Origin of the sequence: Acinetobacter johnsonii ANC 3681 (assembly GCF_000368805.1) — a bacterium.
In the GTDB taxonomy this organism is placed as follows: domain Bacteria; phylum Pseudomonadota; class Gammaproteobacteria; order Pseudomonadales; family Moraxellaceae; genus Acinetobacter; species Acinetobacter johnsonii.
Genome location: NZ_KB849705.1, coordinates 1 through 57,671, shown reverse-complemented (window position 1 = coordinate 57,671; position 57,671 = coordinate 1). Strand labels below are relative to the sequence as shown.

Below are 57,671 nucleotides of genomic sequence, written 5' to 3'. Positions count from 1 at the left end.
CGCGAAATACCTAGAAGCTACAGATGAAAGCTTAGCGAAGGTCATTTTCCCTCATCCTACTTTGTCTGAGGCGATGCATGAGTCGGTATTGTCGGCGATGCAACGTGCAATCCATATTTAAGGAGTCGTAACATGCCTAGAGGTTTAAACAATAAAGTTGCATTAATTACGGGTGCGGCACAAGGTATTGGACGCGGTATTGCCTTACGTTTAGCACAAGAAGGTGTTCATATTGGATTGGTCGATCTTCACCAAGAAAAGTTAAATACTGTTCAACAAGAGGTTGAAGCCTTTGGCGTAAAAGCCACCACATTTATTGCGGATATTTCAGATCCAATACAAATCAGTGACGCTATTAATCATGCAGAATCGACACTTAATGGTTTTGATATCATGATTAATAATGCAGGTATTGCACAAGTCAAAGCTTTGGCAGAAGTAACGCCGAGTGAATTTAACCAAATTATGAACATCAATGTCGGTGGTGTACTTTGGGGGATTCAAGCCGCAGCAAATAAATTTAAACAACGCCAACAGGCTGGAAAAATTATTAATGCATGCTCAATAGCAGGTCATGAAGGCTTTGCTTTACTCGGTGTTTATTCGGCAACTAAATTTGCAGTTCGTGCATTGACGCAAGCTGCGGCTAAAGAATATGCCAGTGTTGAAATTACTGTAAATAGTTATTGTCCGGGTGTTGTTGGTACAGACATGTGGGTCGAAATAGATCAGCGGTTCTCTGAAATTACAGGCGCACCAATTGGTCAAACGTATAAAAAATATGTAGATGGTATTGCTTTAGGACGTGCTGAAACACCAGATGACGTGGCTGCATTAGTTGCATTTTTAGTCAGTGAGGATGCAAACTACATTACAGGTCAGTCTATTTTGACAGATGGTGGAATGATTTATCGTTAATATCAATATAAGGAATACAAAATGAAAGCAGCTCGTTTTTATGATCGAGGGGATATTCGGATTGAAGATATCCCTGAACCGAAAGTACTTCCAGGCACAGTTGGAATTCAAGTAGCATGGTGCGGTATTTGCGGTACAGATTTACATGAATTCATGGAAGGTCCTATTTTTATTCCACCTTGCGGTCATCCACATCCAATTTCGGGAGAATCTGCACCTGTAACAATGGGACATGAATTTTCAGGTGTGGTTTATGCAGTTGGTGAGGGTGTAGATGATATCCAAATTGGGCAACATGTCGTAGTTGAGCCCTACATTATTGCTGACGATGTGCCGACTGGCCCGAATGATAAGTATCATTTATCAAAAAATATGAACTTTATTGGCTTAGGCGGACGTGGTGGTGGTCTTTCTGAAAAAATCGCAGTTCAACGACGTTGGGTACATCCTATTTCAAATGATATTCCCTTAGACCAAGCAGCGTTGATAGAACCTTTATCTGTTGGTCATCATGCCTATGTCAGAAGTGGTGCAAAAGCTGGCGATATAGCACTGGTTGGTGGAGCAGGCCCAATAGGCTTACTTTTATCAGCCATTTTAAAGGCCAAAGGTCTCACGGTCATCATTACGGAGTTGAGTGCAAAACGTAAAGAAAAAGCGATAGAAGCGGGTGTTGCAGATTATGTATTAGACCCATCACAGGTTGATGTGGTTGCTGAAGTAATGAAAATTACTGAAGGCCATGGTGTAGATGTCGCTTTTGAATGTAGTAGTGTCAATAAAGTCATGGATACACTCGTTGCAGCAATGAAACCAACTGGCGTAGTCGTTATCGTTTCTATTTGGAGCCATCCTGCCACAATTAATGTACATAGTGTGGTGATGAAAGAGCTAGATATTCGTGGAACGATTGCTTATGTCAATGACCATCAGGAAACCATCCGTTTAGTAGAGCAAGGTAAGATTAATCTAGAACCTTTTATTACCCAACGTATTGCATTAGATGATCTTGTTTCTAAAGGCTTTGAAACGCTGATTCATAATAATGAGTCTGCAGTAAAAATTATTGTTCATCCGTAGTAAAGCCTAATTTTAACGACAAATGTGAATAAGTTAGAAATAAACTCTATGTAGCTATTTCTAATATCTTTAGCAATAGGGAGTGAGTCTGTAAGTACAGATTCATTCTTAAATTTACAGTGTTGAGTGCCAGTATGATTTTGATCATACAGCCTAGTAAAGATAGAAAATAAGTTTTTAAATAAACCATAGGGGTATAGACTAGATTTTTCTAGGAGAGTGGTGTTAGTCCACCACTAATTAAAAGATGCCTACAAAATCAGTGTCTATTCAATAAGTTTAGTTTACTATTTGGTAAAAAATATTATGCTAAGGTTGGGGTATTGAAAGCTACGATTTCTGTTTGGCTTTTTGGCGTAAGGCATACAAATATAAGCTTTCTACTTTTTCACGTGCCCATGGTGTGGTACGTAAAAATCGTAATGATGACTTAACACTTGGATCTATGCAAAAACATCTAATTTCAATTTTACGACTTAAGCCTTCAAAGCCACCGTAGTAATCTAATAATTCATCCAAAATGTCAGCAAGTTTTTTGCCGTGTAGAGGGTCATTGGAGGCGTTCATAATAGATCAACCATATTTTGGGAGACCATCATTATAACCTGAGCTAGTTGAAAAATGAGAGGATTGGAATTTAAACATAATTAACATTGATGTGTGCTGAAATAGCAGGAGACATTCATAAAAGTGCATTTCTACGTTTCGTTTGCTGAGACTTTAGAAACATTAGCTATTGAAAATCCAAAGGTTTATTGTAGTTTTAAATCACCTGAACAACTTATTTCTTCTTAGATAAGTACCGAAGTTGGTATTCTAAAGATCAGGCATAAATAAGATGCTAGTAAAGATTTATGCGTGTAAACCGACATCTGTACAAAACTGGAAGCTATGACAGATCAAAGGGTGTTTTAACCAAGGCTGACTATGTGTACATGCGCGATCTACTGGAGACTGTGCTAGAACAACTGCAAAATTCAGAATTAGACAACGATAAAGAAATAGATCAGCTCAAACAGTTTTTTATAAAGTTAGATCATCACATCGATAGGCTACGCGCGTAGATTTCGGCATAACGTATATTATGTTCATTAGGATACTCAGCAACGTGAATATAATTGTGCAGATTCACGTTGCTGAGCTGTAGCACCAACTGAGGTTGCGTAGGCTACAGTCTTGGATATTCTATTTAACATAATATACATTATACGCAATATAAGTTATTTATAAAAAGCCACACTTGATTATGTAGCTTTTTATAAATAACTTAGATTACATCAAATTCAATTCGACGGTTTTTCTTACGGCCATCTGTAGTTGCATTATCAGCAACAGGTTTGTTCGAGCCCAATCCTTCAACACTTAAACGTTCTGCAGAAATACTTTTATTGATCAAGTAGTTTTTAACAGCTACAGCACGCTCTTTACTTAAAGCCAGATTCTTTGCAGCGTCACCTGAGCTGTCTGTGTGTCCAATAATTTTAACCTTTTTCCCACCAACCTTATTTAGAGCCACCGCCATTTCATCTAAGATCTGAGTCCCACTCGCAGCCAAAACCGCACTGCCAGATTCAAATTCTATAATTCTGTTTTTAAGCGCTTCATCTACAATTTGCTGTTCAGCCTGATTGACAGAAAGCTGTGCATTTAATCGATATGGTGGCGTTACTAGACTTTGGAATAAGTTTGTTGTTGGCTGAACTTCATTTGAACTCGATATTTTTCCATTAAGTTCCATTTGCGTACCACGTACAGAAAGTTTACCTTGATGCACTTTTTTTAACTCTGGAACCACCATATTCACAACAGATTCACTCCAACCATTCGGAGCGCTAACTGCTTTAACCTTTATTTTATCAATCACTTGGTCAGTGCCATAGACACTGTACATCTTGTTTAAAATGATTTGCTTACTGGCCTCATTTGGAACAACACCTTCAACAATAATCGGTTCAGCCCAGACATTCACGCTAAAAACCAACGTTAAAGTCAGCAGCCATTTATTCGACTTAAACCTATGATTTATTTTCATATTTTACTAATCTATAAAAGTTTTTTTAAAAATTTTCACCGCTTGTATTAAGCTCAATTGCCGCTCACACAAAGCTTGCTCCAGCGTTGCCAAACCGGCATTTTGCTCTAAATATGCATCAATCCAATTGGCTTGAACCAATGAAACCCAGTGATCTGAATCTAACTTTTGCGTGAAAATTTCACTTAAGGTCATAATATCTGCCCCTTGAAAGCCAAAAAGCAGTACCGGTTTTTCGCTATGTAAAATCCCTATCAGAAGCTCAGCATTTTGATTTTGAATAAAAAAACTGATTAGATTGACCCAAAAAGCTGCAATTTCATAGCAGTAGCTAGAGTTATTAATAGGTAAAATCAACACTTTAGTTAAGCGACTAGTACCATGTTGAATAACAGGTTGTAACAATAACCCGAGTCCAATCATGCTTTGTGCAAGCTCATAACTGCTCATTCTCAGTAATTGAGCAAATGAATGTATCGTATGGTGTTCATAAAATGCCGAAACTTCACTGTGATTAAAAACCTGTATCTCATTATTTAATTTAGATAATTTATCGAGCACGATATTGGGGTCACGTATCGAACGTACCACACGATTCTTTTGAAATAAGTCGATTAAAGTTTGCTTATAGCGATATGGCGCATAAATAATATTATCAAAACTATTTTCAACCTCTAATAAATGACTCAAAACCATTGGAAATTGACGGCCAGAACTATCGTGACTGGCTATCAAATTTGCCACAAGAAAATTATTTTCTTGTGGATTAGCGATAAAGAAGTCTAATGAAGGTAGATTTTCATACGCTTGACTAAATCCCTCTGATTGCATGGCATGTTCTAATGCCTCAGTAATCCACTGATCAATCAGTTGAATTAAGGCATACTGACCGCGTGTTTTTAAGAAATCACCCCGTGCAGGACATTTTCCATAATATAAAGCTAAGGTACGCAGTTCATCCATCGCAATACTCCTTACAACCTAGCCACTTTCGAGAAATCATAAACGAGACTCCTGTATACCCAGTGTTGGAGCTTTAGGACTTGCAACTGTTACTGAAGGTGTGGTTTGCGCTGCCACCACACGCACCGACTTGTTGGTGACGATTTGGTCGACCAGTTGCATGCCATTGTAACTGCGTTGCCCGCCTACTCCACCATTGGCGTCTCCGCTGATTAAACGGAAATTGACTTTTACTGCAAGCTCTGGATTTTGCTGATTTCTCCAAATCATTTCATAGCTTCCGCCACGTTGCGTTCGCTCAGCACCGTCAATTAAACGATTAATGCCATATTCACCGGGCGCCTCAAAAATCGTATGCGTTTTCCCATCTAAATCAATGGCTGTAATACGTGCGCCTGGAATTGCTCCAGCATTTGGCCATACAAAATTCACCCATTGTTGAATGCCATTTTCATAAAGCATTCTTTGTCCATCAATATCAATGGTATAGGATAAAAACTTAGGATTTTCAATTGGGTAAAATTGAAAATTGGATTGTGCAGTAGTGGCAGGTGCAGATGAAGCTTGATTTAATGCTCCTGTTGCCATGCCATTACTTGGCGCAACATAGCTTTGAAAATTCATTACAAACTGTGGATTTAAGCTAATCCCTAAATCTTTCCATGTCTTAGAGGTCAAGGTATAACCGCGACGAATAACCAGTGGATCAAGATACTCTTTGACATAACGCGCAATACTGCCATTTTCGCCAAGAATCTGGCTAATTTCATTGCTGGTTGCTTGCAATGTCGCTGAAGAATTAAATGGATATTTTTTACTCAGGTTCGTGTTAAAAGGTTGGTAGACTTGCATAACCCACAGCTTATTCATCTCATCTTGTGCTGGGATAATTAAACTTTCAAATGATTGTGTCAGTGGCGACATCAACAGTTTTTGGAGCAGTTTCTGATCAACCTCAGACAAGCCCACAGACATTTTTTCATCAACCAGCTTCTGTGTTGTATTAAAGACAGAATTTTGCTCATTAATGGTCGACTTAACCAAATTCATCGCAGATGGTCCAATATCCCCTGAGCTTTTCAAGTCATTGAATTTACTTCGGACTTGAGCTAAAGATTGCATGTATTCATCAAGCAAAGACTTATTTTGTTGATCATCACGCTTACGCACCAGCTGATAAAACATCTGGAATTCTTTAGAAATCGGGCCTTGCGCTTGATTCATGACTTTAGCATCAAGCTGAGTTTCATCTCGTCTTAATACTTTGCGTTTAAACCAAGCCACAAAACCTGTTTGCGGCGCTGCCAGCTCTGCCATTACGACTGGATTGTCCCAACTGGTTTCTTTCGCAACGCGATCAAAAACACTTCGAATGGGTGAGTTTTCAGGCTCGCCTAAAACTTGAACGAAACTCGCCTGTTGTCCGTAATCCTTAGCTTTTGCATAATGTATCGCACCTAAAAATTTCCGCCATTCCGCAATATATTCTTTTTTATAGAGTTCTGTAAGCTGCTTACGGATTTGATCTGGACTACCACTAAATGATAAGTCATCTGATTGTGTGCTGTTGAGCACCCAGTCTTTGGTATCCGTAGGACGTTTTGCAACTTCATCGATGGCTTGTTCAACATATTCTGACCATGCAGCATGTGTAAACATACCCGGTAATGCATAACTCCCTAAGATTGTATTTTGATTAGCATCGCCAAGCATTTGTTTTATGGTTAATGCTGGATAACGGACAGCCGCACGCATTTTTAATTCATTATAAACACGGTCTCGTGCAGGCATTCCACGAACAACAGACAGAAGAACTTGACGTGTTTGATCCACCACTAAGCTGTCTGAGCTGAGTACAGGAAATTTAGGATCGCTAGCTAAAGTCATGCTATACGACAAAATTTGCTCTGCCTTTTGGATCATTTCTCCGCGCGGCATTTGACCACGATTATTATCCAACCATGAACGCCAGAAACGTGTGACTTGATCACTTAAATGGCTTGCATCCATATATTGAGTATTACCCATCATTAAATAGGCTTTTAAAGCATTGTATGCATCTTGTGGATTTGCATCATTAGGCTCTAAATATTGCTGTGTTTTTGCAACAGGTGTCAGCTCTACATTTGCATGGTTTGTGCGCAATTTTTCTTCATTGCTTTTCACCCGCTGTAGATATTGGGCAATATTTTGTTGTGTTGGAATCAAGACGATTTGCTCAACACCCTTTAAATATTCTGTTTTTAGCTTCTCCTGCAGCTCATCTCCCTGATATAGACCAAAACCCAGCTTTAAAGGACGATCTTCTTCAAATTGGTCCAACTGCTGCATACGTTCCTGTAAAATCAAGAGTGCACTCAGTTGTGTAGACAACTCTTGACCCGATTGCTTTTCAAGTAAAACGACTTTGTCTAAATCGGCTTGTACGTCTGCAATCAATTGTTGATTATTCCGATAAGACCACACCCATAGACTTAAAATGATGGCTACACCAAATAAAGCGGCAACAAAGGCAATATAACGCTGACGCTTTCGGCTAGGGTTAATATGCTGTTTAACGAGGTTCTTGTCTTTCAGAATAATGTCTGAAAATAAACCTTTTAAAAAATAGCCATGGTTTTGCGAAACTGAGCGCGTTGGAATGCCATTTTCATTGTCTAAACCTTTTTGCAATAAAAAGTCTTGAGCAATTTGCTCGGTCATTGGACTTTCAATAATGCCTTCTTGAAGTGCGCTGGTGAAATAAAAGCCACGGAAAACAGGTTTAAATTGATAAGGGTTATCTTCAAATAGTGTGCCAATAAATGTCTTTAACGCAGGCTTTAAGCTTTTAAACTCTAAAGGAAATGTCATGACACTTGGAGAAATATTCTGCGAGTGTCGACGGCTAAGATGTGTAGTACTAACGCCTTTTAAACCGTCATATAAAATGGAATAGTGTTTTTCAAACAGTTCAACAGCATTATTGGCCCCATCGGTTGTATAAGGCAGTGTCGCCCCCCAAACCTGATCAAACTCGCCGACTTCATAGCATTCAAAAAACTCTGTAAAACCTGCAATCAGATCCATTTTAGAGAAGACCAAATAAACCGGAGAGAAAACCTCTAAGCGCTCAGTGAGATCTTGAATCCGTGCACGTAAATTCTTTGCCAGTTTGATCGACTTTTCTGGACTGTTACTGACTAACTCAGCAATACTGACAATCACAATCAAGCCATTGATTGGTGCTTTTGAGCGGTTTTTTTTCAAAATATTTAAAAAACCTAACCATTCAAAATGATCTTCTGCATAAACGGAATAACGACCTGCAGTATCTAATAACACGCCTTCTGTTGAAAAAAACCAGTCGCAATGACGCGTTCCGCTTAATCCAGCAGAAACTGATTTTTGATGGGTTTCTTCAAAAGGGAACTTTAAGCCCGAGTTATAAATGGCCGAACTTTTACCCGCAGCAGGATTACCAATTACCATATACCATGGCAACTCGTAGAGTGCAGCATTGCCCTTTTTATCTCCCAGTTTTGATTTTCGAATCAACTGAATAGATTCTTTCATTTGTTGCTGAATCAAATGAAGTTCATCTTTGTTTTTTTGTTTGCCATATTCCGCATGCGTATCATGTGCAATGGCATCGGCAAGTGCTTCACCTTGTGCTGCATGTCGACGACGTACAATGAGTAGATAAATCCCCCACAGCATCAACCCGAATACATAACAAATCATTAAAGGCCAAAAGATTTTGGCTGGAATGACGTTATACATGGCCATTAGTGCGACAAAACCCGATATGGCAATAATGGCTTTCGGGTTGCTCACATACTGCCAAACATAACCCAAGACGTTATAAAATAAAGAATTCACGATACTCTCTTATTCTTTTTTAATTTAAATGGTTGGTTCTACAGGGATATTACTGTCTTCACACGCATGTAGAAAACAATGTGTAGACAATTGATCAGTGCTATAAATCATCGCCATCAACTCATCAGGCAAATGCATACTCAACATAAATCCAAATACTTTGGCCAAATGCTGCGTATGTCCAAAGCTTTGTTTGGTATGAATGAAGTGATGTGATTCAATTCCACTTCGATCGAAAATTTGGTTAAGTTTTTTCATCGTTTGAATGTCTGTAATATCATCGAGCATCAGCACAAAAGGCTGAATATCTTTAAATTGTTCTAATTGCTTCATCGGTGGGGATGCAAAATAATTGGCAAGATTGGTCTCGTTTAGCGCAATCTTGAGTTGTTTTAAGGGTTTGATATCAAGTAATGGTAAAGAAGATGATGCTAAGAACCAACTAGAGGCATATTCAGCAGGCAAGTAATGGTCGGTTAACCATGTTTTTTCATCGAGCAGTTCTTGGTCAATTTCAGAGTCTACATTCAAGATGAATGTAATTTCCTCTGACTGCTGAGAAATTTGCTCCAATAACAGCATCCAATCTTTATAGGCTGTTTCTTGACAGAAATAATGGTGCTCAAGATGAATTTGCTGCGTAATCACGCCTAATGAACTTAAATAATCCTGTACGACACCACTGCTTTGTTCTTCATTCCAAACATGTAACATCGATTCAGGCAGCAGCATATGTATATTAATACGGTTTAATTTAGCAACCTGCTGCACATCAGGTTGCTCCTCTGTTTCGTTCCTATCATATTCACTCGTAGGATCAATCCATGCTGGATGCATACGATATTCATAGGCCAATTCACTATCATAAAATAAGGCTGATTGCTTTAAATGCTGTGAGATTTGCCACAATGTTTCTGCATGTTGTTCTAGTTGATGCTTGATCAGGGCTTGAATTCGCAGATGGCGCGGAGGATCAACGACTTCATCATCGTCCTGATTTGTAATGACATGGTCTAGTGCATGTATGCGATAAGACAGCATCGGTAAGCCATAGGCATTTTGTAATTGCGTATCGAGCTCTGGGCTTTTAAATTTTTTAATCTCGTCAAGAATCTCGTCATTTTCCCCAAAGGCACTATATGCAGAAGATGAATAAATATTTAGGTTTAACCACTGAATTTCAACAGGTTCAGCCTGTTGGTTCTCATCATCCTGATGCTGCTCTACTTGCGCTTGTTTTTGCTGCTCTTTGCGCTTTTGGTGAGCTTTAATGCCATGATAAATAAATACTGGAGACCATAAAATTACGCACAGAATCAGTGGAAATAGAAGCAAATAATTAAGCAGGTCTGCCCCAGTTGGTTCATACTGAATGTCACGCCAGTAAAAAATGACGATTCCTGCGACAAGCAACAATAAGCTGCTTAAAGTACCAATAAAGAGCTTAAGCATGCCCCATCCCCATCAATGTATAACAGGTTTCGTGATTGTGTTCGGTCTGCATCGGCATTAAAAAAGCGCCTTGTGATAAACCAATGGTCATCGTTGAACTCAGCTGAATCGGTTGAATATCGTCTTTCCTCAGGATGATTCTTAAATCCACCCCAAGCGTTGGACTGAGCCAGCTCGCGAGTAATCGTTTGAGTTTTATACTCTCAGCTTGGTCAGGTAAAAATTTTAAATATTCAGCGTATGAGACGGGGCCAACTTCTATTTCAATTTTTCCATCTATTTGACGAATATTTTCTCCACAAAAGGTATTAATGCCCAATTGGTTAGCATTACCACCAAGTGTGCTTCTATGTTCAGGGGACAAGTGAAAGATCTCTTCCACAAATTCTTTAATTTTAAACGGTTGCTTAAACACACAGCTCAGCATGGTGTTTAGCGCATGTGCTGTATTATTTTGCCCCTGCATTAATCCAGCGAATTCAGCAAAATAATCATCTAAGTCCTGTTGCTCATGTTGAGCACTCACATAACCATTTAGTGCATGCAAAATATCGAGGTAATGGTTTTCTTGCTCAATCTCATAGCGAATCGGTAAATGGTAAGCTAAAGATGCATCCACATATTGCGCCGTGAGCTTGTGATTAAATAAACCTAAAAAATGAAGTGTTTCATTCCGTTGTATACGCGCACTTTGTTTAATCTTATTGGTATAGCTATATGGTAAGGTGCCCTGAATCCCAGTTAAACCAATCATTAAGTTGGTTAAATGAATTTTTTCTTCGTCAAGGGTCAAACTCTCAATTTCTGCATTCGGAAAATTGAGATTCAGTGAACTATGAAACTTAAACTGCTTTGCCCAATCCCCTTCTTTTTTGGCATGTGGAGCTACAGCATGACGTAATAATCGCGTGGCTTGAATAAATTCAAAAGCGTTCGGTTGTTCAACCAGTACATCAACTATAGAAGTGTCTTGCCACCAACGTTCTGCACGCATTGGTATAACTCCTGTTGAGATTGAGCATCTGAAATAACAACATCGACAAAACTGTTCATCTGGACTTTTAGATTAAAGACATGCGACAACAACTGGCTAAAAATATATAAGCTATGTCCTCGAAACACTTTCGAATCAATCCCTAGATTTACTTTCAGCCCTCGTATAAAGAGTGGGAATGGTTTTGCATCCACCATCTTTTGCTTTAATTCAAAATTAACCGACTGAATCGCATTAATAATAAGGTGGTTTTCTTTAAGCTGAGGCAGGTTATAGAGTTCAAGTAATTCCTGAATATGACTTAAAGCATCGCCCTTGGTGAGAGATAAAGTATTTAATGATAAATGCGAAATGATCCGCCATTGCTCTATTTTATTTTGTTCAAAGTAATAGGGTTTATTCGGTCTTTTTAAAACCACAGCTCGCCGTGCCAGACTACTGTCATTCAAATTTAATATATTGTTGGCTTGGCTCAATGCCTCATGGGGTAAATCACGATTGGAGCATAATAATTGCGTACTGATAAAATCAGATTTTGTTGTTTCAGGCGATAAATGTTTTGAAATAATACTATAGCCCGTTTCAACATATTTATGTTGTAGCTGCGCGGAATTCAAACTATAAAAAAACTGAGTCTCATCCTTTTGATAATGACTCATCGCAAAGAATGGATAAATTTCAAGGGTAGTTTGATCTTTATTCGATTTTTCACGAATCATTTGCATTTTAGTAATCGAATAAGTTTGATAAAACTCAGGATGATGAGCATCGGTAATTAAAGGATATTCGAGTTGTTGATGATTAATTTTTTGAGGTTCAGCCTGTTTTTTAAATAAATTGATAACTGGTACTACATATAATTTAAAGTTTGCGATATTCAACTCGGAATAATTTCGAATATTGACCTGATCATTTAAATTTAATTTAAGATGAATCAAAATTTCAAACTGATTTTGCTCTTTTTCTAAATGTTTTAACAAACCTAAGTTCATATTGAGAAAGTTAAATTTTTCAGAAAAACAGAAATATTCCATCAACAGCCGGTATGCATGATGTGTATGTTGATCCAAGGGCAACAGACTTTCAGTTTCAGCAAAACCCATGATACTAAACGGATTTGGGATATCGATGACGCGATGACCAAACTTTAATGAAAAGCCTGTGCTGGATTGGAACACAGCATCCAAAACTTGTAGTGGAAAATTGGATATCGCATCCAAATAAATAGGCAAATTTTCTTTTTCTAAAATTTGATGTGCCTGATTAAAAATATTAAATCCTAAGCTAAGCGTTGCATTTTGATTTAAATGCATATGCGCACTAGGATTCGTTTTAAAATTGAGATGACTCAGTTCAATGGGTAATAACTTTAGTTCTTGTGTGGTGCTAAATTCACACTGTACACCTTTAAAACTTCTTGATTTTATTGCAGTATTTTTAGGAATAAGATGAGCTTCAGTTAATTGTTTACACTTATTTAAGTCTTCAAAACTGACCACAGTACATGCAGGAAATGGTTTGAGGTATTGAGGAAACATCACCTCAAACAAAGACCGGGTAAAGATGTCGTAACTGTCCGCCAGTTTCTTATCAATTCTTGCTGCAATTAAAGAAAAGGACTGAATTAAGCGTTCAATATGCGGATCATCTACTTGCTCTTGGTTTAAGGATAAACGCTGAGCGATTTTTGGGTATTTTTGCGAAAACTCACGGGACTGCTGCCCAAATTCTTGTAATTGTTTTTCGTAGTACGGTAATAATTCTTCAATCACAAATCAGCCCCATTAAGCTCTTGCAGAAATAACATATTGTTGTGTTGTCGGTTTGAGCAAAGCATCAAAAATCACGGGTTCATATAAAGGATGAATATTTAAATAGGCTTGAATACTTAAACACAACGCCCCCATATTCTGTCCATCAAGCAACATTTCGACTTTGATTTGTTTCAGTCTCGGCTCATGTGCAGTAATAGACGCTGCAATCGACTGGCAAATTTTATCGCGATCGGTCGGATTCGCAGTCGATAATCCAACAAAATCAATGATTCCAAACTGAACAATGGACTTTTTCACCAACGGGAAAGCATCAATTGAATCATTAAAATTGGCCATACGACTGTTCAACAAATCTTCTAAGTCGGTCGCGACGGATTCACGTAGCTCCTGAAGAGACATCCCCAATCGGTCCTGTTCAGTGGTCGGTAGTAATCGGTCAAATAGCGTTTTTCTAAACCCATAGGGATAAAGCTGATCTAGATTCATGTTGATTAAAATCATCTCGCATAAATAAAGGCCAACGTTGGTTAGCCTTTATTTTTTAAGTTATTTTTATGCAGCGTATGATGCAGTATTGTTTGATAGAGACCATTTCTTGGTCACAGCACCTTTTTGTGTGCCATTAATATCTTGCTGGTTGTACGTCCATTCCACAGCAGCATATTTCAAACCAAATCCTTCAAGCGGAACACCTTCTTCACTTACTGTTGGTGTAACACTTGAAACCAAAACATGCTTCAATTTAATTTGTAGGTACTTGATGCGTTTATCGCCATTTGCGCGATAAAAATCAATTTGTACTTCATCAAAGGTATAACCCGCTGAACATGCTTCCCAAAGTTTTGGACTGGTTGCATCCAAATCTTTAACAAACAGCATATCAGAATGTTCAACACGTTCCGCCGTATGGCCACCAACACTTGATGATGTTGCAGACTTTGGCTGACGAATATTGTGTGACCAAGAGTTCACCTCTAACCAGCCTTGGTGCTCTGTATCACGCGACTCGCCATCGACCTTATATTTACCTCTGAACTGTACGTATATGTCTTTCATTTGTAATCTTTTCCTATTCTAAAGTTATTATGTGTTGGCACTCAAATTAGTTTGAGGACTGAGGTAACTCAGTAACAAGTCGCAGTGATACTGACAACTCATCCAACTGGAAATGTGGTCTTAAGAAAACCACAGATTTGTAGTGCCCCGGTTGTGCTGGGTTCTCTACAACTTTGACAGATGCTTCACGCAGCGGATATTGCGCTTTCGCCTCTTGTGAAGCCCCGTCATCAAGCAAAATATATTGAGCCAACCACTCATTTAAAAATGTTTCAATGTTTCCAGCCGAAGCAAAACTTCCGACTTTGTCTCGCATCATGGCTTTTAAATAATGTGCAATACGTGAAACGGCCATAATGTACTGAATTTGGCTAGATAAAGCCGAGTTTGCATTGGCAGAATCGCTATTATACTTTTTAGGTTTCTGCGTCGATTGCGCACCAAAAAATGCTGCATAATCCGTGTTTTTACAATGTACTAAAGGAATAAAGCCAAGATCACTGAGCTCTTTTTCACGACGATCGGTGATGGCAATTTCAGTCGGACATTTAAAAACCACTTCACCATCACTGGTTTTAAAGGTATGAACAGGTAAACCTTCAACCAAACCACCACCTTCAACCCCACGAATGGCAGCACACCAACCATGCATATCAAAAGCATTGGTCAAACGCGTGCCAAAAGCATAGGCTGCATTCATCCATAAATATTCATCATGATTTTGCCCAGAGACTTCTTCCACAAAATTAAAACCTTCCGTCGCTGTACCTTCCTTAGGGTGATAAGGCAGACGACCCAATACACGCGGCATTGTTAATGCAACATAGCGCGCATCATCACTTTCTCGGAAAGAACGCCACTGAACATATTCAGCGGTTTCAAAAATTTTAGATACTTCACGCGGACGGTCAATATCCGTAAAGGATTCCAACCCAAGGATGTTGGCATCTGCTGCAGAAATAAAGGGTGCATGTGCAGCTGCAGCAACATGTGAAATTTGTTCCAGCAAATACATGTCTGAAGGTGTACGATCAAACTCAAAATCGCCAATTAATGTGGCATATGGTGCACCACCAAATGACCCATATTCTTCTTCATAGATCTTTTTAAACAATGTACTTTGATCAAAGTCCGTTGCGCCTTGAAAATCCTTGATTAATTCTTTCTTCGTTGTATTCAACATACGAATCTTAATCAATGGATTAGATGGCGTTTCTTGGCAAAAGTAATATAAACCGCGCCATGTCGATTCAATTTTTTGAAATTGTTCATCATGGATAATTTTACTGAGCTGCGTCGAAATGAGCGCATCAATTTCAGCAATACGCTTATCAATCGATAATGTCATATTTTCTGAAACAGTAATCGTCCCCGCCATCACTTCTTTAGCAAGTTCGCCAATTAAACTTTTCGCTCGATCATGCTCTTCTTCATTTCGAGCAATTCGACTACGTTCAACGATTGAATCTAAAAGCGTAAATTCTTCAGTAGTATCTTGAGCAACTGCAGCGGATTGGGCATTATTCATTTTCAGCCTCCACACTCATTTTGCGTACTTGATCTGTATTTTGCAGAACTTGATCAAGTAGATCTTCTAAGCGCTCATTATTCGAAATTTTGTTACGCAAATCAGTTAAACGTTCACGAGCTTCCACTAATTTTCTCAATGGATCCACTTGCTGAACCACATTTTCAGGACGAAAATCTTCCATCGACTTAAACGTCAAATCAACAGACATACGTCCACCTTCTTCAGTCAATGTATTTTCAACTTGATAGGCTGCACGTGGTGCTAAAGACTCCATGACTTCATCAATGTTTTCTAAATCAACATTAATAAATTTTTTGTCTTTGAGCTTGGTTTTTTCTATTTCAGATGCCGCTGAGAAATCACCTAAAACACCAACAACAAATGGTAATTCCTTAATTTCTTTAGCATCACCAACTTCAACATCATAAGTCAGTTGTACCCGAGGTGGTCGAATACGCTGTAACTTTTTTTGGACGCTTTCACGTTTAGCCATATGAAAATCCTGTTTTTTATTATTTCAAAAATGAAAGTTTTTAAAGTGAATTGAAGGGATTTGTATTCGGTTTGCTCGCCACTTCTGTTGATTGTACTTTCTCAACTTTTTTGGGTTTTGCCACCTGAGCCGTTGTTTTCTTTGTGGTTTGTTTGGTTGAACTCGCAGTCTTACGCGTGGTTTTCTTTGGTGCTTTGATCACCACAGCCTTTGCATCACTCTTATCTGGCGCAGGCAAAGAATTACGAACGAGATTAGACAGCTCTTTGGCAGGCGGATAGGTTAAATCTGTAGATAAATAGCGCATTTCTTCTTGACGCATATGGTTTAACGCCGTATTTGCAATCGAAACGCCAGCTAAAAACCGAGTATCTGTTAATGATGTATGATTAATATTTCGCGCATTTAACTCTTCAACCAGTTGAAGTGCTTTATAACTTTTCCCGAGTTCTTGATAACGGCTTGCAGCTTGAACCAATAATTTATTTTTTAGCTCATCATTTTTTTTATTTTTACTATCGCAAATCTGTGCATATAAACTTAGTAAATCGTGATCAGTTTCACCATTTACCAATGGGTAATCTTTAATACACTTATTTTTTAAACTAATACCCTCTTCTGCCGCTGCAAAAGCAAATGGTGTCACCGTTAATAAAACGAATGTAGGTAAAATTAAATAATATTTTTTCAAAACTTGCCTCAAATCTTTATGAATAAAAAATTAAAATTATTATCAGTAACTTCGATTTAAAATATACACACCCTAGGTAAATATTTTCTGGTTATATAATGCGCTTGGATTTAACAAAAATATACCCCCTAAAGTCAAGGGAAAAAATGTTACTCAAAAGTAACTATGTTTGCTTTTTGTAATATATCTTCTTTTTTATCTAAATTTCATTTGTGTATTATGATGCCATATATATAAAATACCCGCCAAATAGCATTTATAATGACTTGTAAAATGCTAATTTATAAATAATTTTATATTTACACTAAAAACACAGATAGCCATTGGCATATTTGTTTTGTAAAAACTTTGCTATAAAGCATGACTGAGTTACATATGAATAACCTTAAAATATTAATTAAGAAGCTATCTAATCATGCGCGTGTTGCTCTAGAGAAGTCTGCAAATAGTTGTATTAATCAACAAAATTATGAAATCGAAATTGAGCATTTTTTTCTTGAATTATTAGAACAACAAGAGCCAAATGATCTCCACTTATTAGTTGAAAAATATAAAATTTCCCATGATTTCTTAGTTAAGGATTTGCAACTCAGTCTTTCCCAGTTACCTAAAGGAAATACCCGTACCCCGATATTTGCTCAATCCATTATTCGTTTATTGGAGCAAGCGTGGTTACTTGCTTCAGCCGAACAAAATCCTGTCATTCGAACAGGTCATATTTTGGTAGCACTTTTAACAGCACCAGATTTGCATCAAATGGCATTACGCGCTTCGAGCCAATTTGAACTGTTCCCGATCGATACAATGAAGCATAAATTTTTAGACCTATGCTCAAACAGTATCGAACAAGACGTTTTACAGGAAACAGCACCAAGTGAAAGCACTGAGCCTGCACAGCATTTGGCTAAAAACAAAACGCCAGCACTTGATCAATATACAATTAACCTAACCCAAAAGGCACAAAGTGGCCTTATCGACCCTGTTATTGGTCGTGAGTTTGAAATACGTTTAATGCTCGATATCCTGATGCGTCGACGCCAAAACAACCCCATCTTAACTGGTGAGCCTGGTGTAGGAAAAACGGCTGTCGTTGAAGGTTTGGCGCTAAAAATCGTAAACAACCAAGTGCCTGATGCTTTAAAAAATGTTCAGTTGCATACGCTTGATATGGGACTATTACAAGCAGGTGCCAGTGTAAAAGGTGAATTTGAAAATCGCCTGAAACAAGTGATTCAAGAGGTCCAGTCTGCCACTCATCCTATAATTTTATTTATTGATGAAGCTCACACTTTGATTGGCGCAGGAGGTCAAGCAGGCCAAAATGATGCTGCCAATCTATTAAAACCCGCACTGGCTCGTGGTGAGTTACGTACCATTGCAGCAACCACATGGGCTGAATATAAACAATATTTTGAAAAAGATGCAGCGCTCAGTCGACGCTTTCAAGTCGTTAAAGTTGAAGAACCAAGCGAAGATGTCGCCATCGATATGTTACGTGCCATGCTACCAGTCATGGCCAATCATTTTAATTTAAATATTGATGATGAAGCCATCGTCACAGCCGTACACTCTTCACATCGTTATATTAGTGGTCGTCAACTCCCAGACAAAGCAATTAGTGTACTGGATACAGCCGCAGCGCGTGTAGCACTCACTCAGAATGCACAACCTGTAAAGTTAGATCAGATACTTGCTCAACAACATAATCTCAAACTTGAATATGAGATTTTAGAAAATGAACATAAAAATTTACCGATTCATCATGAGCGCTTGCACGATTTGAAGCAAAAACTAGCGCAGCTTGAGTGCGAAATTGAACACACTCAAACTCAGTGGCAAAAAGAAAGAGCGCTTGTTGAACAGATAAAACGACTCCAACAAGATACAACGGCTAACAACGATCAAAAAGAGATTGCTGCGCTTCGTGAAGAATTAAGCAATGTACAAGGCCAGAACCCCTTAGTGTTTGAGCGTGTTAATGCACAAATCATTAATGAAATTATTTCAGACTGGACCGGTATTCCTGTGGGTAATATGGTGAACGATGAAATAAAACAAATTCTCAGCTTAGAAAGCAAACTGGCTGAGCGTGTTATGGGACAAGACTCTGCCCTACATCAACTGGTTCAGGGAATTAAAACATCTAAAGCAAAATTGGATGATCCTAATAAACCGCAAGGCGTGTTCATGTTGGTGGGGCCAAGTGGTGTCGGTAAAACCGAAACCGCACTTGCGCTGGCGAGTGAGCTTTATGGTGGAGAATCCCACCTGATCACTATTAATATGTCTGAATATCAAGAAGCACATACCGTTTCTTCTTTAAAAGGTGCTCCACCTGGATATGTTGGATATGGTCAAGGTGGTGTGCTGACTGAAGCAGTTCGCCGCAATCCTTATAGTGTGGTTTTATTGGATGAAATTGAAAAAGCACACAACGATGTTCAAGAACTCTTTTATCAAGTTTTTGACAAAGGTACGCTTGAAGATGGTGAAGGCCGAATCATCGACTTTAAGAATACCACCATTATTTTGACCTCGAATGTAGGTTCGAATGCCATTATGCAGGCCTGTTTGAATCAACCGATTGAGACATGGCCAACCGCGGAAAGCTTAGCAGAGCAGTTAAAACCAAGTTTATATAAACAATTTAAACCTGCTTTTTTAGGGCGCATGCGTATCGTTCCCTATTTCCCACTGCATGATGATTTACTGGTTCAAATTATCCATCATAAAATCAAGAAAATAACCTCTCGCCTTGAGAAGCAGTACCAAACCAAAGTTCAATATTCAGAGGAACTGGTAGAACTGTTATTAAGTCGCTGTACGGAAGTCGATAGCGGCGCACGAAATGTTGATCACATTTTGAATGCCAGTATATTGCCTGCTTTAGCCACAGAAATATTGATGGCTTTGGCAGCAGATCATTTGCCTAAAGTTATTCAGATTGATATCAAAGATGATGAAATTACTTATGTTTTAGACCCTGTCGAAAAGACCACGGCTAAAAAGAAACGACATCCTGCTAAAAATAAAGCGAATCAAGTTTAATAAAATATATAGAGTGTAAAATTATGAGCTTAGAAATCGAGCCTTTATTGTCTCCTATCTCAAGCGATCAACCATGTGGACAAGACTTATCTTTTTCCAATGAATTCCACGCTATCAAAATTGCAAAAACTCAGGATGATCCACTACTCGATCAAGGCGACTGGGTCGCTGAACCTAAGCAAGCAGACTGGCAGTTCGTTGAACAAAAATCTATCGAGCTCCTCACGGGAAAATCAAAAGATTTACGCTTATTGGGCTGGTTACTTGAAGCGTGGTCAAATTTATACGGATTCGAGGGCACCGCAAAAGCCCTAGAGCTTATGCACCGGACGCTAAATGAGTATTGGACACAACTTCACCCTGAAATTGAAGAAGAAGATTTAGATCAACGTCTAGGTTTATTGCAAGGCTCAATTAATCATTTGACTCCACTGATTAAGCAAGTCGCTATCGTGAATGTTCCTTCATTTTCACTCAGTGATTATGAAGCCTTACTGAGACAGAAAAACCATTTGTTGAAACAAATAGAAAGTTATACGGATGATGCCAATAGCTCTCAGATTTTGGAACAGTTTGAGCAGAGCTTGTTCAACACATCAAAATCATTTCAATATCAGAACTATCAACATTTTTCGGCGATTCTGGCTGAATGGTCAATTTTGAAAAGTGTGTTAGATACCTTAATGGGCTTAGATGCACCAAGCTTTGCTGCGATTGATACTCAGCTTGAAAACATCCACACCAGTTTAAAAAAGCTCTACAAAACTGAAGTTTTTACTCAGCCTATAATGGCGACACAAACGTCTGAGTCTTCTGCAGCCGCAACGATAACAACACAGGCACTTTCATTTACCCAGCACAAAGAACAAGAGATTGACATGAACACCGTCCATCCATCCAAAGGCTTTCAGGTTCAACCGCAAAATCACTTAGCAAACCGTGAACAAGCCATGCGGGTATTACAAGAAATTTCTGACTATTTTCAGGCCAATGAACCGCATAGTCCCGTAAGCTATATGTTACAGAAAACCATCAAGTGGAGTCAGATGCCACTACATGAGTGGTTAAATCAAGTCATTAAAAACGAAAATCCACTGCATAACGTCCAAGAACTACTGGGCGTACAACAAGCAAATGAATCAAACGATTGGTAATCTAAATGTTTAAAGCAGAAAAAATACTTTGGGGTGAAGGTCTATTTTTACGTCCTCAACATTTTCAATTACAAGATGCGTATCATGAACAACGTCTGAATCATACCATTCGTTCCACGATTCCATTTGCCTACGGCATTCAAAATATTCAATTTGATGAGGCCCAGTTACATACACATATCTTGGCACTCGAAAGTATTAGTATGATTTGGCAAGATGGCGAAATCTATCAGGCGCCGACACGTGATTTACTGCCTGAGCCAGTGTTATTAGATGAACTGAATTTACGTGGCGAAATCCTAGTTTATTTAGCCTTGCCGATTGTACAAGCCAATAAGAAAAATGTGAGCGCTGAAAATAGTGCGCAGTTCGGTCGCTACCACTCTTACCTGACCTCAACCCACGATTTATTTACAGATGCAACTGCAGCAGATATCACCTTATTGCGCCGCCGTGCAGAGTTTCGCTTGTTAGAGGCGAACGTAGAACCGAATCAAGAGCTGGATGGTTTTTTGTATTTAGCTTTAGCAAAAATTAAACGTCAAAGCTCAGGTCAATTTGAATTTGATCGTCATTTTATTCCGCCTATCTTGCATATCGAATCTTCTGAAAATCTTATCTCGAGTTTGAAACGCAGTTTAAATGTCATCAAAGCGAAAATTAAGACCATTCAAAGTAATAATCGAGAAAATGAGCAAAAGCTGATTGAGTTTCGCTCTGGCGACATTGTGTCATTTTGGTTGGTCAATGCACTCAACACAGCACACGCGACGTTGAATCATTTATTGCAATATCCGCATATCCATCCAGAGCGACTGTTTTTTGAATTATTACGTTTAACAGGCTCATTACTGACCTTTTCAACGGCTCATGAGGTTGATCATTTACCTCGCTACCAACATCATAATTTACAAGAAAGTTTTAGTCAGCTCGATGTCATTCTACGTGAGTTATTAGATACGATTATTTCAAACCGCTATATCAGTATCCAATTGAAAGAAACACGACCATCTTATTGGTTAGGCAGTTTAGAGTCAGACAAAATTACTCGAGATTCAAGACTTTACTTAGCTGTTTCTAGCAGCATGATGCAAAGTCACGAACTAATTCAATTGGTTCCGTTACGATTTAAAGTGGGCAATACCGTAGATGTTGAACAACGCGTCATCGCCGCACTACCTGCAGTTCCTTTGCATCATTTAATGCAGGTTCCAACCGCTATTCCAGTGCGATCTGGTGTGAGTTACTTTGAAATTGAACCAAATAATGACTTATACCAACGCATGTTGGATGCCGAGTCGATTTGTATTTATATTCCGGCAGGTTTCCAAGATATTGCTGTTGAATTGATTGCTGTGATGAATGGCTAAGGAAATGAATCATGAATAATGCCCCTTCACTTTTTGATGATGGACAAATTGGAACTGGTTCAATTTCTCAGCCCATGACCGCCAAAGCCACCAGCACAACCAACTTGGTCGACTTACTCCATGATGGTTTTTATATTGTATTTTTATTGAAAAACAAATATATACCGAGTAGTGCAACGGAATTCCGCGAAAAAATTATTGCTCTACTCAATCGCTTTGAAAACCAAGCCCGAAAATTACAATTTTCATCAGATGATATTCAAGATGCTAAATATGCTTACTGTGCATTATTAGATGAAACCATTGTGACTCAGCAAGATGCACAATTTTTCGAGCTACAAAATAGTTGGTTAATCAGTCCCTTACAGCTTAGTTTATTTGGCTCGCAACTTGCGGGTTATCGTTTTTTCGAAATTTTAGAAGAGTTACGCCGTAAAGGAAATAGTCGATTAGCCGCACTTGAAGTTTATCATTACTGCATGCTTCTGGGTTTTCATGGTAGATATCGCATTGAATCTATAGAAAATTTAAACCATTTGGTGGCACGTGTAGGCGATGAAATCGACTACTTAAAAGGAAAAAAGGCGGCCTTTTCTCCTTTTGCATCGCTCCCCGATCAAATTAAACACATGATTCACCGTGAGCTTCCTTTTTACTGGATTTTACTTTTTCTAATCGTATTCGCACTCTTATCCTTTGCGGGCTTGCGCTATATGTTATCAAAGCAAAGTACGAATTCTTTAGCCACATATGAAAATGTCATTTCTACGCCAACAGAACAGGCACATATTACTATTCATTTACCCTAAGAACTAACTCCATGGCTCATGAAAAACGGACTTCAGTCAAAATTTTGACGTCTACAAAAAAGAAAAATATTTCACCTATGCTCTATGCGTTTGGTGGTTTTTTGGGTGGTGTCGTATTGATGGCCACTCTTGGTTTTACTTATTTTTTTGCACAACAAAAAAATGATTCAAGACAGGTTAATCAAAGTTCTAGCGTGGATGTCACTGAACCCTCAGTCGATAATGAAGCCCCGACGCGGGAACCCGAAGCTATTTTTGAAGCGACTAAAGCCATCCCTTCTAAAAGTGTTCAACCTTCAAATGTAACTGAGCCGCCTGCTGATTTTCCTCAACCCAAAGAAGATGAATTAAGCAAAGCTTTTCTTCGTCCAACCGAAACAGTTGCTGCACCATCGATGAAGAGTGCTAGTCCGCAGCCCTTACCAAAAGAAAATAAGAAACAAAACTCGTCAACGCAAAGTTCGGCCGCACCGAAAGATAAAAATCACGACAAAGTAACCAAAGCAGAACAGGCTGTGGAAAAATCCGAAGAATCTCCCACAGGTAGTGTACAAACCAAAATTACAACTCGTACCGTCGAAGCCCCAATGCCAGCTACTATCAGACTATGATTTATGCTCTTTTTTCGCTTTTTCTAATCCTGGCACTAGGACTAGGTTTGGCACTGTCCTACGAACTCAGAGCAAAATTTGCTGGCTTTTTTGTCGGGTTAATTCCTCAAGGAAAAAAAAGATTTCAATCCGCTCGTCATTTTGCACAGCATATAAATCATGCTGCTGCGCCCGAGCAATTGCAATCGCATTGGCATATTCAACAGTGGTGGATATTGGTTGCGGGTCTATTCTTATTTGCTAGCATCTTAATGTTTGCTTTTACCAGTCCAGTCACACCCACTAAAATCGAAGCGGATTATTTAAGACAATCGGATCCACAAATTTATGCCCTACTTGATGGACAAATTTTGTCTCCACCACCAGAGGTCGAAGAATCCTTAGTTGCTGCGGCCATAGTTGAAGCAAGTATGCTTGAGCAAGCAGATCTTAATAATAATTCTATTCAAGCCAGTGCTTTGAATTACGACCCAAGTATTCAGGATGTACATTCAACTCATTCACATGACAATTTAGCAACGGCTGATCGTAAGTGGCACAAAATGAACCCACGCTATAAACAACGTTTACTGATGGTATTTAAAATAATGCGTGAGCAGCATGGATATGAACTGGTTTTACTGGAAGGCTATCGTAGCCCGCAGCGTCAAAATTCTTTAGCCAGCAATAAAAATACGACTTTGGCGCGTGGTTACCAAAGTTACCACCAATTTGGATTGGCGGCGGATGTCGCATTTAAGCGGGATGGAAAAGTCGTTATTTCTGAACGAGATCCATGGGCGATGCGTGGCTATCAGCTCTATGGTGAAGTTGCAGAATCTGTAGGTTTAACTTGGGGCGGGCGTTGGAAGTCGATCCAAGACTATGGCCATACCGAATTTCGAATGCCTAATTTAAAGAAAACTGCGGAAATGGCTGAAAAGCTGACCTCTGAAGGACAACTTTCAGCTGCGAATTTGAGTTAATCAGGTTGAAGGCTGACTCAAATATTGAGTGATGATTTGCAAAACTTGCGCAGTTTTCTCTGCATGTAACCAGTGTCCAGCATCTGCCACCGTCTGAATCTGGGCTTGAGAAAACTGCGATTGGATAGCTTCTATATATTCTGGCTTTGCTACATAAGGTGAGTTTCCACCACGTATAAACAATGCAGACTTATGCCATGTTTCTATATTTTCCCATGACAGAATTTGGGCATAGTTCTGATACAGTGCATCTACATTAAACAACCACTTCCCTTTGCTAAAAGATTTCAAGAGAAACTGAATCACCATTTCTTCTTTGAGATATTCACGCATGATTTCTATGGCTTGTTGACGTGTTTCAATATCTGCTTTTTGTACTGCAATGAGCGCTTTAAAAATTTGCTCATGATGATTTTCTTTATAAGCAATAGGCGCAATATCCAATACCACCAGTTGATCTAGTCGATCTCCTGCGAGTTCGGTCACTTTCATCACCAGTTTTCCACCCATCGAATGCCCGATCAAAGAAAAGTGCTCAATATTGAGTTCATTTAAAGTTTCAATTAGATCGGCTGCCATGACCTTATAATTCATAACATTGGAATGTGACGATAACCCATGATTACGTACATCTACCTGTAATACATGGTGGCTTGAATATAACTCCCGAGCCAACATACCTAAATTACTTAAACTGCCAAATAAACCATGAACAAAGACCAGTGTTTTTGCAGTTGACTGCTCATTTTGATGAAATTGATGATTTAGGATCATATGAAACTTACTTTATTTGATTGTTATAGATATTGAATTTTTAATGGAAATAAATCAAATGACTTTTTATATTAAGCTCAATTTTGCTTAGGCTATTTTGAGTGAGATATTTGCTTAGGCTAAATTTAAAGGTATGATGTACATGTCTGTTTAATATCAGATTAGATTTTTGAATCAGATTTTAAGCAAGTGAAAAGATGCCGAATGCCTTAAGTCTTGCTACTTTTCTATTTTAAAAATAATTCAGCGGAATTTTTAAGTAAGAAATATCATTGTCTTCTGGTTGAGGGAACTTGCCTGCAAACATATTGATTTGAATCGCTGGCAATATCAATTTTGGCATACTTAAAGTTGCATCACGGCGGTTTCTCATCTCGACAAAATCAACTTTTCTCGTTGTAGTATTGATATGAATGTTTTTATGCTTTTGCGAATAAACCGATGTTTCATATTGGTATTGACCACGACTTTCGGGTAAATAGTCATGACATAAGAACATCCGCATTTGATCTGGTAATGTGTACAAAGTCTTCACCGAGTCAAATAAAGTCGCCGCACTCCCCTTTGGGAAATCACAACGTGCCGTTCCATAGTCAGGCATAAACAAAGTGTCTCCCACAAAAACAGCATCACCAATGACATAACTGAGACACGCAGGTGTATGCCCTGGTGTCGGAATATTATATGCTTTTATGTTGCCTATCAAAAATGTCTCGTGATCTGCAAAAAGATAATCAAATGACTGGATGGCATTTAAACTCTTAATATCTAAATGATAAATCCCACCAAAAGTTTGTTGTACGATCTCAATCTTATGACTAATCGCAATTTTTCCACCTAGTTTTTGCTTTAAGTACTGTGCAGCACTTAAATGATCTGCATGAACATGTGTTTCTAAAATCCAGTGTACGCTTAGGCTATTTTCCTGAATATAAGCAATGATTAAATCAGCCTGCTCTGTTTTGGTCGTTGCTGATGCTGCATCATAGTCCAACACACTATCAATCACGGCGCAACACTGGGTTTCTGGATCGCTCACCACATAACTAAACGTGTTGCTCACTGAATCAAAGAATGCTTTTACTTGCGCGGTTTGCTTCATGGCATTCTCTCCATCACTTTACGATGTAGCAGTACACCGACGAACATCGCAATTATAAAATAGATCGCTTGATAATAGCCCAGTCCAATCAAAGTAAAACTCGGCGCAGGACAAATTCCCGCAATTCCCCAGCCTATACCAAATAGCAGACTTCCCAAGAGCAGTTTTCTGTCGATTTTCGTTTTTTTAGGAAGTTGTATCGCTTCACCATAAAAGGTTTGTGGATGTGGCTGACGTACAGCTTTTTGAAAAGGAATAAATGCAACCGCAATTGCACCCATCATCACAAAAGCTAAACTGGCATCCCACTGCCCAAAAATATCTAAAAAGCCAATCACCTTCGCAGGATTCGACATTCCTGAAAGCATGAGACCGATTGAAAATAATCCACCCCAAATGAATGCCCAAACACTTTTCATTTTAGATTGCTCCAAGCATATGACGGACGACATACACAGTGATAAAGCCTGTGAACATAAAACTTATTGTAGCGATGATTGAACGTTTAGATAAACGACTGATACCACAAATACCATGCCCGCTGGTACAACCAGAGCCTAATCGCGTTCCAAAGCCTACCAATACGCCCGCAATGATTAACATGAGAGGTGTAGCCTCAATATGGATTTCTGGCTGAACAAAAGCTGCGTATATAAACGGAACAACGAACAAGCCCAATAAAAACCATAGTGCAGGCGTATTTATAATCCCTTTTAAATTTAAAACTTGTGAGACCAGACCACTGATTCCCGCAATCCGCCCATTGGTATATAAATATCCAACGGCGGAGATGCCGAGTAATATTCCACCTATAAAAGACCACGCAAAATCATGCATTAGCAATCACCCTTAAAACAATATATGTTTTAATAATATATTTAATTAAAAAATAATCAAGCGTTCTTTGTATCTATGGATGCTATGCACGTCTATGGCCACTGTCTACGGGGCCTTTCATCTAGCTTTAGGTATTTGAATGGCACTACCCGTTCGTTCTCGAAGCTTTTAGTCTTTTAGATAACACCTTAAGGCATTTCTTTTACATAGTTATTCTTCACAATAACGTAAAAAGCTTGAATATATTCCCGAGAGATTTTGTATTCAGGCCTTTTTTAGATTAGAAATACTTAACTTCTCTCGTTTTATTTCATTATAGTTTTCATTTAAAGAAACTGAATAGAGTTAGAGGTACATCTCTACATCATGATCATTATTCTCAGTTTATGAAACACATTTACGACTTTTGAATATATTTTTATGTAGGTATACACATGAAAAGTGATGAAATAGCCAGCTCTTTTTCTGAGTAGTCTATTGGAATTCTGATAATACGCGCTCTGCAAACCATATTGGGAGCTTAGACACGGCGGCATTCATTTTTAAGGTTTCAGCTGCTTCTACTTCTGCAAGAAAAGACGCTTGTATACCGTCAGAAGAGTTATCAAACAAATAGGCTCGATCACAGCACTCTATGGCTTGCATGAGCAGATCCATACTACGGTAGTAACGTTCAATAATTTTCTGCTCAGGAACAGGATGACCACCCACACTGACGCGATACTTGACCCGAGCAATATTGATTTGTGGATCGACTGTTGAGACATAATATAGATAGGTTTTATAACCCTGACGTTTCGCTTCTCGGAGAAACTCAACTTTAGAGATATGTGACATTACCGTCTCAAAAGTAAAACTGACTTTTAAGCGCAGAAACTCAAGCCGGATATAATCAATAATGCGTGCACAGAGGTAAGAATCAATTTCTTCGGTTTTAAACTCGATCTTCCATTCATCTAGCAGAATTGGTTCATGCGCAAGTAAGGCCACGAACTGTCCCGCTTGAGGACGCTTCTTACTTTTTAGAAAAGTGACCAACTCTGAAGCTTTTAAGGAAGGATGATAATGCAATAAATCAATGCGTTGACTCTGTCTTAAGTTTTGTTCCAGTTCATCTGCATTTAAATATGCCCCAATATGTTGGGGCAAGAGGTAATCTTTAACAGTGCTTTTACCAGAACCATTCGGCCCTGCAAACATTCTTATTCTAGGTTGTCGAGGTGGCATATCAATCTATACGGTCGCGTGTTTCTTTTTACGTGTCAGTGTCGGTAAAACGCCTACATCGACATAAGCATGACTTAAGTCTTGTAAAACAGTTTCATTGCCATGAATATCGCGTTCAACCAACTGCTCAGCTTTTGCATAAACTACAGACGAACGAGTGGTTGCTTTTTGAAAAGCATCATGAAAAGCATGAATGGCAAGTTTAGGAATCATATCATCCTCATATTTGCCTACTTTAATGTCGGTATAAGCTGCCATACACCAACTCCTACTCAAACGATGGTTGATTTTTATTTATCTTAACACAATCGAGGACATTGTCTATTTATACAGCATCCTGAAACAATAAATTAGATCTTAAGGCTTACTCTAAATCCGTGCTGTCTTATTGGATTACTTTACTGTTTACTCGTTTCGTATCTTCAACTTGTAAAGCTTTAGCCGTTGGGCAGAAGGCACTTTCATTCATCCCTGCATCGGTCAGGCTTTTTTCTTGCTGCTCAAGATAACGGTTGGCCACCATCAGCATCACTGAAGCGGTACTTAATTCAATATTGGCCTTGGATAGCGCTGCAATTTGATGATATGCATCCATACGCTGACAAAATGCAGTTTTCATTTCTGTTGCTGTCGCTGGATTATCTTTTGCATCTAAAACGGTTTTGGTTGAATTCACAGTTGCTGTATATTCAGCCATCTTCTGATCATACTGTGCCTGAGTCAGCTTCGTTGTTTCTGCATAACTCAGGGTTGATAGAAACGATGATAAAAATAATGAAAGGCTAAGCAACGTCCATGTCTGTTTTTTCATGTATTAAGACTCATCGCCTTCTTTCCATACATCTTCATAGTCATCGCCATCAATCATAAAACGATAACCTTCACTTAAAGCCAAATATGGAAGTACGTCAGGCAAGATATCTTGTAACTCACGTACAGTCATGGTTGTAAAAAAGTCTTGGCCTTCACCCAATTCACCACCATAGATGAACCAAGCAACATTCTCTTCAGTTTCTGGCTTTTTACGTAAACCGACAATGGGTTCTTGATTTAAAGTCTGTACAGCAACAGCAACGACATCATCACCTTTTACTTCAACATAGGCGGAGTCAAACTCTTCACACAGTAGTTTTTGTTCTGCAATCAATTCATTCAATGCAGATTGTTGTGACTTTTGTGCCATGCGATGCTGCCCCTTTTGAGCGTCAATCTATCGATAGCGCATTTTAAAACATATTTAGGTCAAAGGCTGTTTTTATTTAAACAATTAGCACACAGGTGAACACTCAATATCACTACAAATTTGGCATTCATTTTGCTTAACAGTATTACGTTTTATAAAAAAAGTAATATCGGGGCTAAGCAACTATGGGTTATGTCGCACGAGAACTCAGTCCTCAAAGCAAAATATTGCTGGGCTTTGGATCATTTCTAATACCAATCCTCATTTGGTGTGCTGTGAGTTATTTGCCCTTTATTTGGCATCCTCAGGTACAAATCACCAACTCTGGCAGTGTCTCTTTTTTACAAGTCGGTAGCCGTGTAGACAAAAGTGTGTTCTATGCAGAAGCACAAAATGCCGTCAATGCAGGCACTGAACCGCCGCAAGGTAATTTGGTCAATCCCATCTATTTACCAGCACCTCATCAAGTTGCGACAGCCTTAGTGACAGCATTTACCACACCACCAGCTCAAGCCGATGCACCATGGTTTCATCAAAGTCTTTGGCACAGTATCAAGATTGTATTTAGTGCTTTCTTTATTGCATCACTCGTTGGTATTCCATTGGGGATTTTATGTGGTTTTTCCAACAAAATTTCCCAGCTCACTGAACCCTTTGTTGAGTTCTTTCGCTACTTACCTGCGCCTGCCTTTGGTGCATTGGCTGTTGCCATATTAGGCATTAATGATGCACCAAAAATTGCCATCATCGTGATTGGGACGCTGTTTCAGCAAATTCTGATTATTGCCAATACTACGCGTATGGTGGACCGCGGGCTGATTGAAGCGGGTTATACCCTAGGGACGAATAAAGCAAAAAGTCTGTTTCACGTGGTCATTCCAGCGGCGTTACCCGATATTTACCGTGATTTACGTGTTTTGCTGGGCTGGGCGTGGACCTACTTGATTGTCTCTGAGTTGATTGGCACCACCACAGGGATCACTTGGTTTATTACCCAGCAAGCACGCTACCAGAACTTTGACAATGTCTATGCTGCAATTTTGATTATTGGCGTGATTGGCTTGGTCTGTGATGTGATTTTAATGAAGCTCGGACAACATCTGTTTAAATGGAAAGCGGGAGCAAAATAATGAAAGCCACAGATATAAGAACGACGGAGTTCAATGCTCGTCAATATTTTGATCACATTTATCAACGTCCTGTCATTTTAGAGGCCAAACAACTTAGTCAAGTTTTTCAGCATGGTAAAAACTCACGCACGATTTTAAATCAGCTCGATTTGAAAATTCATAAGCGGGAGTTTATTTGTGTGATTGGTCCGTCTGGTTGTGGAAAATCAACCTTTAGTCGTGTTGTTGCGGGTCTAGACCCTTATAGCAGTGGTGAGTTGCTAGTAGATGGACAACCCATTTCAGGCCCTAGTCCAGAGCGAGGCATGGTGTTTCAAGGCTATACCTTATTTCCTTGGAAATCGGTTAAAGAAAATGTGATGTTTGGTCCACTCATGAAAGGTGCAAGTCATGCCTCAGCCGAAGCGGCTGCACGAGAATGGATCAATATTATTGGCTTAGAGAAATATGAAAACCAATATCCACATCAACTATCTGGCGGGATGAAGCAACGTGTTGCGATTGCCCGTGCTTTAGTCAATGAACCGAAAATTTTACTGATGGATGAACCTTTCGGTGCGCTTGACCCGCATACCCGTCAGAAAATGCAAAAACACCTAATGGACTTATGGCAAAACATTGATATCACCATCATTTTTGTAACCCATGATATGGATGAGGCTATTTTACTGGCTGATCGTATCGTAGCACTGAAAGCCAATCCTGGGGAAATTAAAGAAATTATTGAAGTAGATTTACCCCGTCCACGAAACACTGAACTGATGTCCAGCCCTGCTTTTAAGCAACTTCGAGAACGGGTCGATTTCTTAGTACATGCACAAGAAGAAGAACTCGATCCAGCACTGGAAGATTTACCCAAAATTCCACGTATGACCCAAGTTAGTACGCATAAATAACTCATTGATCTAGCCTGAGGGACGACCCTTAGATTTTATGCACTGTTGGACGGCCAACGCGAGGATTTTACCATGCAAGATAAATATGTCCTTCCATTGGTGGATATCAGCCTTTTAAATAGCCCAAATCTAGATGACCATATGCAAGTTGCTCAAGCGCTTGATCAGGCCTGTAAAGAAGTTGGCTTTCTCTACCTTAGAGGTGATCAATTTCAACCTGCATTATTTGCACAGTTATGTGACATCGCGAAGCACTATTTTGCCCAAGATGACGCACTCAAAATGCAAAACTATATTGGAAAATCGGTGAATCATAGTGGCTATGTGCCTATAGGTGAGGAACAGTTTTCGAGTAACAGCTACGATTTAAAAGAATCTTATGATGTGAATTATGACTATCAAGGGTCTGCATTAAATTATCCCTTACTTGGCCCAACGCAATGGCCAGATGATCCCGCATTTAAACGCCATGTCTCACAGTACTATCAGCACTTAAAAGCAATTGGTCATCAACTATTTCGCTGTTTTGCGCTGGCTTTAGAGCAGAAAGAAGACTTTTTTGATGTGCACATTCAACATGCACCCAGCCAGTTACGCCTCATTCACTATCCATTTAACCCTCAAGCGACAGATGCAGAAGGCATCGGGGCACATACCGACTATGAGTGCTTTACTTTATTATTGCCAACAGCACCCGGTTTACAAGTCTTCACTAAGCAAGGTGAGTGGATTGATATTCCTCTGCTTGAAAATACCTTGGTGATGAACATTGGTGACATGATGGAAATATTGTCCAATGGCAAATATTTAGCCACCAAACATCGGGTCAAAAAAGTCCAACAAGAACGCTACTCCTTCCCTTTATTTTTTTCTTGTGACTATGACTATGTCATCCAACCGATTAATACAAATGAGCCAGCTAAATATGCGCCACTGGCAGGTGGAGAACATTTGTTTAATCAAACGGCTCAAACTTTTCATTATTTAAAACAACGTGTAGCCAGTGGTGAACTAATCTTAAAGAATGCCGTTCCGCTTTATTCTTTTGGTCTGCCTGAGTCAAACATGGAGTACACTCCATGAATTTATTCGAAACTTTAAGTCAACTAAAACCCATCACAGCTGCTTCAGGCCATGTACCAACCTATTTAATGGGCGCATTTCGGCGTAAGAGTATTAGCTTTTACAATGGCCTGACCGATGAAAATACGATTGTATATTGGTTTCAGTCCAAGAGCTTCACCATTGACCTACGTCTCAAATCAGCAGCAACCACACCTATCACAGAGCGTCAAGCATGGGTCGGTTATACGCATTGGGATACACAAACTGCATCATTGTCATGGGAGCTAAGTAGCAATTATCAGAACCATACCCAATGGCCTGAGCCAGCAACTCTACATACTATTGGCAATTGTATTTTGGAGTTCTCACCGAGTAATGCCTATGTTGAAGACTGGCGTCAACAAGCCAGTACGGGTTTATTTTTAGGACTACGCTTAGTCAAAGCTGTACATGTTGCCACGCAACAAGAAATTTCGCTCGATGGCGGTCTCATCATCTGCGGTGAGTATATGGCATATGCACAGTCACGTTTACCCCATATTCAACAGAATATAGACGCGTTAGGGGTTCTTTCTTATGTGGAGCAAAGTCCTTCTGACTTAAATCAAATTGAAAGCTATGAAGTATCAGTTTCAACTCAAGATCAGCTCATTCAATATTCAAGCTGCACTCAAGCGACTCAACAACAACTCATTCTAGATGGTTTTGAAGTCGTTGATGCTGGAACCCTCATACAGCATAAATTGATCGGTGGAGAAGCGTATCAGTTGGTGTTTGTCATGGATGTGTATGAACCTGAATACACTTTTCAAAATATAACATCGACCACGGCGGACAGTCAGCATTGGCTCAAACAAGAACAACATCACCTCATGCATCATGCAACTGTGGTTGCGTAAGGGAGCTTTAATAAGCTATGGCTTTTCTCTATTTATTGATCGCCGTGATTGCAGAAGTCCTCGCGACTTCTGCATTAAAAGCGACCAATGGTTTCACTGCACCTTTACCTATTGTTTTAACTATTGTTGGTTATGCAATTGCACTCTTTTTCTTAGGTCTAACGTTTAAATCCATCCCTATGGGACTAGCTTACGCTCTGTGGTCAGGTGCGGGCATTATTCTTATTTCTACAGTCGGTTGGATTTACTTTAAACAGCAGCTCGACTTTGCGGCGGTTGTTGGTTTAAGTTTTATGATTATCGGCATCGTGATTATTCATGTATTTTCTAAAAGTACGCATTTATAAATACATGCCTTAAAATCTACACTTTATTTAACATTAGATCTTTCTTTGCTTTTTAAACACACTCATACAAAAAAAGCCCAAGTTAACTTGGGCTTTTAGTTTCTACGAAGTTTTACTTTAACTCTTCAACTAAAGCTGGGTAAATTGCGCCATCAACATCCATTTCTGTTTTATAAATGCCATTTTCAACATTGAATTTGTTTACGTGGTAGCTTGAGCCATAAATCGAGTCAAAACCTGAACCTTTCTTAAAAACGGTTTCATTGGCTGCCAAATCGAGTAAATGCGTCCCGCCAATAAATTGTTCATATTGTTTCGGATCAACACCAACACGGTTAGACATAATTTTCACGGCGTCTTCATGTGTTGCAGGGTCATTAATATATTTGACTGTTTTATCCCACACTTGGATCATCTTTTTCCAATCTTCTTTATTGGCAGAAAGATGGCTCATATTTACAGTCAGCGTGTCATAAATTAAACCTGGCTTATCTTTAGAACTATAAATAATTTTAGACCCTGCAACAGACTTCAACGCTTGATTGGCTACAGGTTGCCAGACCGCAATTGCAGCAATGTCTGGACTTGCAAAAACTTGTGGAAGCTCATTGGTCATAGAATTGACCAATTTAATGTCACTGGTCTTAATTTTTGTATCTGTCAGTGCTGTACTTAGCAATAGATGGTCAACCAAACCTTTTTCAGTGGCAATACTTTTGCCTTTTAAATCAGCAATGCTGTTAATTCCATCTTTTGCAATGATCACATCATTACCTGCGGAATAGTCCGTCGCCATAATCATGACACCTTGAGTTCCACCAGAAGCTGTGACTAGATTATCTCCATTGGTCACCAGTACTGCATCTAGCTGATTGGCTGCAAAAGCAGAAAGCGATGATGAATAATCAAACCATTTAAATTCAACATTCAGCCCCGCTTCTTTGAGCCAACCTTTTTCAATTGCCACCTGCCAGGCAACAAAACCCGGCCAATCACTATAGCCAATCGTGATGGTTTTTGTGGCTGTGCTATCAGATGTACTGTTTTTTGTTTCAGAAATTTTGGCGGTGTTATCACAACCTGCCAATAAAATAGTCGAAACAATAGAGACTGATAAGAACGCTTTTTTAATCATGATGCAATTTTCCCGATGCTATAAATGTTTAAACTTGCTATGTATGGAGTGAGCCATTGAGGACGGTGAACATGGTCACGATTTCAATGCACGCTGTTCTTCGTTTTGTGGAATCGGCGGCATCACCGCATCCATCAGCTCCAAATGCCCTTTGATCACACCTTTCAAAGCAATGAATTGCTGACTTAGCACTTTCAATTCAGCACTTAAGCCCTGCAAAATCATCACTTCTAGAATTTTTTGCTCATCTAACTGAATATGCAGTGAACTGACCACTTGTTCTAAAAACTGTTGCTGTAAGTCCAGCAATTGGACTCTAAGTGGCGTAACACTGGCGTCATAGAGCAAGGTAAACGTCCCCACCATCACGGCGTTATGTCGCTCCTGATCCGCAATCAAATGTTTATTAATCATGTCGACAATGGCTTGAGAACGGCTTTCATAGTGCTGATCGACAATTTTCTGATCCAATGCATCGACAGTCAGTTCAGGCACAGTGATGCTGATCCGTGCCAATTTATGTTTCGGCACGTGCTTATCCTTTTTTGGATGGGTCTTGCTTGATATAAATGCCCGCTCTAGCGCTTAAGATGGCGACCACGAACTGTTTAAATACACTGAAGAATGCATTTAAGTCATTTTTAAATTGTTTAGACATTTGCTGCTCCTTTCGGTATTACCAAAAAAGGTTTTTGTAATACCTAGAACTAAGCAGAATACATGCCAATTTTTTTGATTAGATTGACAGCAACAGCGCATTAAAAAGTTTATTTTTTGTGCAAAATGTATTTATATTATTAAAATTGATACATCAAAGTGCATTTCGGGCTATTCAGCTTTAGTTTTCATCAGTAAAAGAGCTAGGAGTTTACTTCCCTATAAGCAAAACACATTATGTAAATGAGATCTTATGTCCTCACAATTTTTAGTTTTCTCTCACTTATAAGCAAAAAAAATCGCCAGATGGCGATTTTTCTTTTATTGATAAACTTTTTGGAACTCACCTAAAATTGGAGCTGAGACGCCATCTTTATACACATATCGAGAGATAATACCTCGATCCGTATAAATATCCATCTTGATCGAATCCGTTCCTTTTAAGCTACTCATCAAATTTACAGGCGCTAAAATATAATTGGTCGAACGGTTTGTGCCTAACACATGATCATGCTCGGTTGGCCCAGTGACAGCAAAAGTTTGGCTTTTTTGTCCATTGGTAAACACGACCTTTTGAATGTCGTATTTATTGTAAGTACTACTCAAATGCATTTTTAACTTAAGCAGCTCTTTATTCGATTCATTCCAGCTCACAGTAACCACTGGACAAAGCTCATTCTGCGCACAAATGAGTAAACCTGTGGTACCCACATTTTGACGACTTGGGTCTGTAGAGGTTGTCGCACAACCTGAAAGCAACATCGCCCCCAAACTCATGAGTAGCCATTTTTTTGGCGATACGTTCGTTATCATTATATTTACTCCCAGAAACTTAAAAGGCTTTGAAATTCTAAAATGAAGCTTTGATTTTTCCCAGTCCCTATTTTTGACGAATCTGCACCTAAATCAAGCTTTTTCGTTCATTCAGGTTATAAATTTTAAAATTTATATCTCTTTATACAAATATGAAAGAAAAGAACCTGATGAAAAGCTCGCTACTAACCAAGCACATGTATTCTTTCTAATATGCTCTCAATGAATACTCAACTTTGCAAGCCTATCAAAACAGATGACAGAACATGACGAAGGGAATCAACATCCTTTATACTGATTCTAAAAGCTCACCAAAGACATAGCCGCCGATGAAATTCTTTAGTTGCGCATCCTGTCAAAACCAAGTCTTTTTTGCCAACTCACAATGTGTGAGCTGCCAAACTACACTCGGTTATATTGCATCAGAAAAAGATATGGGGAGCTTTGAACAGCATAGCCCTGTTCTTTGGTTAGCGCTAAATGAAAAATACCAGACGAAGCGCTATAAGCCTTGTTATAACTATCAGCATCATCAAGTCTGTAATTGGGTTATTCCCGCAGAGAGCAACGACATCTACTGTGAGTCTTGTGTACTCACATATACCATTCCTACTCTCGACAACCCTGATCATATCGTCTATTGGTCACGGCTCGAACATGCTAAACGGCGTTTTCTGTATTTAATGCAACGCCTGAATCTTATGCCAAGGCCCAAATATAACGATGATGATCGCTACGGACTCCGTTTTAATTTTCTCATGCCTGAACCAGAGCACCCTGTGCTGACAGGACATGCTAATGGCGTCATTACACTCAATGCCAGTGAAGCAGATGTTATCTATAGAGAAACGACCCGTATTAAAATGGGTGAAAACTACCGTACGCTTTTGGGGCATTTCCGTCATGAAAGTGGTCATTATTATTTTGACCTCATTAAATCGCTACATCCTGAGCTGGTCGACGAGTTCCGTCAGTATTTTGGAGATGAGCGTCAAGATTATAATGCAGCACTACAACGCCACTATGAAGATGGCGCACCGCAAAACTGGGACAAGTTTTATGTCAGCTCTTATGCCAGCACACATCCTTGGGAAGACTGGGCAGAAACGTGGGCACACTATTTACACATGATGGACACATTGGAAACCGCTTACTATGCAGGATTAATTGTGCGTAATAATCGAAAAGATACCCATGACTTAAGCTTTTATGAAAATCCAATCGGCGCTCAAGATTTTGATGTACTACTCAAACAGTGGATGACACTGACTTTTAACTTAAATGCGTTAAATCGCAGTATGGGTTTAGAAGATGCTTATCCATTTACGCTCTCAGGACCAGTCCTCGATAAATTACGATTTATACATAAACATGTTTTGGGCAAAGCCTTTGCTCGCCAAATTTCTTGAGCTGAATATAAGCGTTCTTAAGTTATGTCTAGGGACACAAAAGATCGGACCGAATTTGGATGTAACTCGTTAGAAATTATCTTAAAATGAAAGACATCTTTAGCCTATATAGATAACGTCCGTGCTAAAAACTATGCTTTTAACGAGACATCATGCTTTCACGCGACCAATCATTTTAGGGCTAACGATTGTTTTATTGCCGGCCTGCCAGTTGGTCAAAGTCAAAGAAAATAACATCCATCAAGCTATTCGTAGCAAGTCTGAAAATATCTTAACCCACGACCAATTGAGTGCGGAAACCACCAGCTTACTCAAACTACTCAGCCTGACGCCACAGCAATGCACCGCTGAGTTTGAAACATGTTTGAAGCGCTTAAACACACAAACGGATATTGCTGCAGATGAACGCTATGCCGCTTTAAGTGAACTGTATTTAGCTCAAGCTTTAGAGCTCTCAAAACAACGCAACTGTACCCACGCACAGCCACATAGTGAAAATAATCACTGCTTAGAACAAAGCCTTGAGGCCTTCGACCAGAGTTTACGTTATAGCTATGTGTATTTATTTAAAATGCAAGAAAGCCCAAGTACCCGGGTTTTTGATCAAAGACAAATGCATGTCCGCACTTTTTACAATGTCGCTTTGTCACGTTTAATTACCACGGCGTACCGTACGCAGCCTTTTCAACAAGTTCCCGCGCAACTCAACGTTCAACAACGTCAATATATTGTAAATTTAGAACACTATCCTGAACTGAAAAGTAAAACCATTGACCGAGTTCAATCCAGTTATAATTTAAACTTCTCGGGTTTTTATCAAGTCAACCGTCAAGACGGTCTGGGCGCAGAGTTTGTGGTTGTGGCTGAAGCGGATCCTATTCATAAAAATGATTTTATCCTTGACCCGATATCGTTTTATCAAAATCAAACCAATCCCAATATCCATCCTGCACGCTATTTGTCCGTAACCGCAGCGGCACAGCCATTAAACCCTGAAAGCAGCATTGAAGATGTGCTTAATGGCAAAGCCATTTTTGAGATTGAGCTGTTTAATCCTTATACGCAAAAGTATGTAGACATACATCAACAAAAATACATTCTCACAGCGAATTATTCTGTGCCTTTTGCCTACTGGCTGGCAGAAAATAAACTGGGCTCAACAGGCTACTTAACCTTGCTCGATAAAACTGAGCGATTGCGTATGCCACATGTCTATATGCTTGAACCCTACCAACCACATAAAAAAGTGATTGTACTTATTCATGGTCTCGCCAGCAGCCCTGAAACTTGGGTCAACCTGACCAATAACATTTTGGGGGATAAAGTTTTACGGGAAAACTTTCAAGTATGGCAGGTATTCTATTCAACCAATATGCCGATTGTTGAAAGCCGCTATCAGATTCATACACTACTTAAACAAGCCTTTGCACAAGTTCAACCCAACTCTCGCTCGGCCAGTGACGCCGTGCTGATTGGACATAGTATGGGCGGCGTCATAAGTCGCTTACTGATTAGTGAGCACGATATTTCTGAGCAAGTGATTCCACTGTTAAACTATGAGCAATACACCCGATTACAACAATACCCCGTAATCAAAGAACGTTTTCAATTTCATCCTGATTTACCCATTGGACGTGCAATTTTTATTGCCGCGCCTCACCGTGGTAGTGAACTGTCTGACCGCTGGTACATGGAGTTGGTGAAGAAAATGGTCAAGTTGCCGATCACTTTCTTTAACCAAGTGGATATACAGCTCAATGGTAGCTCTAGCACCAAAGGCATGGTGCAATCTGGCCCCGACGACTTAAGTCCAAAGTCACGCTTTATGGCTTTGACCAGTAACATCATGCCTGTGTCCACAGTTCCTTATCATTCTATTATTGGCAATCACCGTCAGACCAATGCCATACATGACATGAGCGATGGTATTGTGCCCTATTCAAGTTCACATTTAGAACAAGCTGTCTCTGAAAAAATCATTAAAGGCAACCATTCGGTGCATGAGGAAGCAGAAACATTATTAGAATTGCGTCGTATTTTGAGGCTACACCTTGAGCAAACTCAGGCTCAATGATCAACAGTAATAAAAATGCTCTACTGCTTGGAGATTTTTATCCGAATACTCTAACCCAGCTAAATGAGCATTGAAAACTTGAAAAGCAGTAGTTTTAAGACCTAGCGCATGGAAAGGTTTTGATATACTTGCTTTATCTAAAAAATACATACATTTATCTGTTCGGAAATATCATGCACATTAAAAATCAAATTGTACTGGTCACAGGTGGCGCACGCGGTTTAGGTCTTGCGATTACACACGCCTTAATCAATGAAGGTGCTCGTGTAGTCGTGAACTATTTGAACAGCCGAATAGCAGCGCAAACCTTAGCTCAGCAGTATCCCGAACAGGTTTTTATCTACCAAGCTGATGTTACAGACAGTGCACAAGTCAAAAGTATGTTTGACGCAAGCTTTCAGCATTTTGGACAGCATATCAACGCCGTGATTAATAATGCGCTCATTCAATTCGAGTTTAATGGTGAGGCCCGCCCAAAAGTTCATGAGCTACGCTGGGAAACCATGCAACAACAATTTGAAGGTGCAGTTAAAGCCGTTTTGAATACTACCCAAGCAGCACTTGAAGGTATGAAACAAGGTCAGTTTGGGCGCATTGTAAACATCGGAACCAATCTGGTGCAGAACCCTGTGGTGCCTTATCATGACTACACCACAGCGAAAGCTGCACTATTGGCATTTACCCGTACCTCAGCGCATGAACTTGGTCAATACGGCATTAATATCAATATGCTCTCTGGTGGTTTACTGCAAACCACTGATGCTAGCAAAAGCACGCCCAATGAATTTTTTGATTACATCGCAAGTGCAACACCACTACGTCGTGTAGTTACGCCTGAGGAATTTGCCTCAGCCATTTTAATGTTCTTATCACCATATTCTTGTGCTGTGACAGGTCAAAACTTGATTGTAGATGGTGGTTTAGTCAAAGGCTAATGAGCTTTAATCCCTGAACTCTGAATAAGCATGATTTAAACAATCCATTTTAAAAATTCTCGAAGCTTCATCGACTTGAAGCTTTGTTTTAGGCTCAAGTCTTCTTCAAAATTTGCTCACCCAACAAAGGAATACAGTACGATGCTTTCTGTCCCCATTCGGCACCGACTGGCTGGTTTTTACTTTTTTTATTATTCCATTGTAGGCACCTTCATGCCGTTTTGGAGCCTGTATCTCGAAGATCAAGGCTTTAACTACAGTGAAATCGGTATCCTTTCCTCAATTGCGATCATTACCCGTTTTTTTGCTCCTTTTATTTGGGGCTGGATTGCAGATAAATCAGGGAAACGGATGCTCTTGGTCAGAGTTGCAACGTGGATGGAAGCCTGTATTTGGTTCATGATTTTTATCATTCCAAACTCCTTTCAGGCGATCGCCCTGCTCATGCTGATCTTTAGCTTCTTCCAAAACGCCATTCTGGCTCAGTTTGAAGGCGTAACTCTATTTTGGCTCGCGGAACAACGCAGTGCTTTGTATGGAAAAGTTCGAAAGTGGGGCTCGGTCGGTTTTATTGTCGGGGTTTTTGGTATCGGAGCCTTATTAGAAATTTTACCCATCTCTATGCTGCCAGTTTTATTGCTGTGTATTTCTTTTTTGGCCTTTATTTGGTCATTTAGCATCAAAGAACCGACCACTGCCCCCAATTCACAAGGGCAGCTCGAGCCATTGTTACCTATTTTAAAAAACCCCGTTGTCGCTGCATTTTTCGGTATCGAGTTTATTCTGCTTTTTTCACATGCACCCTTTTATAGTTTTTATAGCAACTTCTTAAAACAAGCCGGTTACTCAACCACAGAAATTGGTTTTTTGTGGGCTGTCGGTGTCATGGCCGAAATTATTATGTTTGCCATTGCTCACATTTTTTTCAAACGCTTTTCATGGCGATTAATGGTATCTATTTGTCTGATCCTCACGGCGCTACGCTGGTTTATGGTCGGTTCTTTTCCACAAATTTTCGCGATCCAGTTCTTAGCACAAACTATCCATGCCTTTAGCTTTGGTTTATTTCATCTCATCGCCATGCGTATCATTTTCCAAAACTTTAGTTTAGGACAACAAGGACGTGGTCAAGCCTTATATAGCACTATGTGGGGACTGGGTGTAGCATCTGGAAGTATTCTTGCAGGACATTATTGGCACAGCCTGTCAGGCGAACTTATTTTTATTTTGGCAGGCTGTGCTGTGTTACTGGGCTTAGGTTTTGTTCGGTACTTACCCAAAGAAGTTCAAGCTTAAAAAGTTCTCTTCTGATCTGCACGCATAAATTGTAGCAGTTTCATTAATCAGCTTTCTAAACTTTGATTTCACTATATTTATGAAACCATGGCTGGGCCTGTTCAAGCTGACTAGCCAACTGTAAGAGCCGATCTTCACGGGCAAAAGGCGCAATGAACTGTGAACCCAGCGGAAGATTGTCAGCATTCCAATACAAAGGTACAGACATCGCGGGTAAACCTGTGATGTTGGCTAACTGCGTAAAAGGTACCCATCGCAAATTATCTTTCACAATTTTATCGACCAGTTTTCCTTGTGCCAACAGATGTGCTTTGCCGACTTTTAATAAACTTTTTAAAATTGGTTTTTGCCATGATGGGGTAGAAATTTGCCCATTTTTGGGTGCGACTGAGGCTGTAGCAGGAGTCAGATAAAGATCATAATGATCAAAGAATTGGTTCATTTTGGTGACATACACGCCCCAATTATTCAGATTATGAATATATTCTAGCGCAGTCGTTTTCGCACCAAAGGCAGCCAAAGCTAAAGAATCCAGCTCAAAATCTCCTGCTGTGGTCGGAACGTGTTGCTTGATCTGCTCTAACATATAAGAAAATTGACTAAACCACGTCGTGATAAAGTCTCTGGCCAAAGACATACCATCTATCTCAGGTTGTGCTTCGACCACTGTATGCCCTAAAGACTCCAACAAACGTGCGGTATGGTGTACAGCATCAATTGCATCTTTAGACACTGGGGTTCCGATAGGCGATTGAGTACTAAATGCAATTTTAAGTTTTTTTACAGGCTGCTGTAGACAGGCCAAATAGCTTTGGCTGGGCAGTTCAATTTTAAACAGTGAACTATGCTCTGCACCCTGCGTTGCATCTAACATCGCTGCACTGTCTCTTACACTTTTACTCAATACATGCTGTATCGCAGCGCCGTGCATTGCCTCACTCATATCTGGGCCCCACGGCGTACGTCCACGACTTGGCTTTAAACCAAATAAACCGCAATACGATGCAGGAATTCGAATCGACCCGCCGCCGTCACCCGCACCTGCAATCGGAACAATTCCTGCGGCCACCGCAGAAGCGGAACCACCCGATGAGCCACCACTGTTATGTTTTAAATTCCAAGGATTATGACAGGCTCCCCAAGCATCTGATTCTGTTATGCCTTTGATACCAAACTCAGGGGTATTGGTACGGCCAAAAGTTAAAATGCCTGTGTTTTCCCAACGGTTTACAATTTCTGCATTATGTTCTGCAATATGGCCTGTGCGTTTAAATGCTTGGCATCCATAAGAGGTTGGATAACCTGCATATTCTTGAAATAAATCCTTTACTAAAAAAGGCACCCCAGCAAATGGACCAAACAATGCATTTTGCGCTCTGTTCTTGGCATAATCATGCATCGGAATAATAATCGCATTTAAAGCAGAATGGGTTTGCTGACTACGCTCAATTGCAATTTGTAATAATTCAGCGGGATGGATTTGTTTTTGTGCAACCAACTCAGCCAAACCCAGCCCATCATAACGAAGGTATTCAGAAAAATTCATTTTTATCCAAGTATCTATAGTTTTTATTGTTTTATACTTTTACTAAATTTTAACCTATGAGGCAAGTTGTACTTGGTTGCGTCCTAAAGTTTTGGCTTGATATAACGCCCGATCAGCACGATTTAACAAGCTCTGTAGACTATTGTGAGTTGGTAAAACTTGATGCACCATACCAAGACTCACCGTCATACTCAAAACCGCATGCGCCACTTGGGTTTTTGAAGTAGCGACAGCACGACAGATACGTTCTGCGATGATTTGCGATTCAATTTCAGTGGTATTATTTAACACCACCACAAATTCTTCACCGCCCATACGCGCAAATAGATCCTGTTCACGCAAATTACTTTTAACCGTCGTGGCAAAGCTTTGTAGTAATACATCACTAATATAATGACCATATTGATCGTTCATTTTCTTAAAGTGATCAATATCTAGCACAATGATACTCATCGATTTAACCAAATTTTCCTTCAATAAATTTTCAGTTTGAGTGAAGAAAAAACGGCGATTTCCCACATGAGTTAAGGGATCGTGGTTGGCCAGATAGAGCACCTCTTTATACAGATCATGACGATTACGACTCACAATACATAAAAGTAAAGGTGCAATCATCAACATGCACAGCCCTATACGCACCGAAATAGAAGTGGCCAAGAAGTTATCTGCTGTACGTGAAATATAATAAGTCGTTAAACTATGATACGTCACAAAACAAACCAAACTGTTAATGATACTCACATAAAATAAGTTGTAACTTAAAGCCGCCCAAATCAGCCCTGCTAAAGGGAAAAGTAAGGCACCAGGACCAAAGAACAGATGAGTACATGCCACAGAAATTAAAACTGAGAGTAAGGGCAAAACATCGACAAACTGGGTTTCGCATTGTCTACGGTTATTCCAAAGATACTTTAATTTCTTCGCTGCAGGAAAGGTCAACATGAGGGGTAAAAGTGAAATACAATTGAGAACTTCCCCCGTCCACCAAATATAAAACTCAGCCCAAAGGTCTTGCGTGCTCATAAAGGTGTGTGGCATATACGGAACGACCGCAACGGCAAATATCGCGCTGGAAAAGCACCCAAGAAAAACACAAACCAAGAAAAGATAAAGAAAATTTAAGCCTTTGTTATATGCACGATAGTCAATTTGTAAATAATGGATAAAGAATAAAGACACGCCTACCGTCATAAAATTGGCGATTGTTAAAGCCAAAGTCAGCTCAATATGATTCCCAGTGACTAAGTCTGCCGACATATAACCAATAAAAGCACCCAACCAACCACCGACATTTCTGAGTGGCTTAAACCGTAAAAATAAGCCGATCAATACTGCATTAGCTGGCCAAAAATAAGCGAAATATGCAATCGGCCGAGTGAATATCCCAAGCAAACAGCAGACAAAAATCACCGCAGCAACAATCAAACATGCTCGGCCATGCTGTTAAAATTCAACGATACTTCTGTGAGCTTAACTGCGTACAAAATATTCCCTCATTTTTACATGAGTTATGATTAAACATCATGTTTTCTACTGTCACTTTGCTTGCAAACGATGCATTGATGAAAATCATCACAGATTGACAATATTTACTAAATAAACTCTATCGATTGTTCGTTATGGTTTCAATATGATTTTTTGATTTATATCCTGAATCTAAATATTTACGATTAAATGCTGATATCACTCTCACCCATAAAAAAAGCCTCCACATTGGGAGGCTTTTATCATCTTTGGACTTATTTCGCTTCAGACGCTGCCGCTGGTGCTGATGCACCCGCTTCTTCAGACTCTAAAGGTGCAGCATCAATCATCTCTGGACTAACTTCTATATTGGTCACTGGTGTTTCAGTTGCTGAGCTTTCCACTGACGTTTGTTCAGTCTCTTGTTTTTTATCACTACACGCAGCAAGCGACAGCATCATTGCAGAAGCTAAAACCACCAAAGCCATTTTCATGTTAATCATTATGCACCTTCACATTAGTCATCAATTGCTTGAAACAATACTACTTATTTTTGCTCAAGTTTAAAGTATTCGTTTGTGAGCAATCTTTTGAAATTAAGGCAGAATTATAACATCATTGCACAAAAATGATAAAAACAAGCTCAAAGCAAGCTTGTTTTTATCCCTCCAAGGGTGCACTCGAATTAAACAGGATACGCTGTCGCGACTTCCTGACTAATCATTGCCGCAGTTGCCGCTGATAGCGTCCAACCTAAGTGCCCATGTCCTGTATTAAAGAACACACGTTCTAGCTTTCCACGGCGAACTACAGGCATCATATTCGGCATCATAGGGCGAAGACCCGCCCAAGGGACTGCATGCTCTGTCGAAACTTTAAAGTTCCGATTGGTCCAGTCAACAAGAGGTTGTATCCGATCTGCACGGATATCACGGTTATAGCCATTAAACTCAGCAGTACCCGCAACACGGAAACGATCTTTACCTAAACGTGAAGTTACAATCTTCGCGCTTTCATCCAGCAAACTCACCCACGGCGCATTTTGCTGACTCTCTTCGTCATTTAACATCACCGTAATCGAATATCCCTTTACAGGATAAACATTGACGCGTTCTTGGACCAATTCAGCCAATTGATAGCTACCCACCCCTGCACAAACCACAACAGCATCGGCAGCCAACATTTCCACTTCATTTGGAAGCAGTTCAACATTCTCTGAACTTGGCTGTAACTTTACTTCAACACCTGAAGTTAAATGTTCGATATCTGTCACATCCATACCAAAACGATACTTCACACCTAACTTTTTGGTGACTTCAGCCAAACCTGTGGTGTACTTATGAATATCACCCGTCGCATCGCCTTCACAATAGAATCCAGCATAATAATCGCCGGTCAGTGTCGGCTCAATTTGCTTAATTTCTTCATTGCTTACGCCGCAACGTTCAAGTCCACCTTTATTGAGTAAATCATTGACTCGGATGGCAACGTCATAATCTTGTTTATTATGATAAAAATGCAAAATACCACGTTTTTCTAAATTGAAGTCGATTGACTCTTTATCCGCAATTTCGAACAAGCGCTGACGAGCCAATAAAGCCAAACGTACTGTTTCGTGGGTATTAGCCTCATAATGTTTAATATTGCCCAGAAATTCCATCAGCCATGCATATTTATGCACACTAAACGCAGGATTGAGCAATAAAGGGGCAGATTTTTGAGACATCCATTTCATGCCTTTCAGCACTGTCGATTTTTGGTTCCAAACTTCCGCATTACATGCAGACAGTTGTCCACCATTTGCAAAAGAAGTTTCCATCGCAGGAAATAAATGACGATCAACAACGGTCACTTGATAACCAAGTAAGCTTAATTCATATGCAGTTGTGACGCCTGTAATTCCAGCACCAATGACAACGACATGACACATAGACACCTCCTTTTTATTGTTTGATGTCAACCCCATCTGTCATGTGTACCTGAGAGCTTCGACCTAAAACATCCCTTGACGTTTTAAACCATCCCCTTCGGTGAGTGATTGAACACTTCTCTCCAGAGTTTTTTCATTATTACAGTCCTTTTGCCTGAGAGTTTCCGGGGTCGTTGCTCCTTCGGCGAATGCAGAACATTTCTCTCCTGCAATAATGCTTATTATTCTATGAGCAATTTATATACCATGTAATGATCCGATTTGAAACTGCTCTTAAAGTATTATCTTTCGTTTATTTTTATAGAACACAACCTCAGCTTAGGACAAACGTTGCACTATACTGGCTTACATGACTATCTTTTTGCTTCAAAAAAGGACACGTGCTGTCGGACATTAGCGCTATCCTAAGATCATCTAAACATTTTTAATAGTGATGATTTATACATCTTAAGATGCTTCATTCTGTTTCTATCCTGTATTAAAAGAATGAATGAGTTGTTCTGCATCTTGATAAATTTCTTGCCAATGCGGCAGTAACTCACTATGAAATTTTATAGTGATATAACTCGTATTAAACCCATAATTGGGCTGATGTGTATTAAATTCACAACTTGTTGCACCATCCTTAAAATAAAGACATACAATAGTGAGACTTACCCCTTTACCTTTACGCTCCTGCCAATACACCCTTTTTCCAACACCGTCATCACTTTTAACCTCTATTTCATAGAGTCCCAAATCTGAGTTAAATGTTTTTGTTTCATCTATCCATATTTCACTCACCTCTTCTCCACCAGAAGAAAACATTCCTTTTCTTAATTTTCTTTTTAACTGACCAAAATAATTAAAGAAGTCTTTACTTCCCCACTCCTCTTTCCAAACGGAACGTTGGTTTAATGCGATTTTGATATCATTTTTATACTCAGAACCTAGTCTAAAGCCTTCACTCGACGTTGTCATTTCAGGCCATCTCACTTTCAAAGCAATATGTTGAATTTGATCACCACAACCTTTGGCCTCGTGTTCTTCTTTGATATTTTTCCCCCAATAATTCACACCTTGATAAGTCACTCTGCCAAAAAGTAAATACTGCTTATCAATGAGCATGTGCTGATCACCAAATTTTCCACAAGCATATAAGCGCGCTTTAACTTTTTCAGGGTCATGCATACTGTCGTAGCCGTATATCAACAATGAAATAACCAAAACTGTGAGTAGTGATAAAAATATAATGGTGCCCCGTCTTACAGTGCTTAGTTTTTTACTCATCCCCCTTCCTTTTTTCTTTTAAAAATTAACTCTCTAAATTTTCTTACTCAGTAAGACCGAATGAAGATTCATCAACGGTTGACCTACATTGGCACTTAATAGGTAAGATGCTGTTTGATGAGTATCGTGATAGCCATAGCGCACATAATATGCCAATAACTCTTTTCTTACATTTAAGATTAGCTCTCATACGCAAATAAAAAAAGTCAGACCGAAGTCTGACTTTAATGTGTACTCTCTTAAATATAAAGAGAATTTTTTAGTATTCAATCGGTGCAAATGGTGCAACGACATCTGCATTTTGAGCACGATGACGCAGAAAGTGATCCATTAAAACAATCGCAAGCATTGCTTCTGCAATCGGAGCCGCACGCACACCCACACAAGGGTCATGACGACCTTTAGTTAATACATCCGTGTCTTCACGATTAATATTGATCGTTTTACCCGGTGTGGTAATAGATGCTGTTGGTTTAAGCGCAATTGCAACACGAATAGTTTGGCCACTCGAAATACCACCTAAAATGCCCCCTGCATGGTTCGCAAGGAAGCCATCAGTGGTTAACTCATCTCGGCTCTCATGTCCAAACTGACCAGCAACGGCAAAACCATCCCCAATCTCAACCCCTTTGACCGCGTTAATAGACATCATGGCATGGGCAATGTCAGCATCTAGACGGTCAAAAACAGGCTCACCCCAACCTACAGGCACTTTTTCAGCCAAAATTTCAAGCTTTGCACCGCAACTGGTACCTTGTTCACGCAATGAAGTCACAAGTGCTTCAAAACGCGGTACGGCATCGACATCGCCACAGAAAAATGGATTATTAGGTACTTCATTCCAATCCAATTTTTCCGCAATTTCAGTCCCAATTTGGGTCACATGACCACGAATTAAAATACCAAACTTTTCAGCCAAGTATTTTTTCGCAATTGCACCCGCAGCCACACGCATAGCCGTTTCACGCGCACTTGAACGACCACCGCCACGGTAATCACGGAAACCGTACTTTTGTGTATAAGTATAGTCCGCATGTCCCGGACGGAAGCTTTGTGCAATATTGCCGTAATCTTTGGATTTTTGATCGGTGTTACGGATCAATAAACCAATTGGTGTGCCTGTTGTTTTACCTTCAAACACACCTGAAATGATTTCAACTTCATCAGGTTCTTTGCGCTGCGTCGCAAATTTAGAAGTGCCCGGCTTACGACGGTCTAAATCTTTTTGTAAATCGTCTGCTGTAAGCTCAAGGCCCGGTGGAACACCATCCACAATCGCCATTAAGCCTACACCATGAGATTCACCACAAGTCGTTACACGGAAGAGTTGCCCTATACTATTACCTGCCATGTCTAACGACTCCTTTTATGCTTGAACAGATTGAATGAATAAATCACGGAATTGACGGCATTGAGCAGCGGTCAATGCAAAGATTCCTGTACCGCCTTTTTGGAACTGTAACCAGTAAAAATCAACAGTATTAAAGTTTTGGCGCATTGCCCATTCAGAATTACCCACTTCAATCACGATGAGACCATCTTCAGTTAAGTAATCTGGCGCTTGAGCTAACATTTTACGAACCAAATCTAAGCCATCTTGACCTGCTGCCAGAGCCAATTCTGGTTCATGGTGGAATTCTTCAGGTAAATCTGCCATGTCTTCAGCGTCCACATAAGGTGGGTTCGACACGATAAGATCATATTGATTTTCAGCAGGAATTTTGGAGAACAGGTCAGACTCAAGTAAAGCCACTTGATACTGTTTGTCGTGGTGTTCCGAGTTAATTTGAGCCACTTCTAAAGCTTCTTTAGAAATATCTGTTGCATCTACTTCGGCATCTGGGTACGCATAAGCCAGAGCAATCGCGATACAACCTGAGCCCGTACACATATCTAAAATACGTTGTGGCGTTTTTGGATTCGGGTTTTCTGGCAAGTTATTGACTGCTTCACCCATTTGTCCATTTTCACCTAAGCAATAAGGTGCAAAACGGTTTTGAATCAATTCTGCAATCGGTGAACGTGGAATCAGTACACGTTCATCGACATAATATGGTTTACCGTCAAAATAGGCCAAATTCAACAAATATGATGTTGGCATACGTTCATTGATACGTCGTTCAAGTAATGCTAAAAACTCAGTTTTTTCGCTTGGTAGTAGCTTCGACTCTAAGATTTCAGCATCCGCATTCCAATCTAAAGATAAAGTTTGTAAAACCAAAGCTGAACTTTCAGCAAAATAGTCTTCTGTACCTTGACCTAAATGTGCATCGTATTGACGTAATGCTGTCACTCCAAAACGGATAAAATCACGAATTGTGCTTAAGTTTTCAGCGGCTTCCTGTATATGTTCAGGGCTAATAGTCGGGCGATCCACTAAAGGCGTCTCCAAGGTCATAATAAAAACGCCTTATGATACCCTGTTTTTCTATGATTTATAATGTTTTGATGCACGGCAAACACATTTTCATACGCTTTGCTCTTATTTGCTGATACTGCCTGTACGTGCTTCGTACATATCTGCACGGGTTTGCGTCATTTGCATCAGACAAGAAATACGCTGTAATTCAGTCTTTTCATTTTTCACGATAGGTTTGTTATTACAAATCTGATCACGCTGCGCCAGCCATTGCTGATGAGACTGTTTAACCAGTCCTTGCTCTTCTGCAGGAGCCTTCGCTAAATACGGCTTAAATACTTTCTTTAAGCGTTTCTTTTGTACTTTATATTCTTTACTCATGCATGCATCAATTTCACTCAAGACATTGCCAGTTTGCTTCATGCATGCTTCATATTTTTTAGTTGGGCCCATTGCATAGGCTGAACCACTGAATAATCCCACAACAAGCAACGCACTGAATATTTGTTTCAATTCCTTTCCCCAAAGCAAATTTTCTTCATTGATTTTTTAATCTAATCATTCACAGCATCTGCGTGCTGCAGCGCTTTAATATAACATCCTATTTTGTATGAACATACTAGCCCTCTATAAAATTTCCACCGCACAGCTTTTTACATGAAGTCACAGGCTTTGCATTGAAACCTGATCAAACAGCCTTATTATAAGGTGAGTTCTTCTGCCAATATTCCCCAAATTTATGAGTTATAAACACAACAATTTAATGGCGATGCGTGAACGCTATTGGAATGACACCGAAAACAATCATGTCGCCACTGAAAAAGCCTATTTCCAAAAGCTGTTACAGCAACAAGGGATCTATGAATGTGCAACTATTGAAGATGCTCGATACTTCTTTTTTAGCCTACCGAGCATCATCATTGTTAAAGGTTATGCACATGGGTTTATGCACCAACCGGTACAAGAAATGATCCTGCAACACATACAAATGCATAAAGATGAATTGATTCAGAAAAATACCCTTAAAGTAAAATTTCGCATGTAACAATCCCGATTAGGCTTTATTTAGATGGTTGCTTAACACTTATGGCCTTTTTTAACTCGAGATTCAGCAAGTTGAACTTTTTTAATACGTGAATACACGATATTATCCGTTACAATCTAAAATGCTGCCCTTGCTGATGAAAGGATTTTACTGAATTATGTCAGATCACAACGATAAGCTTAAACAACTGAAAACCTCCTCTATGGATCGTCGTTTATCGATTGCCAAAGCTTCGTTGCTTGCTGGAACACGTTGGGCTGCGTCTAATGCGACAACTATGTTTTCTAGCGAAGAAGAAAAAGAAAAGAAACGCAAAAAAGCAATGAAAGAACAGGCCGATTATCTTGTTTCTGAAATAGGCAAACTTAAAGGTTCTATCGTCAAAATTGGCCAAATGATGGCACTTTATGGTGAACACTTTCTACCTGAAGAAATCACGCAAGCCTTAAATACTTTAAATAACCAAACAGTCGCTTTAGCGTGGCCTGCGATAAAACAGCAACTGCACAACCAGTTGGGTTCTAAACTAGATGATTTAACCATCGATCATGAGCCACTGGGCACTGCATCACTGGCACAAGTCCACCGTGCAACGCGTAAGTCTGATGGTTTAGAGATGGTATTGAAAATTCAATATCCTGGCGTTGCTGAAGCCATTGACTCAGACATGAGCCTGTTTAAAAACATGCTTAAACTGACACGTATGGTGCCGCAAACACGCGAGTTCGACCAATGGTTCGATGAAGTTCGTGAGATGATGCACCGTGAAGTGAATTATAAAATTGAGGCTGCAACCACACGCCGCTTTGCTGCTCGCTTAAAAGAAGACCCACGCTACATCGTGCCGCAAATTATAGATGGCTACTGCACAGACCAAGTATTGTGTATGACATTTGAACGTGGCGTGCCGATTAACAGCCCTGTCATGCTGTCTCTGCCGCAAGAACGTCGCAACAAACTTGGCGAAGCATCACTTGAAATTGCGGTACGTGAGATTTTTGAATGGGGTGAAATGCAGACCGACCCGAACTTTGGTAATTACCTCGTTCGCTTAGGTAATGGCAATGACATCTTGGACAAAATCGTTCTGCTTGATTTCGGCGCAATACGACAGTTTGATGAACACTTACTTGGTGTTGCACGCAAGCTCATTCATGCTGGGTTTAATCATAGTAGTGAAGAAATGGTTCAAGCGATGACAGGCTATGAGTTTTTCGACTCTATCCCTCAAAGCATTAAACCCGATATGGCTAAAGTCTTCTTACTCGCAACTGAAGCATTCAGCAGCCCAAGCAACAACCCAGACTTACCTGCTGGTGTTATGGATGAACACTTTGCTTATGACTGGAAAGCCAGTCAGCTTCATAGCCGTGTAATGCAACAAGCCTCAAAGTCGATGGCGTCTCGCTATTTTAGTGTTCCACCGAAAGAATTTATGTTTATCAGCCGTAAATTCATCGGTGCTTATACCTTTATGACTGTGATTGAAGCGAAAACTAATGTTCGCGCAATGGTGAAAAAATTTATCTAAAAGTACATTGACCAAAATGACGCGATGTCATTTTGGTCAATTGATCAATCATTTCAATTCCAAACGATTCAATAAAAAACTTAAAAAACAAAATATTAGAATAATTTAAAATACGCCACATACCGTTTATCTTTGACAATACATCATGTCAGTCATGACATAGTTATTCGTGTGCCGCTATGTCAGCATAAAACCACAGAATAATTCTGCTGGATGAAAATAATGACAAATATGGTAAATAAGGCGCAGGGATTTGGCTTATCACTGATCACAAAAATGGCAAGTAGCGACGTACTTGACCAATTAAAACTTAGAAAATTTATGGAGAAATCGCTTTATCAAGGCTCAAAAGCGGGCTATAAGACTCTATCAAAAACACAAAAAGCCTTTAAAGCCAATAAAGATCTACATAAACAACGGCTCAACAATCAAGAAAAATCATTATTTGATCTGAGCTATTCAGAAGATCAGCAAATGACCATCGACACCATGTCACAGTTTGCCGCCGATATACTTTACCCATTAGCCGCAAGTGCCGATCAAAATGAAACTTTTCCAACAGAACTTTGGCAATATATCGAAGAGCTAGGTCTGAACTTTTATGCTTTGCCTGAGGCACTCGGTGGTGTCGCTGCTGAGAAAAATATTCTGAGTAATGTGCTTATCGCGGAGCATCTGGCCAAAGGTGACTTTAGTTTAGCCGCGGGTATGCTCTCTACCTTTAGTGTAATTAATGCCATTACGCAATGGGGTTCGGAGCAAGTACAAGCTTTATATTTAAACAGTTTTGCGCAAGACAGTAGCATTCGCGCTAGCTTTGCAATTCAAGAAGTTACGCCTGCTTTTAATCCTTACCAGTTAAAAACCAAAGCCATTTCACGTGATGGTCAATATTTTATTCAAGGTGAAAAGACACTGGTACTATTGGCTGAAAGTGCAGATATTTTCCTTGTCAGTGCTGAACTTAATGCTCAAACTGAAGTTTTTATTCTCAGACGGGATGAAAGTATTCAGTTTAAAAAATCTCCCGCTATGGGGCTCAAAGCAACGGAAACAGCAACTTTAATTTTTAATCAAACCCCTGCTTTACGCTTAGGTGATGAAGATTTCAACTACACGGCATTTTTAGACCTCGGCAATTTAATGTGGTGTTCAATGGCGGTCGGCACATGTGAGGCGGTCAAAAAATATTGTATTGAATATGCCAATGAACGTACCGCCTTTGGTGAACCCATTTCACATCGTCAAAGTGTTGCTTTTATGATTGCTGATATGGCCATTGAAATTGATGCCATGCGTATGCTCATTCTAAATGCCGCAAGTCTCGCTGAATCTGGGCAGACATTTCACCGTGAAGCCTATTTAGCACGTTTACTTTGTGCTGAAAAAGCCATGAAAATTGGCACCGATGGTGTACAGATTTTAGGTGGGCACGGATTCACCAAAGAACACCCTGTTGAGCGTTGGTATCGTGATTTACGTGCGACAGCAATTGTACACTCTGGTCTACATGCATAATAAAAAGGAGAACTAGCATGAATTTACAAAACCCTAAAAAATTTAAATTACTGATTGATCAAGCCCACCAAGTTGCCATCAATGTACTTCGCCCTATCTCCCGAAAATACGATAAAACTGAACACAGCTATCCTAAAGAGCTGGATATGCTGGCATCTTTGGTCGATGGTATGAATGAAGGCGGTGAAGGTATGAACGCGGGTGCTGCTGTCGGTAAGCGGGGCACCAATGAACAAGGCAATAAAAATGGAGTGAATCTCTCTACCGCTTTAAGTGTAATTGAAATGTGTTATGGAGACACCGCTTTACTTCTATCAATGCCCCGCCAAGGGTTGGGAAACTCAGCAATTGCAGCTGTTGCCAATGAAGAGCAGTTAGAGCGTTTCAAAAACACATGGGCAGCCATGGCAATCACTGAACCAAACTGTGGCTCGGACTCTGCTGCTATTCGCACCACAGCAACAAAAGATGGTGAAGATTACATCTTAAATGGTGAAAAGATTTTCGTGACTTCAGGTGACCGTGCCGACGCTATCGTCGTTTGGGCAACTCTAGATAAAAAATTAGGTCGTTCAGCCATCAAATCTTTTGTAATTCCTAAAGGAACTGCCGGTATGACAGTGGAACGGTTAGAGCATAAGCTAGGAATTAAAGCCTCTGATACAGCAGTTATTCGTTTAATCGACTGCCGAGTACCAGCCAATAACTTACTGGGAAATGCGGAAATTGACATTGCTAAAGGCTTTGCTGGCGTGATGGAAACTTTTGATAATACCCGTCCGCTCGTTGCAGCCATGGCTATAGGCTGTGCCAAGGCCTCACTAGAACGCATTAAAGATATCTTCAGCGATTACTTAGATCCTCAATATATAACCCCATCCTTACAAACGACTCATATTGCGAGCCAAATTTATCGTATGGAAGCCGAATGGGAAGCGGCTCGTTTACTGACCTTAAAAGCCGCATGGATGGCAGATAACAAAAAGCCAAACTCAAAAGAAGCCTCCATTTCAAAAGCCAAAGCTGGCCGAATTTGTAATGAAATTACCCTTAAGTGCGTCGAACTTGCATCAACGGTCGGCTACAACGAAGATGAGCTTTTGGAAAAATGGGCAAGAGATTCTAAAATTCTAGATATTTTTGAAGGTACGCAACAAATTCAGCAGCTCATTATCGCACGCCGTGAACTAGGAAAGTCATCTAGCGAATTGAAATAATATAAAGCCTCCCATTCAGAGATGTTGAAGCCATGGTTTCTCTAAATAAAGAATCATGGCTTCACATTGAAAGTAATGTAAAATAAGAAAGCGTTGGACTTAGATTCATACTATCTAACAACGACTGAACTTATTTGTTGGGCTTCAAAAAACGTATCACTATCGCAGAACTTAGATTTATTGAGTAAATTTAATATTTGGAGAATAGCAAGTCTTACTAATGTAGATGCTGCTTAGGCTATTTTCTATAAGCAAGAGGAATTTCTTTGACTTGTCCATGCAATCATCTATAAAGAAGCTAAATACGATGGGTTTATATGACAAAACTATCTTTGCAAGCAGGTCTACTCACAGCATAAAATCTAGGATTTCGATTAATCGCCTCTATTTAGCTTAAATAAAGTACGGATTTAACAAAACCATAAAATAGTCCCTTCTGTCTCAACTTGACTGTAATTGCACAGCTCAATATGATCTTCTCAGACATTATACCAATGGATATACAGTTTGCTGAATTATCAACTATACTTGCCAACATCTCATATTAAAGCTAAATCTGTTTTAGTTTTAACAACAACTTTAATATTTACTGGTTGTACATCACTTGGTGGCGGTTCCGTTGAAAAGCGTTCAGCAAAATTAGCCAGTGGCATTCAAAAAGCATATGCTGTTGAAGCAACTACAGCACTACGTATTGCACCTATGATTGTACAAAGTGCAGATCGTTATAATGTCGATCCATTACTAGTTGCAGCAGTCATAAGACAAGAATCAAGTTATAGAAATTATGCTGTTTCCCCTGCTGGTGCTATTGGACTTACTCAAGTCATCCCACGCTATTGGCAACAAACCTGCCCTGGCGATTTATTTGAAGAAATTAATAATATTAATTGTGGCACCTATATTCTAGCTAACTATAACCAAAAAGCAGAAAGTTGGCCCAAAGCTTTGGCTTATTATAATGTCGGTCCAACAGGATACCATTCAAGCTGGAAAATGAAGCGTCAAGGAAAGAAATATGCCAAACAGGTTAAAGCACATCAAGAAAACTTAAAAGATGCTCTATAACTTCTTGTAAATAAGACATAAAAGCCAGCAAATGCTGGCTTTTTACTATTTAGGCCCTTATAGATAGCTTATTTCCAGCTCTTTTCATCTGATTACTTCTTCTTATTTTTCCCTCTTAATAATTCTTTATTTATATTATTTA

General features: G+C 39.6%; 54 protein-coding genes, 1 pseudogene and 1 riboswitch (1 of these 56 running past the window's edge). Of the genes and pseudogenes, 23 read left to right on the top strand and 32 right to left on the bottom strand.

Going from position 1 to position 57,671, the window contains the following annotated elements:
- The 3 genes in view from lpdA to F946_RS04545 are tightly spaced (at most 21 nt apart) and all read left to right on the top strand, a layout consistent with a single transcriptional unit that may run on beyond the window.
- A protein-coding gene (gene lpdA, locus F946_RS04555; protein ID WP_004979602.1) for a dihydrolipoyl dehydrogenase crosses the window boundary here: on the top strand, positions 1 to 121 show its 3' portion. The gene continues 1,280 nt to the left of window position 1, outside the view; only the last 121 of its 1,401 coding nucleotides appear in the window; the start codon falls outside the window, past its left edge; its stop codon occupies positions 119 to 121.
- 11 nt (positions 122 to 132) lie between these two features.
- Positions 133 to 918: an acetoin reductase gene (locus tag F946_RS04550; protein WP_004979601.1), complete on the top strand. Its 786-nt coding sequence runs from the start codon at positions 133 to 135 to the stop codon at positions 916 to 918.
- 21 nt (positions 919 to 939) lie between these two features.
- Positions 940 to 1,998 (top strand): 2,3-butanediol dehydrogenase, encoded by a 1,059-nt coding sequence (locus F946_RS04545; RefSeq protein WP_004979600.1) that lies wholly within the window; start codon positions 940 to 942, stop codon positions 1,996 to 1,998.
- A gap of 330 nt (positions 1,999 to 2,328) precedes the next feature.
- On the opposite strand, the gene F946_RS04540 is transcribed toward F946_RS04545, so the two are convergent.
- From F946_RS04540 to F946_RS04480, 12 genes are all read right to left on the bottom strand, one after another.
- Entirely contained in the window at positions 2,329 to 2,565 is a 237-nt protein-coding gene (locus F946_RS04540) for a VF530 family protein (protein ID WP_004979599.1), read from the bottom strand.
- 700 nt (positions 2,566 to 3,265) lie between these two features.
- Entirely contained in the window at positions 3,266 to 4,030 is a 765-nt protein-coding gene (locus F946_RS04530; protein WP_004979597.1) for an OmpA family protein, read from the bottom strand.
- Positions 4,031 to 4,036: 6 nt separating this feature from the next.
- A complete protein-coding gene (gene tagF / locus F946_RS04525; protein ID WP_004979596.1) occupies positions 4,037 to 4,993 on the bottom strand; it encodes a type VI secretion system-associated protein TagF in 957 nt (318 codons plus the stop codon).
- Between the two features lie 36 nt (positions 4,994 to 5,029).
- A complete protein-coding gene (gene tssM, locus F946_RS04520) occupies positions 5,030 to 8,854 on the bottom strand; it encodes a type VI secretion system membrane subunit TssM (RefSeq protein WP_004979591.1) in 3,825 nt (1,274 codons plus the stop codon).
- Positions 8,855 to 8,878: 24 nt separating this feature from the next.
- Entirely contained in the window at positions 8,879 to 10,306 is a 1,428-nt protein-coding gene (locus F946_RS04515; RefSeq protein WP_004979588.1) for a hypothetical protein, read from the bottom strand.
- Positions 10,299 to 11,300 carry a type VI secretion system baseplate subunit TssG gene (gene tssG, locus F946_RS04510; protein ID WP_004979586.1) on the bottom strand — a complete coding sequence of 334 codons (1,002 nt, stop codon included), beginning with the start codon at positions 11,298 to 11,300 and terminating at the stop codon, positions 10,299 to 10,301. Before tssG ends, F946_RS04515 begins: the two co-directional genes overlap by 8 nt.
- The gene (gene tssF / locus F946_RS04505; RefSeq protein ID WP_004979585.1) at positions 11,264 to 13,072 is read right to left on the bottom strand and encodes a type VI secretion system baseplate subunit TssF; all 1,809 of its coding nucleotides are present in this window, start codon (positions 13,070 to 13,072) and stop codon (positions 11,264 to 11,266) included. Before tssF ends, tssG begins: the two co-directional genes overlap by 37 nt.
- A 12-nt stretch (positions 13,073 to 13,084) precedes the next feature.
- The gene (gene tssE, locus F946_RS04500) at positions 13,085 to 13,561 is read right to left on the bottom strand and encodes a type VI secretion system baseplate subunit TssE (RefSeq protein WP_010326723.1); all 477 of its coding nucleotides are present in this window, start codon (positions 13,559 to 13,561) and stop codon (positions 13,085 to 13,087) included.
- 66 nt (positions 13,562 to 13,627) lie between these two features.
- Positions 13,628 to 14,131, bottom strand: a complete 504-nt coding sequence (locus tag F946_RS04495) for an Hcp family type VI secretion system effector (protein WP_004693082.1) — start codon at positions 14,129 to 14,131, stop codon at positions 13,628 to 13,630.
- 46 nt (positions 14,132 to 14,177) lie between these two features.
- Entirely contained in the window at positions 14,178 to 15,659 is a 1,482-nt protein-coding gene (gene tssC, locus F946_RS04490; RefSeq protein ID WP_004693079.1) for a type VI secretion system contractile sheath large subunit, read from the bottom strand.
- A complete protein-coding gene (tssB, locus tag F946_RS04485) occupies positions 15,652 to 16,155 on the bottom strand; it encodes a type VI secretion system contractile sheath small subunit (protein WP_004979583.1) in 504 nt (167 codons plus the stop codon). The genes tssC and tssB overlap by 8 nt, the downstream gene beginning before the upstream one ends.
- 40 nt (positions 16,156 to 16,195) lie before the next feature.
- Entirely contained in the window at positions 16,196 to 16,846 is a 651-nt protein-coding gene (locus tag F946_RS04480) for a hypothetical protein (protein ID WP_004979581.1), read from the bottom strand.
- Positions 16,847 to 17,206: 360 nt separating this feature from the next.
- Between F946_RS04480 and tssH the strand changes: the two genes are divergently transcribed.
- The 6 genes from tssH to F946_RS04450 are packed head-to-tail and all read left to right on the top strand — an operon-like array spanning position 17,207 to position 24,803.
- Positions 17,207 to 19,894 (top strand): type VI secretion system ATPase TssH, encoded by a 2,688-nt coding sequence (tssH, locus tag F946_RS04475; protein ID WP_456151110.1) that lies wholly within the window; start codon positions 17,207 to 17,209, stop codon positions 19,892 to 19,894.
- Positions 19,895 to 19,917: 23 nt separating this feature from the next.
- On the top strand, positions 19,918 to 21,048 hold the full coding sequence (tssA, locus tag F946_RS04470) for a type VI secretion system protein TssA (RefSeq protein ID WP_004979574.1): 1,131 nt from the start codon (positions 19,918 to 19,920) through the stop codon (positions 21,046 to 21,048).
- Between the two features lie 5 nt (positions 21,049 to 21,053).
- The gene (gene tssK, locus F946_RS04465) at positions 21,054 to 22,418 is read left to right on the top strand and encodes a type VI secretion system baseplate subunit TssK (protein ID WP_004979572.1); all 1,365 of its coding nucleotides are present in this window, start codon (positions 21,054 to 21,056) and stop codon (positions 22,416 to 22,418) included.
- A gap of 11 nt (positions 22,419 to 22,429) precedes the next feature.
- Positions 22,430 to 23,227, top strand: coding sequence for a type IVB secretion system protein IcmH/DotU (icmH, locus tag F946_RS04460; RefSeq protein WP_004979571.1), 798 nt, complete (start codon positions 22,430 to 22,432; stop codon positions 23,225 to 23,227).
- 11 nt (positions 23,228 to 23,238) lie between these two features.
- Entirely contained in the window at positions 23,239 to 23,838 is a 600-nt protein-coding gene (locus F946_RS04455) for a hypothetical protein (RefSeq protein WP_004979569.1), read from the top strand.
- Entirely contained in the window at positions 23,835 to 24,803 is a 969-nt protein-coding gene (locus F946_RS04450) for a M15 family metallopeptidase (protein WP_004979568.1), read from the top strand. Before F946_RS04455 ends, F946_RS04450 begins: the two co-directional genes overlap by 4 nt.
- On the opposite strand, the gene F946_RS04445 is transcribed toward F946_RS04450, so the two are convergent.
- The 8 genes from F946_RS04445 to F946_RS04410 all read right to left on the bottom strand — a co-directional run bounded on the left by F946_RS04445 (position 24,804) and on the right by F946_RS04410 (position 29,926).
- Positions 24,804 to 25,577 (bottom strand): alpha/beta fold hydrolase, encoded by a 774-nt coding sequence (locus tag F946_RS04445; RefSeq protein WP_004979565.1) that lies wholly within the window; start codon positions 25,575 to 25,577, stop codon positions 24,804 to 24,806. It lies immediately after the preceding gene.
- Between the two features lie 232 nt (positions 25,578 to 25,809).
- Positions 25,810 to 26,679: an MBL fold metallo-hydrolase gene (locus F946_RS04440; RefSeq protein ID WP_004979564.1), complete on the bottom strand. Its 870-nt coding sequence runs from the start codon at positions 26,677 to 26,679 to the stop codon at positions 25,810 to 25,812.
- Positions 26,676 to 27,098 (bottom strand): DUF6691 family protein, encoded by a 423-nt coding sequence (locus tag F946_RS04435; RefSeq protein ID WP_004979563.1) that lies wholly within the window; start codon positions 27,096 to 27,098, stop codon positions 26,676 to 26,678. Before F946_RS04435 ends, F946_RS04440 begins: the two co-directional genes overlap by 4 nt.
- A 1-nt stretch (position 27,099) precedes the next feature.
- The gene (locus F946_RS04430; RefSeq protein ID WP_004979560.1) at positions 27,100 to 27,516 is read right to left on the bottom strand and encodes a YeeE/YedE family protein; all 417 of its coding nucleotides are present in this window, start codon (positions 27,514 to 27,516) and stop codon (positions 27,100 to 27,102) included.
- A 474-nt stretch (positions 27,517 to 27,990) separates the two neighbouring features.
- Positions 27,991 to 28,716 carry an ATPase gene (locus F946_RS04425; protein WP_080632289.1) on the bottom strand — a complete coding sequence of 242 codons (726 nt, stop codon included), beginning with the start codon at positions 28,714 to 28,716 and terminating at the stop codon, positions 27,991 to 27,993.
- 33 nt (positions 28,717 to 28,749) lie between these two features.
- On the bottom strand, positions 28,750 to 29,001 hold the full coding sequence (locus F946_RS04420) for a hypothetical protein (protein WP_004693049.1): 252 nt from the start codon (positions 28,999 to 29,001) through the stop codon (positions 28,750 to 28,752).
- Positions 29,002 to 29,128: 127 nt separating this feature from the next.
- The gene (locus F946_RS04415; protein ID WP_004979556.1) at positions 29,129 to 29,554 is read right to left on the bottom strand and encodes a hypothetical protein; all 426 of its coding nucleotides are present in this window, start codon (positions 29,552 to 29,554) and stop codon (positions 29,129 to 29,131) included.
- Positions 29,555 to 29,557: 3 nt separating this feature from the next.
- Entirely contained in the window at positions 29,558 to 29,926 is a 369-nt protein-coding gene (locus F946_RS04410) for an immunity protein Imm33 domain-containing protein (RefSeq protein WP_004979554.1), read from the bottom strand.
- A gap of 185 nt (positions 29,927 to 30,111) precedes the next feature.
- Between F946_RS04410 and F946_RS04405 the strand changes: the two genes are divergently transcribed.
- The 5 genes from F946_RS04405 to F946_RS04385 all read left to right on the top strand — a co-directional run bounded on the left by F946_RS04405 (position 30,112) and on the right by F946_RS04385 (position 34,263).
- The gene (locus tag F946_RS04405) at positions 30,112 to 31,056 is read left to right on the top strand and encodes an ABC transporter permease (protein WP_004979549.1); all 945 of its coding nucleotides are present in this window, start codon (positions 30,112 to 30,114) and stop codon (positions 31,054 to 31,056) included.
- Complete coding sequence (locus tag F946_RS04400; RefSeq protein WP_004979545.1) at positions 31,056 to 31,952, top strand: ABC transporter ATP-binding protein; 897 nt, start codon at positions 31,056 to 31,058, stop codon at positions 31,950 to 31,952. Before F946_RS04405 ends, F946_RS04400 begins: the two co-directional genes overlap by 1 nt.
- 72 nt (positions 31,953 to 32,024) lie before the next feature.
- Positions 32,025 to 33,035, top strand: a complete 1,011-nt coding sequence (locus F946_RS04395; protein ID WP_004979544.1) for an isopenicillin N synthase family dioxygenase — start codon at positions 32,025 to 32,027, stop codon at positions 33,033 to 33,035.
- Positions 33,032 to 33,916, top strand: coding sequence for a hypothetical protein (locus F946_RS04390; protein WP_004979542.1), 885 nt, complete (start codon positions 33,032 to 33,034; stop codon positions 33,914 to 33,916). The genes F946_RS04395 and F946_RS04390 overlap by 4 nt, the downstream gene beginning before the upstream one ends.
- Positions 33,917 to 33,933: 17 nt before the next feature.
- On the top strand, positions 33,934 to 34,263 hold the full coding sequence (locus tag F946_RS04385; RefSeq protein ID WP_004979541.1) for a DMT family transporter: 330 nt from the start codon (positions 33,934 to 33,936) through the stop codon (positions 34,261 to 34,263).
- A 112-nt stretch (positions 34,264 to 34,375) separates the two neighbouring features.
- On the opposite strand, the gene F946_RS04380 is transcribed toward F946_RS04385, so the two are convergent.
- From F946_RS04380 to F946_RS04370, 4 genes are all read right to left on the bottom strand, one after another.
- Positions 34,376 to 35,398: an ABC transporter substrate-binding protein gene (locus tag F946_RS04380; RefSeq protein WP_004979539.1), complete on the bottom strand. Its 1,023-nt coding sequence runs from the start codon at positions 35,396 to 35,398 to the stop codon at positions 34,376 to 34,378.
- A 75-nt stretch (positions 35,399 to 35,473) separates the two neighbouring features.
- Positions 35,474 to 35,929, bottom strand: a complete 456-nt coding sequence (locus tag F946_RS04375; RefSeq protein ID WP_004979537.1) for a CopG family ribbon-helix-helix protein — start codon at positions 35,927 to 35,929, stop codon at positions 35,474 to 35,476.
- 4 nt (positions 35,930 to 35,933) lie between these two features.
- A complete protein-coding gene (locus F946_RS17470) occupies positions 35,934 to 36,056 on the bottom strand; it encodes a hypothetical protein (protein ID WP_004979534.1) in 123 nt (40 codons plus the stop codon).
- Between the two features lie 320 nt (positions 36,057 to 36,376).
- Positions 36,377 to 36,868, bottom strand: coding sequence for a hypothetical protein (locus F946_RS04370; RefSeq protein WP_004979533.1), 492 nt, complete (start codon positions 36,866 to 36,868; stop codon positions 36,377 to 36,379).
- 329 nt (positions 36,869 to 37,197) lie between these two features.
- Here F946_RS04370 and F946_RS04365 point away from each other — a divergent pair, with 329 nt between their 5' ends.
- From F946_RS04365 to F946_RS04350, 4 genes are all read left to right on the top strand, one after another.
- Positions 37,198 to 38,277: a zinc-binding metallopeptidase family protein gene (locus tag F946_RS04365; RefSeq protein WP_004979531.1), complete on the top strand. Its 1,080-nt coding sequence runs from the start codon at positions 37,198 to 37,200 to the stop codon at positions 38,275 to 38,277.
- A gap of 133 nt (positions 38,278 to 38,410) precedes the next feature.
- Positions 38,411 to 40,351 carry an esterase/lipase family protein gene (locus F946_RS04360; RefSeq protein WP_004979529.1) on the top strand — a complete coding sequence of 647 codons (1,941 nt, stop codon included), beginning with the start codon at positions 38,411 to 38,413 and terminating at the stop codon, positions 40,349 to 40,351.
- A gap of 173 nt (positions 40,352 to 40,524) precedes the next feature.
- Positions 40,525 to 41,286, top strand: coding sequence for a 3-oxoacyl-ACP reductase (locus F946_RS04355; protein ID WP_004979525.1), 762 nt, complete (start codon positions 40,525 to 40,527; stop codon positions 41,284 to 41,286).
- A 141-nt stretch (positions 41,287 to 41,427) separates the two neighbouring features.
- Positions 41,428 to 42,582 carry an MFS transporter gene (locus tag F946_RS04350; protein ID WP_004979522.1) on the top strand — a complete coding sequence of 385 codons (1,155 nt, stop codon included), beginning with the start codon at positions 41,428 to 41,430 and terminating at the stop codon, positions 42,580 to 42,582.
- A gap of 55 nt (positions 42,583 to 42,637) precedes the next feature.
- Here F946_RS04350 and F946_RS04345 read toward each other — a convergent pair whose 3' ends face one another.
- The 8 genes and pseudogenes from F946_RS04345 to F946_RS04310 form a co-directional block, all read right to left on the bottom strand.
- Positions 42,638 to 44,128 carry an amidase gene (locus F946_RS04345; protein ID WP_004979519.1) on the bottom strand — a complete coding sequence of 497 codons (1,491 nt, stop codon included), beginning with the start codon at positions 44,126 to 44,128 and terminating at the stop codon, positions 42,638 to 42,640.
- Between the two features lie 54 nt (positions 44,129 to 44,182).
- Positions 44,183 to 45,612 (bottom strand): annotated as a pseudogene (locus F946_RS04340) (diguanylate cyclase domain-containing protein).
- Between the two features lie 255 nt (positions 45,613 to 45,867).
- Positions 45,868 to 46,095: a hypothetical protein gene (locus F946_RS04335; RefSeq protein WP_004979513.1), complete on the bottom strand. Its 228-nt coding sequence runs from the start codon at positions 46,093 to 46,095 to the stop codon at positions 45,868 to 45,870.
- Between the two features lie 182 nt (positions 46,096 to 46,277).
- A complete protein-coding gene (locus tag F946_RS04330; protein WP_004693024.1) occupies positions 46,278 to 47,522 on the bottom strand; it encodes a D-amino acid dehydrogenase in 1,245 nt (414 codons plus the stop codon).
- A gap of 132 nt (positions 47,523 to 47,654) precedes the next feature.
- Positions 47,655 to 47,741: riboswitch (glycine riboswitch) on the bottom strand.
- Positions 47,742 to 47,990: 249 nt separating this feature from the next.
- Positions 47,991 to 48,791: a hypothetical protein gene (locus F946_RS04325; RefSeq protein ID WP_004979511.1), complete on the bottom strand. Its 801-nt coding sequence runs from the start codon at positions 48,789 to 48,791 to the stop codon at positions 47,991 to 47,993.
- Positions 48,792 to 49,050: 259 nt separating this feature from the next.
- Positions 49,051 to 50,142, bottom strand: a complete 1,092-nt coding sequence (gene aroC, locus F946_RS04320; protein ID WP_004979510.1) for a chorismate synthase — start codon at positions 50,140 to 50,142, stop codon at positions 49,051 to 49,053.
- A gap of 15 nt (positions 50,143 to 50,157) precedes the next feature.
- Positions 50,158 to 51,168, bottom strand: coding sequence for a 50S ribosomal protein L3 N(5)-glutamine methyltransferase (prmB, locus tag F946_RS04315; protein WP_035326804.1), 1,011 nt, complete (start codon positions 51,166 to 51,168; stop codon positions 50,158 to 50,160).
- Between the two features lie 105 nt (positions 51,169 to 51,273).
- Positions 51,274 to 51,663 carry a lysozyme inhibitor LprI family protein gene (locus F946_RS04310; protein WP_004979507.1) on the bottom strand — a complete coding sequence of 130 codons (390 nt, stop codon included), beginning with the start codon at positions 51,661 to 51,663 and terminating at the stop codon, positions 51,274 to 51,276.
- A gap of 226 nt (positions 51,664 to 51,889) precedes the next feature.
- On the opposite strand from F946_RS04310, the gene F946_RS04305 reads away from it, so the two are divergent.
- From F946_RS04305 to F946_RS04285, 5 genes are all read left to right on the top strand, one after another.
- Entirely contained in the window at positions 51,890 to 52,195 is a 306-nt protein-coding gene (locus tag F946_RS04305) for a hypothetical protein (RefSeq protein ID WP_004979505.1), read from the top strand.
- Between the two features lie 157 nt (positions 52,196 to 52,352).
- Complete coding sequence (locus F946_RS04300) at positions 52,353 to 53,726, top strand: ABC1 kinase family protein (protein ID WP_004979504.1); 1,374 nt, start codon at positions 52,353 to 52,355, stop codon at positions 53,724 to 53,726.
- 231 nt (positions 53,727 to 53,957) lie between these two features.
- On the top strand, positions 53,958 to 55,244 hold the full coding sequence (locus tag F946_RS04295; protein WP_171065398.1) for an acyl-CoA dehydrogenase family protein: 1,287 nt from the start codon (positions 53,958 to 53,960) through the stop codon (positions 55,242 to 55,244).
- A gap of 17 nt (positions 55,245 to 55,261) precedes the next feature.
- The gene (locus F946_RS04290; protein ID WP_004979502.1) at positions 55,262 to 56,461 is read left to right on the top strand and encodes an acyl-CoA dehydrogenase family protein; all 1,200 of its coding nucleotides are present in this window, start codon (positions 55,262 to 55,264) and stop codon (positions 56,459 to 56,461) included.
- Between the two features lie 507 nt (positions 56,462 to 56,968).
- Positions 56,969 to 57,529 carry a lytic transglycosylase domain-containing protein gene (locus F946_RS04285; protein ID WP_004979501.1) on the top strand — a complete coding sequence of 187 codons (561 nt, stop codon included), beginning with the start codon at positions 56,969 to 56,971 and terminating at the stop codon, positions 57,527 to 57,529.
- Positions 57,530 to 57,671 lie beyond the last annotated feature (142 nt).

Excerpts from the sequence above, each read along its gene's own strand:
- F946_RS04550 (WP_004979601.1), top strand. The coding sequence starts at position 133 with ATGCCTAGAGGTTTAAACAATAAAGTTGCATTAATTACGGGTGCGGCA.
- F946_RS04545 (WP_004979600.1), top strand. The coding sequence starts at position 940 with ATGAAAGCAGCTCGTTTTTATGATCGAGGGGATATTCGGATTGAAGAT.
- F946_RS04540 (WP_004979599.1), bottom strand. The coding sequence starts at position 2,565 with ATGAACGCCTCCAATGACCCTCTACACGGCAAAAAACTTGCTGACATT.
- F946_RS04530 (WP_004979597.1), bottom strand. The coding sequence starts at position 4,030 with ATGAAAATAAATCATAGGTTTAAGTCGAATAAATGGCTGCTGACTTTA.
- tagF (WP_004979596.1), bottom strand. The coding sequence starts at position 4,993 with ATGGATGAACTGCGTACCTTAGCTTTATATTATGGAAAATGTCCTGCA.
- F946_RS04515 (WP_004979588.1), bottom strand. The coding sequence starts at position 10,306 with ATGCTTAAGCTCTTTATTGGTACTTTAAGCAGCTTATTGTTGCTTGTC.
- tssG (WP_004979586.1), bottom strand. The coding sequence starts at position 11,300 with ATGCGTGCAGAACGTTGGTGGCAAGACACTTCTATAGTTGATGTACTG.
- tssE (WP_010326723.1), bottom strand. The coding sequence starts at position 13,561 with ATGAATCTAGATCAGCTTTATCCCTATGGGTTTAGAAAAACGCTATTT.
- F946_RS04495 (WP_004693082.1), bottom strand. The coding sequence starts at position 14,131 with ATGAAAGACATATACGTACAGTTCAGAGGTAAATATAAGGTCGATGGC.
- tssC (WP_004693079.1), bottom strand. The coding sequence starts at position 15,659 with ATGAATAATGCCCAATCCGCTGCAGTTGCTCAAGATACTACTGAAGAA.
- tssB (WP_004979583.1), bottom strand. The coding sequence starts at position 16,155 with ATGGCTAAACGTGAAAGCGTCCAAAAAAAGTTACAGCGTATTCGACCA.
- tssH (WP_456151110.1), top strand. The coding sequence starts at position 17,207 with ATGACTGAGTTACATATGAATAACCTTAAAATATTAATTAAGAAGCTA.
- tssA (WP_004979574.1), top strand. The coding sequence starts at position 19,918 with ATGAGCTTAGAAATCGAGCCTTTATTGTCTCCTATCTCAAGCGATCAA.
- tssK (WP_004979572.1), top strand. The coding sequence starts at position 21,054 with ATGTTTAAAGCAGAAAAAATACTTTGGGGTGAAGGTCTATTTTTACGT.
- icmH (WP_004979571.1), top strand. The coding sequence starts at position 22,430 with ATGAATAATGCCCCTTCACTTTTTGATGATGGACAAATTGGAACTGGT.
- F946_RS04455 (WP_004979569.1), top strand. The coding sequence starts at position 23,239 with ATGGCTCATGAAAAACGGACTTCAGTCAAAATTTTGACGTCTACAAAA.
- F946_RS04450 (WP_004979568.1), top strand. The coding sequence starts at position 23,835 with ATGATTTATGCTCTTTTTTCGCTTTTTCTAATCCTGGCACTAGGACTA.
- F946_RS04445 (WP_004979565.1), bottom strand. The coding sequence starts at position 25,577 with ATGATCCTAAATCATCAATTTCATCAAAATGAGCAGTCAACTGCAAAA.
- F946_RS04440 (WP_004979564.1), bottom strand. The coding sequence starts at position 26,679 with ATGAAGCAAACCGCGCAAGTAAAAGCATTCTTTGATTCAGTGAGCAAC.
- F946_RS04435 (WP_004979563.1), bottom strand. The coding sequence starts at position 27,098 with ATGAAAAGTGTTTGGGCATTCATTTGGGGTGGATTATTTTCAATCGGT.
- F946_RS04430 (WP_004979560.1), bottom strand. The coding sequence starts at position 27,516 with ATGCATGATTTTGCGTGGTCTTTTATAGGTGGAATATTACTCGGCATC.
- F946_RS04425 (WP_080632289.1), bottom strand. The coding sequence starts at position 28,716 with ATGTTTGCAGGGCCGAATGGTTCTGGTAAAAGCACTGTTAAAGATTAC.
- F946_RS04420 (WP_004693049.1), bottom strand. The coding sequence starts at position 29,001 with ATGGCAGCTTATACCGACATTAAAGTAGGCAAATATGAGGATGATATG.
- F946_RS04415 (WP_004979556.1), bottom strand. The coding sequence starts at position 29,554 with ATGAAAAAACAGACATGGACGTTGCTTAGCCTTTCATTATTTTTATCA.
- F946_RS04410 (WP_004979554.1), bottom strand. The coding sequence starts at position 29,926 with ATGGCACAAAAGTCACAACAATCTGCATTGAATGAATTGATTGCAGAA.
- F946_RS04405 (WP_004979549.1), top strand. The coding sequence starts at position 30,112 with ATGGGTTATGTCGCACGAGAACTCAGTCCTCAAAGCAAAATATTGCTG.
- F946_RS04400 (WP_004979545.1), top strand. The coding sequence starts at position 31,056 with ATGAAAGCCACAGATATAAGAACGACGGAGTTCAATGCTCGTCAATAT.
- F946_RS04395 (WP_004979544.1), top strand. The coding sequence starts at position 32,025 with ATGCAAGATAAATATGTCCTTCCATTGGTGGATATCAGCCTTTTAAAT.
- F946_RS04390 (WP_004979542.1), top strand. The coding sequence starts at position 33,032 with ATGAATTTATTCGAAACTTTAAGTCAACTAAAACCCATCACAGCTGCT.
- F946_RS04385 (WP_004979541.1), top strand. The coding sequence starts at position 33,934 with ATGGCTTTTCTCTATTTATTGATCGCCGTGATTGCAGAAGTCCTCGCG.
- F946_RS04380 (WP_004979539.1), bottom strand. The coding sequence starts at position 35,398 with ATGATTAAAAAAGCGTTCTTATCAGTCTCTATTGTTTCGACTATTTTA.
- F946_RS17470 (WP_004979534.1), bottom strand. The coding sequence starts at position 36,056 with ATGTCTAAACAATTTAAAAATGACTTAAATGCATTCTTCAGTGTATTT.
- F946_RS04370 (WP_004979533.1), bottom strand. The coding sequence starts at position 36,868 with ATGATAACGAACGTATCGCCAAAAAAATGGCTACTCATGAGTTTGGGG.
- F946_RS04365 (WP_004979531.1), top strand. The coding sequence starts at position 37,198 with ATGAAATTCTTTAGTTGCGCATCCTGTCAAAACCAAGTCTTTTTTGCC.
- F946_RS04360 (WP_004979529.1), top strand. The coding sequence starts at position 38,411 with ATGCTTTTAACGAGACATCATGCTTTCACGCGACCAATCATTTTAGGG.
- F946_RS04355 (WP_004979525.1), top strand. The coding sequence starts at position 40,525 with ATGCACATTAAAAATCAAATTGTACTGGTCACAGGTGGCGCACGCGGT.
- F946_RS04350 (WP_004979522.1), top strand. The coding sequence starts at position 41,428 with ATGCTTTCTGTCCCCATTCGGCACCGACTGGCTGGTTTTTACTTTTTT.
- F946_RS04345 (WP_004979519.1), bottom strand. The coding sequence starts at position 44,128 with ATGAATTTTTCTGAATACCTTCGTTATGATGGGCTGGGTTTGGCTGAG.
- F946_RS04335 (WP_004979513.1), bottom strand. The coding sequence starts at position 46,095 with ATGATTAACATGAAAATGGCTTTGGTGGTTTTAGCTTCTGCAATGATG.
- F946_RS04330 (WP_004693024.1), bottom strand. The coding sequence starts at position 47,522 with ATGTGTCATGTCGTTGTCATTGGTGCTGGAATTACAGGCGTCACAACT.
- F946_RS04325 (WP_004979511.1), bottom strand. The coding sequence starts at position 48,791 with ATGAGTAAAAAACTAAGCACTGTAAGACGGGGCACCATTATATTTTTA.
- aroC (WP_004979510.1), bottom strand. The coding sequence starts at position 50,142 with ATGGCAGGTAATAGTATAGGGCAACTCTTCCGTGTAACGACTTGTGGT.
- F946_RS04305 (WP_004979505.1), top strand. The coding sequence starts at position 51,890 with ATGAGTTATAAACACAACAATTTAATGGCGATGCGTGAACGCTATTGG.
- F946_RS04300 (WP_004979504.1), top strand. The coding sequence starts at position 52,353 with ATGTCAGATCACAACGATAAGCTTAAACAACTGAAAACCTCCTCTATG.
- F946_RS04295 (WP_171065398.1), top strand. The coding sequence starts at position 53,958 with ATGGTAAATAAGGCGCAGGGATTTGGCTTATCACTGATCACAAAAATG.
- F946_RS04290 (WP_004979502.1), top strand. The coding sequence starts at position 55,262 with ATGAATTTACAAAACCCTAAAAAATTTAAATTACTGATTGATCAAGCC.